Origin of the sequence: Leucobacter komagatae (assembly GCF_000834055.1) — a bacterium.
In the GTDB taxonomy this organism is placed as follows: Bacteria; Actinomycetota; Actinomycetes; order Actinomycetales; family Microbacteriaceae; genus Leucobacter; species Leucobacter komagatae_A.
In genome coordinates this window covers 1-50,086 of record NZ_JXSQ01000023.1, presented here as the reverse complement: position 1 = coordinate 50,086, position 50,086 = coordinate 1, and the positions used below count along the sequence as shown (strand labels likewise).

General features: G+C 64.7%; 41 protein-coding genes and 2 pseudogenes. 11 read left to right on the top strand and 32 right to left on the bottom strand.

The features are described 5' to 3' along the window. The 3 genes and pseudogenes from SD72_RS13470 to lysS all read right to left on the bottom strand — a co-directional run. The coding region (locus tag SD72_RS13470; protein ID WP_042544980.1) for a phospholipase D-like domain-containing protein at positions 1 to 1,199 on the bottom strand (1,199 nt) is incomplete at its 3' end. 76 nt (positions 1,200 to 1,275) lie between these two features. Next, positions 1,276 to 1,452, bottom strand: coding sequence for a hypothetical protein (locus tag SD72_RS18035; protein ID WP_198141974.1), 177 nt, complete (start codon positions 1,450 to 1,452; stop codon positions 1,276 to 1,278). A 122-nt stretch (positions 1,453 to 1,574) separates the two neighbouring features. After that, positions 1,575 to 3,123: pseudogene (gene lysS / locus SD72_RS13465) on the bottom strand (lysine--tRNA ligase). A gap of 165 nt (positions 3,124 to 3,288) precedes the next feature. Here lysS and SD72_RS18520 point away from each other — a divergent pair. Then, entirely contained in the window at positions 3,289 to 3,423 is a 135-nt protein-coding gene (locus tag SD72_RS18520; RefSeq protein WP_269745591.1) for a hypothetical protein, read from the top strand. On the opposite strand, the gene SD72_RS13460 is transcribed toward SD72_RS18520, so the two are convergent. The 13 genes from SD72_RS13460 to tilS all read right to left on the bottom strand — a co-directional run bounded on the left by SD72_RS13460 (position 3,405) and on the right by tilS (position 18,672). Then, a complete protein-coding gene (locus SD72_RS13460) occupies positions 3,405 to 4,280 on the bottom strand; it encodes a class C sortase (protein ID WP_042544979.1) in 876 nt (291 codons plus the stop codon). The genes SD72_RS18520 and SD72_RS13460 overlap by 19 nt on opposite strands. Positions 4,281 to 4,284: 4 nt before the next feature. Then, a complete protein-coding gene (locus tag SD72_RS13455; RefSeq protein WP_042544978.1) occupies positions 4,285 to 5,757 on the bottom strand; it encodes a SpaH/EbpB family LPXTG-anchored major pilin in 1,473 nt (490 codons plus the stop codon). 127 nt (positions 5,758 to 5,884) lie between these two features. Beyond that, positions 5,885 to 8,701, bottom strand: a complete 2,817-nt coding sequence (locus tag SD72_RS13450; RefSeq protein ID WP_042544977.1) for an Ig-like domain-containing protein — start codon at positions 8,699 to 8,701, stop codon at positions 5,885 to 5,887. A gap of 360 nt (positions 8,702 to 9,061) precedes the next feature. Continuing rightward, the gene (locus SD72_RS13445; RefSeq protein ID WP_042544976.1) at positions 9,062 to 9,763 is read right to left on the bottom strand and encodes a DUF2520 domain-containing protein; all 702 of its coding nucleotides are present in this window, start codon (positions 9,761 to 9,763) and stop codon (positions 9,062 to 9,064) included. After that, positions 9,756 to 11,498: a PH domain-containing protein gene (locus SD72_RS13440; RefSeq protein ID WP_232299787.1), complete on the bottom strand. Its 1,743-nt coding sequence runs from the start codon at positions 11,496 to 11,498 to the stop codon at positions 9,756 to 9,758. The genes SD72_RS13445 and SD72_RS13440 overlap by 8 nt, the downstream gene beginning before the upstream one ends. After that, complete coding sequence (locus SD72_RS18340; RefSeq protein ID WP_042544974.1) at positions 11,495 to 11,992, bottom strand: PH domain-containing protein; 498 nt, start codon at positions 11,990 to 11,992, stop codon at positions 11,495 to 11,497. Before SD72_RS18340 ends, SD72_RS13440 begins: the two co-directional genes overlap by 4 nt. Beyond that, the gene (locus SD72_RS13430) at positions 11,989 to 12,492 is read right to left on the bottom strand and encodes a DUF3180 domain-containing protein (RefSeq protein WP_052492699.1); all 504 of its coding nucleotides are present in this window, start codon (positions 12,490 to 12,492) and stop codon (positions 11,989 to 11,991) included. The genes SD72_RS18340 and SD72_RS13430 overlap by 4 nt, the downstream gene beginning before the upstream one ends. Then, positions 12,489 to 13,073 (bottom strand): 2-amino-4-hydroxy-6-hydroxymethyldihydropteridine diphosphokinase, encoded by a 585-nt coding sequence (gene folK / locus SD72_RS13425; RefSeq protein WP_084767220.1) that lies wholly within the window; start codon positions 13,071 to 13,073, stop codon positions 12,489 to 12,491. The genes SD72_RS13430 and folK overlap by 4 nt, the downstream gene beginning before the upstream one ends. Continuing rightward, positions 13,070 to 14,287, bottom strand: coding sequence for a dihydropteroate synthase (gene folP / locus SD72_RS13420; protein ID WP_232299786.1), 1,218 nt, complete (start codon positions 14,285 to 14,287; stop codon positions 13,070 to 13,072). Before folP ends, folK begins: the two co-directional genes overlap by 4 nt. Then, complete coding sequence (gene folE, locus SD72_RS13415) at positions 14,284 to 14,874, bottom strand: GTP cyclohydrolase I FolE (RefSeq protein WP_042544973.1); 591 nt, start codon at positions 14,872 to 14,874, stop codon at positions 14,284 to 14,286. Before folE ends, folP begins: the two co-directional genes overlap by 4 nt. A 5-nt stretch (positions 14,875 to 14,879) precedes the next feature. Beyond that, complete coding sequence (gene ftsH, locus SD72_RS13410) at positions 14,880 to 16,916, bottom strand: ATP-dependent zinc metalloprotease FtsH (protein ID WP_042544972.1); 2,037 nt, start codon at positions 16,914 to 16,916, stop codon at positions 14,880 to 14,882. A 107-nt stretch (positions 16,917 to 17,023) separates the two neighbouring features. After that, entirely contained in the window at positions 17,024 to 17,581 is a 558-nt protein-coding gene (hpt, locus tag SD72_RS13405) for a hypoxanthine phosphoribosyltransferase (protein ID WP_042544971.1), read from the bottom strand. Positions 17,582 to 17,616: 35 nt separating this feature from the next. After that, positions 17,617 to 18,672 (bottom strand): tRNA lysidine(34) synthetase TilS, encoded by a 1,056-nt coding sequence (gene tilS / locus SD72_RS13400; protein ID WP_042544970.1) that lies wholly within the window; start codon positions 18,670 to 18,672, stop codon positions 17,617 to 17,619. 117 nt (positions 18,673 to 18,789) lie between these two features. On the opposite strand from tilS, the gene SD72_RS13395 reads away from it, so the two are divergent. Then, a complete protein-coding gene (locus SD72_RS13395) occupies positions 18,790 to 19,284 on the top strand; it encodes an inorganic diphosphatase (RefSeq protein ID WP_042544969.1) in 495 nt (164 codons plus the stop codon). Between the two features lie 11 nt (positions 19,285 to 19,295). Continuing rightward, positions 19,296 to 20,042, top strand: a complete 747-nt coding sequence (locus SD72_RS13390; RefSeq protein ID WP_042544968.1) for a glucosamine-6-phosphate deaminase — start codon at positions 19,296 to 19,298, stop codon at positions 20,040 to 20,042. A gap of 72 nt (positions 20,043 to 20,114) precedes the next feature. Here SD72_RS13390 and SD72_RS13385 read toward each other — a convergent pair whose 3' ends face one another. Together SD72_RS13385 and SD72_RS13380 are read right to left on the bottom strand one after the other, a co-directional pair. Further along, on the bottom strand, positions 20,115 to 20,705 hold the full coding sequence (locus SD72_RS13385) for a CueP family metal-binding protein (protein WP_042544967.1): 591 nt from the start codon (positions 20,703 to 20,705) through the stop codon (positions 20,115 to 20,117). Between the two features lie 200 nt (positions 20,706 to 20,905). Continuing rightward, positions 20,906 to 21,112, bottom strand: coding sequence for a cold-shock protein (locus tag SD72_RS13380; protein ID WP_042544966.1), 207 nt, complete (start codon positions 21,110 to 21,112; stop codon positions 20,906 to 20,908). Between the two features lie 380 nt (positions 21,113 to 21,492). Here SD72_RS13380 and SD72_RS13375 point away from each other — a divergent pair, with 380 nt between their 5' ends. The 3 genes from SD72_RS13375 to SD72_RS13365 all read left to right on the top strand — a co-directional run bounded on the left by SD72_RS13375 (position 21,493) and on the right by SD72_RS13365 (position 28,995). Then, positions 21,493 to 23,247: a bifunctional 3'-5' exonuclease/DNA polymerase gene (locus SD72_RS13375; RefSeq protein ID WP_042544965.1), complete on the top strand. Its 1,755-nt coding sequence runs from the start codon at positions 21,493 to 21,495 to the stop codon at positions 23,245 to 23,247. A gap of 185 nt (positions 23,248 to 23,432) precedes the next feature. Beyond that, complete coding sequence (locus SD72_RS18030) at positions 23,433 to 26,018, top strand: LuxR family transcriptional regulator (RefSeq protein WP_232299785.1); 2,586 nt, start codon at positions 23,433 to 23,435, stop codon at positions 26,016 to 26,018. A gap of 415 nt (positions 26,019 to 26,433) precedes the next feature. Next, positions 26,434 to 28,995 carry a LuxR C-terminal-related transcriptional regulator gene (locus SD72_RS13365; RefSeq protein ID WP_042544963.1) on the top strand — a complete coding sequence of 854 codons (2,562 nt, stop codon included), beginning with the start codon at positions 26,434 to 26,436 and terminating at the stop codon, positions 28,993 to 28,995. A 39-nt stretch (positions 28,996 to 29,034) separates the two neighbouring features. On the opposite strand, the gene SD72_RS13360 is transcribed toward SD72_RS13365, so the two are convergent. Together SD72_RS13360 and SD72_RS13355 are read right to left on the bottom strand one after the other, a co-directional pair. Beyond that, positions 29,035 to 30,498, bottom strand: a complete 1,464-nt coding sequence (locus tag SD72_RS13360) for a phytoene desaturase family protein (RefSeq protein WP_042544962.1) — start codon at positions 30,496 to 30,498, stop codon at positions 29,035 to 29,037. Between the two features lie 38 nt (positions 30,499 to 30,536). Beyond that, complete coding sequence (locus tag SD72_RS13355; protein ID WP_042544983.1) at positions 30,537 to 31,646, bottom strand: fatty acid desaturase family protein; 1,110 nt, start codon at positions 31,644 to 31,646, stop codon at positions 30,537 to 30,539. Positions 31,647 to 31,935: 289 nt separating this feature from the next. On the opposite strand from SD72_RS13355, the gene SD72_RS13350 reads away from it, so the two are divergent. From SD72_RS13350 to SD72_RS13330, 4 genes are all read left to right on the top strand, one after another. After that, positions 31,936 to 33,459 (top strand): SulP family inorganic anion transporter, encoded by a 1,524-nt coding sequence (locus SD72_RS13350; RefSeq protein ID WP_042544961.1) that lies wholly within the window; start codon positions 31,936 to 31,938, stop codon positions 33,457 to 33,459. A 705-nt stretch (positions 33,460 to 34,164) separates the two neighbouring features. Beyond that, positions 34,165 to 37,290 carry an Ig-like domain-containing protein gene (locus SD72_RS13340; RefSeq protein ID WP_042544959.1) on the top strand — a complete coding sequence of 1,042 codons (3,126 nt, stop codon included), beginning with the start codon at positions 34,165 to 34,167 and terminating at the stop codon, positions 37,288 to 37,290. 121 nt (positions 37,291 to 37,411) lie between these two features. Further along, positions 37,412 to 38,902 (top strand): SpaH/EbpB family LPXTG-anchored major pilin, encoded by a 1,491-nt coding sequence (locus tag SD72_RS13335; protein ID WP_042544958.1) that lies wholly within the window; start codon positions 37,412 to 37,414, stop codon positions 38,900 to 38,902. Between the two features lie 93 nt (positions 38,903 to 38,995). Further along, a complete protein-coding gene (locus SD72_RS13330) occupies positions 38,996 to 40,024 on the top strand; it encodes a class C sortase (protein WP_084767219.1) in 1,029 nt (342 codons plus the stop codon). On the opposite strand, the gene SD72_RS13325 is transcribed toward SD72_RS13330, so the two are convergent. From SD72_RS13325 to SD72_RS13315, 3 genes are read right to left on the bottom strand one after another with little or no spacing between them, the layout of a single operon-like run. Next, positions 39,969 to 40,952 carry a M56 family metallopeptidase gene (locus SD72_RS13325; RefSeq protein WP_042544957.1) on the bottom strand — a complete coding sequence of 328 codons (984 nt, stop codon included), beginning with the start codon at positions 40,950 to 40,952 and terminating at the stop codon, positions 39,969 to 39,971. The two genes, SD72_RS13330 and SD72_RS13325, sit on opposite strands and share 56 nt — an antisense overlap. Continuing rightward, positions 40,949 to 41,350, bottom strand: a complete 402-nt coding sequence (locus SD72_RS13320) for a BlaI/MecI/CopY family transcriptional regulator (RefSeq protein WP_042544956.1) — start codon at positions 41,348 to 41,350, stop codon at positions 40,949 to 40,951. The genes SD72_RS13325 and SD72_RS13320 overlap by 4 nt, the downstream gene beginning before the upstream one ends. After that, positions 41,347 to 41,922, bottom strand: coding sequence for a hypothetical protein (locus SD72_RS13315; protein ID WP_042544955.1), 576 nt, complete (start codon positions 41,920 to 41,922; stop codon positions 41,347 to 41,349). The genes SD72_RS13320 and SD72_RS13315 overlap by 4 nt, the downstream gene beginning before the upstream one ends. Before the next feature lie 179 nt (positions 41,923 to 42,101). Between SD72_RS13315 and trxA the strand changes: the two genes are divergently transcribed. Then, entirely contained in the window at positions 42,102 to 42,518 is a 417-nt protein-coding gene (trxA, locus tag SD72_RS13310; RefSeq protein ID WP_042544954.1) for a thioredoxin, read from the top strand. Positions 42,519 to 42,532: 14 nt separating this feature from the next. Here trxA and SD72_RS13305 read toward each other — a convergent pair whose 3' ends face one another. The 9 genes and pseudogenes from SD72_RS13305 to SD72_RS18515 form a co-directional block, all read right to left on the bottom strand. Beyond that, positions 42,533 to 43,399, bottom strand: coding sequence for a cytochrome c biogenesis CcdA family protein (locus SD72_RS13305; RefSeq protein ID WP_042544953.1), 867 nt, complete (start codon positions 43,397 to 43,399; stop codon positions 42,533 to 42,535). Between the two features lie 3 nt (positions 43,400 to 43,402). Next, complete coding sequence (locus tag SD72_RS13300) at positions 43,403 to 44,107, bottom strand: DsbA family protein (protein ID WP_042544952.1); 705 nt, start codon at positions 44,105 to 44,107, stop codon at positions 43,403 to 43,405. A gap of 79 nt (positions 44,108 to 44,186) precedes the next feature. Continuing rightward, positions 44,187 to 45,071 (bottom strand): metal ABC transporter permease, encoded by an 885-nt coding sequence (locus tag SD72_RS13295; protein WP_042544951.1) that lies wholly within the window; start codon positions 45,069 to 45,071, stop codon positions 44,187 to 44,189. Next, entirely contained in the window at positions 45,068 to 45,811 is a 744-nt protein-coding gene (locus tag SD72_RS13290; protein WP_042544950.1) for a metal ABC transporter ATP-binding protein, read from the bottom strand. The genes SD72_RS13295 and SD72_RS13290 overlap by 4 nt, the downstream gene beginning before the upstream one ends. Then, a complete protein-coding gene (locus SD72_RS13285; protein ID WP_232299784.1) occupies positions 45,808 to 46,743 on the bottom strand; it encodes a metal ABC transporter substrate-binding protein in 936 nt (311 codons plus the stop codon). The genes SD72_RS13290 and SD72_RS13285 overlap by 4 nt, the downstream gene beginning before the upstream one ends. Positions 46,744 to 46,960: 217 nt before the next feature. Beyond that, the gene (locus SD72_RS13280) at positions 46,961 to 47,509 is read right to left on the bottom strand and encodes a GNAT family N-acetyltransferase (RefSeq protein ID WP_042544948.1); all 549 of its coding nucleotides are present in this window, start codon (positions 47,507 to 47,509) and stop codon (positions 46,961 to 46,963) included. A gap of 27 nt (positions 47,510 to 47,536) precedes the next feature. After that, the gene (locus SD72_RS13275) at positions 47,537 to 48,646 is read right to left on the bottom strand and encodes an HTTM domain-containing protein (RefSeq protein WP_052492697.1); all 1,110 of its coding nucleotides are present in this window, start codon (positions 48,644 to 48,646) and stop codon (positions 47,537 to 47,539) included. Further along, complete coding sequence (locus SD72_RS13270) at positions 48,643 to 49,503, bottom strand: DUF5819 family protein (RefSeq protein ID WP_157000590.1); 861 nt, start codon at positions 49,501 to 49,503, stop codon at positions 48,643 to 48,645. The genes SD72_RS13275 and SD72_RS13270 overlap by 4 nt, the downstream gene beginning before the upstream one ends. A gap of 125 nt (positions 49,504 to 49,628) precedes the next feature. Beyond that, a pseudogene (locus tag SD72_RS18515) lies at positions 49,629 to 50,086 on the bottom strand (hypothetical protein); the annotation flags it as partial.

Here is a 50,086-nt window from a genome sequence, read left to right as displayed (position 1 = left end):
ATCCGCACGCCGGCAGTGAGGAGCTCCTCGTAGTACGAGCGTTGGGCGTGGTAGACGAGCGCCTGGTCACCGATCTCTGACACGAAGAGCTCAACCTCCACGCCGCGTGCCGTGGCCGCCCGCAGGGCGTTCATGATCGAGCCGTCAGGCACAAAGTATGGGCTCGTGATGCTGATGCGGTGCCGGGCAGCGTAGAGCAGCGAGACGAAGACCTGCAGGTTATTCTCCGACGCGTACCCGGGACCACTCGGCACAATCTGGCAGTCGAGTTCCCCGGGGAACTCCGTGTGTACGGTGTCGAGGTCGAGCTGCTCGAGGTAGCTGTCGGTTTCGAGGTACCAGTCAGCCTGGAACACGGCCTCAAGCCCGAGCACGATCGGCCCCTGCACCCGCACCATGATGTCGCGCCAGTGCAGTCCCCTGCGAATGTTGCCGCGCTTGTTGTAGCTCGAATCGACAAGGTTTTGTGAGCCGGTGAAGCCGACTTTGCCATCGACCACAACGAGCTTCCTGTGGTTGCGCAGGTCGGGCCGCTGGTATTCACCGCGCCACGGGCGCACCGGAAGCATATACGTCCACTCCGCCCCCATCTCTTCCAGGCTCTTCGCCGTGCGGCGTCGGCCGGGGTTGCGTACGGCGGATACGTGGTCGAGCATCACACGAACTTTTACGCCGCGGCCAATCGCCCTGCGCATTGCAGCAAAGACGACGTCCGTCGTGTCGTCGTGAACGAGAATGTAGAACTGCACGTGCACGTAGTCTTCCGCCTGGTCAATCGCGTCAGCGATTTGCCGGAAGGAGAGCTCATAGTCGATCGTCATAGACGCGAGGTTGCCGCGCAGCATTGGCTGTGCGCCGAGCGTTCGTCCGAGGCGCACGGCGCTCTCGAGCGCAGGCGACATCGCGTCAATGTCGGAGACGAGGCCCTGATCCTCGCGTTCAGCGAGGCCGGAGACTAGCCGGTTGATCGCCTCCTGCTTTTCTTCTCTGTCGGCAGGGAGGCGGTTGCTCCCGATGATGAGGAAGACGATGAGGCCGGGGACCGGGAGCAGGAAGATCGCGAGGAGCCACGCCATACCCGACGTTGGGCGGCGGTTGCGGGGCACGACAAACAGGGCGACGATGCGGATCGCGTTGTCGATGATGAGCGCGACAGCTGCGCCGATGTAGGCCCAATTCCAGCCAGAGAAGAATTCCATACGAGCCCTCTCCCTGGAAATGCATAAGCGACGCGGAGTACCGCGCCTGCATTAACTGTAGCGAAAAAGCTCGGGGCTAGTCCTCGCGGGCGGGCAGACCCGCCCGTTCGCGCTCCTGATCCTCGATCTCGCGGTAGATACGGCGCTCAGTGCGATCCGCCCGGAGAATCAGCCTCATGACCATCCAGAAGAAAATCCCGATGAGCACGGTCGGCGTGAGCGACCAGACTGCATTCATCCACCAGTTATCCATAATTGCCAACCTTACCCGCCTACTCCCGAGGGTTTCCTGGGCGTTCAGCCAGTTCTCCCCCACCCCCAAAAAAGTGGGTCGGTCGCGTGCGCGACCGACCCACTACGAGACCATTTTCGACGCTACTTGACGAGCGGGAACAGGATGGTTTCGCGGATACCCAGCCCGGTGAGGGCCATCAGCAACCGGTCCATACCCATGCCCATACCGCCGGTGGGAGGCATGGCGTGCTCGAGCGCGCGGAGGAACTCTTCGTCGACCTTCATCGCCTCGACGTCGCCGCGCGCGCCCTCTGCTGCCTGCTGTACAAAGCGCTCGCGCTGCACGACGGGGTCGATGAGCTCGGAGTAGCCAGTCGCAAGCTCGAAACCGCGAATGTAGAGGTCCCACTTCTCCACGACGCCGGGGATCGAACGGTGGTGCCGGGTCAGCGGACTCGTCTCGACGGGGAAGTCCATGACGAACGTCGGCGTGGTGAGCGAGTCGATAACGAAGTGCTCCCACAGCTCCTCGACAAGCTTTCCGTGGTTCGCAAGCTTCACCTCGACGCCCTCTGCGTCGGCGATCGCCTGCAGATCCGCAACGCTTGTCTCCGGGGTGATCTGACGGCCAGCTGCTTCCGACAGCGAATCGTACATCGAGATGCGGTTCCACTCGCCGCCAAGGTCGAACAGGGTGCCGTCGGCCCACTTCACGGTGTGCGACCCCTCGCGCTCGGTGCCAACGTTTGCGGCGAGCGCCGCATTCTGCACGAGCTCCTGCGTGAGATCGGCGATGCCGTTGTAGTCGGTGTATGCCTGGTACGACTCAAGCATCGCGAACTCGGGGCTGTGCGTCGAGTCGGCACCCTCGTTGCGGAAGTTGCGGTTGATCTCGAACACGCGCTCGAGGCCACCGACCGCGGCGCGCTTCAGGAACAGCTCCGGCGCGATGCGAAGGTACAACTCCATGTCGAACGCGTTCGAGTGGGGTAATGAATGGGCGCGCCGAGGCACCACCGTGCATGGTCTGCAGCATGGGGGTCTCGACCTCGAGGAAGTCGTGCTTCGCAAAGGTGTCGCGGAGGCTCGCCATCGTGCGGGCGCGCGTCACCGCATTCGTCCGGGCCTGCTCGCGGGTGATGAGATCGAGGTAGCGCTGGCGCACCCGCGTCTCCTCGTTGAGCTCGGTGTGCAGGTTCGGGAGCGGGGCGATCGCCTTCGCAGCAACCTGCCACTCCTTGACCATGATCGAGAGCTCGCCGCGGCGGCTCGAGATGACCTCGCCGCTCACGAACAGGTGGTCACCAAGATCGGTGAGCTCCTTGTACTCGGCGAGAGACTCCTCGCCAACCTCAGCGAGCGAGAGCATCGCCTGGATCCGGGTGCCGTCGCCTGCCTGAATCGAGGCGAAGCACAGCTTGCCCGTGTTGCGTTGGAACACGATGCGGCCGGCGACACCGACGATCTCGCCCGACTGCGAGTCAGGCGTCTGCTCGAGGTTGCCCCACTTAGCGCGAACAGCGGGAATGGTGGTGGTGACAGGCACAGCAACGGGGTACGCGCCGCCGCCAAGTCCACCCGCGGCGTTCAGCCGCTCCCGCTTCTCGAGGCGGATGCGCTTCTGCTCGAAAATTTCCTCTTCGCTCTGAACTTCTTCAGTGGCGGGATTCGGCGCAGTCTGCTCGCTCATTTGGGCGGGTTCCTCCGTTGTCTAGGCGTAGGGATCCATTCTACGCGTCCACTCGCACGGTTCTCGCATTCTCGCGGAGCGGAGTCCTCCCGGTCGCCGCAGTCGGCGTCGTCACGACCTCAATCGTTGCGCTCGGCGGCTCGCGGATCACCCCGCCTGTCGCTGATGCTGCTCGGCCACAAACTCGTGCAGTTCACCCTCGGCCAGCTGTGCCTCAGCACGGCAATGCACATTCCGCTCGGCATCGTGAGCCTCGCGCTCGGACTCTACCTCGCCGTGCGCTACGCGCGGCGCGCGTAGCCAGAGCGCCAGTACCAGGTGCCGATACCCAACACTCCCGCCGAGTAGATCACTGCCCACCAGGGAAAACCGGGAACCTCTGGCCGAGCGTTCATTCCGTCGATCTCGCCCTGCGGGGTCGGATCGACGCGCTTTCCTGTGAGGAGGATTCGGTGTGAGTTGATGCCGAGCGGTGTGCAGGTAACGAGCGTCATGAGATCCTGCCCGGGAACCGCGCGAATCTCTTCGGTCTCGTCCGGGTCAACAACCTGAATCTCGGTGACCTGATAGGTCAGCACGCGGCCAAGCACCTCAACGCTGAACAGGTCGCCCTTCTTGACCCGATCGAGGTTGGAGAACATGGTGGCATTTGCGAGCCCCCGGTGACCTGTGATGACCGATCGAGTTCCCTCCCCACCGATCGGCAGCGACGTACCCTGCAGGTGCCCGATGCCTTTGAGGAGCGTCGCTTCACTGGTGCCGTGGTACACCGGCAGATCAAGGTCGATCGCCGGAACTCGGAGCCGTGCAAGTGTGCCGGTGGGGTCTCCGCGGAGCATCTTCCAGTAGTCAAGCGCACTACTCTCACCGGCGCCGGCACCCTCGGCAACGTTCGCGCCCGAACTGAGAATCGCCCCGGAGGTGAGCATCCGGTTGTACTCAGCCGCGTCTGCAAAGGCTTCGTCGATCTCGGCCTGCGCCTTCTGCGCGTTTGCGATGGTCTGGTCAAAAACGATGTTGGACTGATTCTTCTGCGATATCCATGCTGCGGCGGTGGGGTAGATCAACAGGCTCAGCCCGGCAAGCAAGAAGAGCGCGCTACCGACGCTGAGCCAGCCGAACCGCCAGCTACGACGATCCGACTGGCTCATCGTCATCGGGTTAGTTTGCCTGGTTCTGCTTGCGGCGAGCGTTCACAAGAACCGCACCGACGACCAGGAGCAGTGCACCACCGGCAACGAGCAGCACGCTGCCAGCTGCACCGGTGAGCGGCAGGCTCGGCAGGTCGCCTTCGTCTGCACCGATCTGGGTGTTGACCACGTCGACAGACGAGTCCTCGCCGGTCACCTCAAGCAGCATGCCACCCGACAGTCCCTTGTAACCAGCAGGAACACCGGTCTCGTAGACACAGTACTTGCCGGCGGCCGCAACCTGCGAAGGGGTCTTTCCGTCAGCGGCAGACACCTGATCCGCGAACACGACGGTTTCATCAGGGTCGATCACCGCGGGGCACTCGGTCGCGCCTGAGTCAAGCGTCACGATCGAGAACGTTGCGCCCGCAAGCGCTTCCGTGCTCGCGGCACCCTTGTTCTTGGCGAGCTTCTGGATGTACGCGCCAGCGAAGAACTCCTCTGGGTCCGGCGTCTGCGGGCCGGTACCCGGATCGGTGCTCGCACCGTTGATGGTGATCGTTGCCTCGTTCTCGGTGCTGCCGGTTCCGACAGCGTCCGCGTTGATCGTGAGCACGATCTTGCCGCCGATGTTCGCGTCAAGCTTCGCGAGGCCAGGGGTGAGGAAGTTCAGCACGACCTCGACGCCGTTCGCTCCGGTCGGCTCGGTGAGCGTGTAGTCAGTGCCCTTGTCAAGCGTTACGGGGGCGCCGTCCTTGCCCTCAAGCACGACACTTCCCGAGGTGTACTCGAGGAAGCCCTTCAACTGGTCGTTGACGCGCAGTTCTGAGTAATTATCGCCCTTCGCGAGCGGGTTCACCGGTACGGTGATGTCGAAGCTCACCTGGTTACCGATGACCACACCGTCTTTGGTCGCACCCGAGCCGACCACGGTGTTCTTCGGGTAAATGTGCGGCTGGTAGTTCCAGACCGGCTGACCGGCAGCACCATTGCCCGGGTATGGCACGGTAATCAGCGTGGGCTGGGCTGCCGCAATCGCATTCGCGGCCGGGGTGCTCTCGTAGACGACATAGGCACGATCGGCGTCAAGCTCGAAAGCGGCCGAGCCGTCGGTGCTCGACGTCATCTGCTCGGCGCCGCACTTGAGCGTCAATTCGCCCTTGCCGGCCTCCTCCACGACGGGGATGTCGCCCTCGACCGGAGTAATGGTGATGTTACTCAGGCGGTCCCAGTCCGCAGACTTTCCGAGATCGATACCCTCGATAGCGCAGGCAGCAAAGCCTGCGACAAGCGGAGTTGCGCCCGATGTCTCGAGTTCTGTGCCGTCGTTCGCGCCGAGGTCACCAGCTGGCTGCTCGAACTTGTGCACGGTGACGGTGCCGGTACCGCCCTCGCCCGGGGCCGCAAGCGCTGGGCTGGCGGAGAAAGCTACCGCGCCGAGCGCGAGCGCGGCGACACCGATTCCTGATCCGACTCTCTTCCAGGTGGAAGTTGTTGCGTTCACTTTTGGTCCTTTCGTCCTTCGCAGATTGCTGCCCGTTCCGCGGCAATTCCGGAGGTTGGGTTGTCCCGGAGGGGTTCCTTCGGGAGCGAGAGAGCTTGTGGTCGCTGGGCTAACGCCAGCCCGGCAATCATTGGCCGCTCTCGAGTCTTGATGTGGCGATACGGTTCGCCAGGATTCTGCGCCGGAGCATTGTCGCTGCGGCGAAGGCTAGGGCTGCGGCGCTGCCAGCCGTGAACACCCACGTGCCAAGGCCACCGGTGAGCGGCAGGGGCGGGATGTCTGCCGGAGCAGCAGCCACGATGCGAAAGACGCTGTGTTTGCCCTGCGGAATTGCGGCCTCGCCGCTGGCATCCTTCGCGACATCAACCCAGCACTCAGACGGCACTCCAGCGGCCTCACCTGCATCGAAGGCGCACTCCGGCCGGGCCAAATCGAGTGCCTGCACCCCGACCACGGAAAGGCCTGTCGGTGCAGTCGCCTGCAGCTGGTACGAGCCGGGGCTCGCAAGCGACTGCGGTGTGTCTGTGCCCAACGAGATGTCTGCCGCTCCCGCGGAGCTCCCCGAGAGTGCCCACCCTTCGGCTGGCTGCGACGTCTGGCCGCCAAGCCGTTGTGTCAGCAACGATACGTGCGCCGACTGGTTGGTGACCGAGCAGGAGATCGGTTCCGCGATCTCGAGGTCGGAGGCAATGTTCAACGTCTGAGCTTCAGGGTTCAGCACACCCGTCGGCAGGTCCTCGCCCTTGGCGTCAACACAGGCAAGCCCGCCGAGCTGTGTGTACTGAGACGCGATTGTCTCGGGTGCTGGCTCAGTGCGTAGTCGTTCGCCAATGGTGTAGGTCGTGTCGCGCTTCAACTTACGTGGCTCGTCAGGGCTCATCGTCACCGTTTCGGTGCCGTCAGACAGGGTGACTTCCCAGTTGGCCGCGTCGGCGCTGGGGAGCTCTGGCACGGGGTTGGCGATCTCGGCAACGACTTTCTGCCCGAGCGCATCGACGGGTACTGCGACACGCAGCTCGCAGGCCGGAGCACTCCGAGGAGACTCGTTTCCGGCGCGGTCGACCTGCGTTGCGGTGAACGAATAGGTACCGTTCTTCAGCGCAGGATCGACGGTGTAGCTCCAGTTCGCCCCGGTCACAATGCCCTCGCCCATGCGTTCCTCGGCTTCGGAAACGTGGACCGTTGCATTCGCTTCCGCGTTCCCACCCGAAATCGTTGGCGTAGTGTCCTCGGTCGGCGAAGCCAGGCAGAGCATCGTCGGCGCTGCCGGTGCCACCGTATCCATGGTGAACGTGACGCCCCACGATGTGGGATCGGCTGGGTCGTTCGGGTTCGAAGGAGGACTCGTCAGGTGATAGTTTCCCGGCGTCTGGTCAGTCTGAAGGGCAACGACGGTGTACTCGCCGTCGGTGAGCGGCGCGGAAGGCCTGTAGGTGTAATTCCATGTTCCATCCGGCTGTACCACTACGTCGCCCGCGTGCACCCCCTCGTGATCCCCATCCACGATGGTGGTCAACGACGGGTCGTTCGTATTGGTAATCGTCCGTCCCTGTGCAAGCTTGAGGGTGATCGTCTTCCCGGGTGTTCCCGTCCCAGAAAGCTCGACTGCAGTGTTCGCGTTGGTGTGCGAGCCGTGGGCCGGGACGGTAATCTCAGGCGCCTCCGGAAGGTCGATGTGGTACCCGTAGTAGGCGGAGGCCGGAATCCAGGACTGGTCGATTCCCAGTTGAGTCAACGAGCCGCTTGCGTCAAACAGATCGGCTGCCGTGTAAGAGATCACGGGTGAACCGTTGTCCACAGTCACCGTTTCCGGGTTCCGTGACTCAGGCCAGACGAGCAAGCGGTAGTAGCCGTTGCCTCCGGCGCCGTTGAAATCGATGGCGCCCTGCGGGCTCACTCGGTCAGTCAAGCCCTGAGCTGCCTGGTCGAGGGTCCACGCGAGCGTGGGCGCCGTGCCCTGCACCATGTTCTTCGACACGCGGTTCGTGGCGGTGTTTCGGGATTTGCTTGGCGGATACCCGGTGACGTGGATCGGCGAGGGGGTGATGGTGTCGACGATCGTGTTGTCCTCGTGCACCCAGGCGTACCAGTACGAGTCGCTCACCGAGCCTGCGGGCCCCCTTGTAGCTGTACCCATCGCGTGGTTGACCATGTCGACCGCAAAGGAGTTCGTGGGGAATACCCCGGGAGCGTGGCCGTTGAGGCCAAAGTCCAACACCTGACCCCAGTTCGCCTGGTCTCCGCTCCACAGGCTGTAGATGCCGTCCCACTGCAGTTTGATTTGCGGTCCGGTCTTCACAGACGCTGTCATGCCGCCGTAGTACGCGTAGTACGGGATCGATTCAACCGTCAGCGCCGAGGAGATCCAGCCGGTTCCTCCCGTTGCGCTGTAGCTGAAGTACCAGTTCATCGGGGTCTTGTTGCCGCCGACAGAGTTGTTCGCGTCGACCCTGTTGGGGATATCCATATCGCCCTCGATCGAGATCACGAGGAAGTCGTTCTTTCCTGAGTGAATCACGCTGTGAATGGTGAAGTACTCGTCGCGGTTGTTCGCCCAGGCAGTAGCGCCGGCCGCGCCGACAAGGGTGTTCCGGTAGTTCATGTTGCGGACCGAGCTGGGGCTATAGTCATACCCAATCCGAAGCTGCTTCCCGTCAACGCTTTGGAGGGCGCCGGTCTCTGGGTTCACAAACCCGGTCGGCACCTTGAGTACCAGATCCGCGCGTAGTTCGTCGACATCGTCGTCGATGCGGTCGTAGAAGCCCTGCATCTTGTAGAGCTGGGGAGCGTCGAGCTCAGCAGCTTCAGCACGCTCGACGGGCAGGCCTGCTTGCATCGCAATGACGCCGCCGGCAACGAGGGCTGCAGCAATGAGCCCGCTCGTCCACCGCCGAAGAACCCGCCGCGCACGGTGCTGTTGAATCGGTCGCAGCTGCATACCCATCACTTGCTTCCGCCGAGGAAAGGAGTGCGAGTCTCGGTCATTTCGACTCGCCGGAATCCACACCTTGTCAATTCGAAGCTCCCTAAGTACGCATAGTGTCCTGCTGCGTCAATCAGTGTGACTCCACTAAGTACGCACTAAGTAGTCCCGCAAAGCGCAAACGCTGCGGTCTGGGTACTCAAAGCACCGAAGTTGAGTCCCGAACCGCGACCCTCAGCAGGAGCCTCTGCGTATAGAACGCTCAGGTCTGTGCGACTTCGCGACGCGAAGCTCCCTGCTCGCCAGGCACAACGAGAGGGCCACATCTGCCGGGTGGTGGCAGATGTGGCCCTCTCGTGTTTCGCTCGCGAACCCTTGGTGCTAGGCGCCGAGCCCCGGATCCCCCGAGTAGCGTCCGACTTCTTCGTCGATCGCTGCGTGCACCGCTCCCCCAACGATCCGCTCGGCGCGGGCGATGCCCAACTCCTGCAGCGTCTTGATTGCGTCCGCTGCAGCGAGCCGCGCAGCCGCGGACGCCACGGTGACAGCCTCCGCGTAGGCGCCACGGTCACTCTCAGCGACGATCACGGGCTCTGCTCCCATTTCGACAACGAGCGCCTGCCCAATCGGCTGCACGACCGCGGGCGCCGTAACGGCCACCGTCGCCCCGTTCAGCCGTGCGAGGTCCAGACTCGTCCCGGTGAACACCATGCCAGGGTGCAATGCGATCGGGATCACGCCCTGCGCCTCAGCAAACACGGCAGTACCGTGCTCGGGCGCCGTATGAATCACGAGCTGCCCTGGCTGCCACGCGCCGAGTTTCGCGAGGCCCGAGACAAGCCCCGGGAGCTCGCTTCCGGGTATCGCGAGCAGCACAAGCTCCGAGCGACGAACGATCTCCTGCACTTCGAGGATGGGGACGCCAGGGAGCATCGCCTCAGCCCGCTCACGACTCTCCTCGCTCACCGCGCTGATGCCCGTTATCGCGTGGCCAGCGCCCGCGAGCGCCCGCCCGAGCACGGGACCGACCCTGCCAGCCCCGACAATACCGATGCCGAGGCGGCTCGCCTGAGGGCTACTCATGCGCCTCGCCGCGTTTTGTTGCCTGGTGCGTGTCGGACTCAGCCCGCTGCACGACGAGTACGGCTTCAGCGAGCTCGGCGAACACGCGTTGCGCCTCGGCGAGGGAAATCCCGCGCACGAGCATCCGGACCGGTCCGAGGACGGTGTGTGCCTGCAACGTCGCGAGCCCGAGCAGATAGTGCCCGAGCGGGCGGCTGAGCTGCACCGACTGGGCACGCACCAGCGGCATGATGGCGAGTGAACGGGTGAGCGCGCCTCGCCGGATGCGGAGCGTTGCGTCGGTTGGCGCCGGCTCAATTGCTTGAACGTCTTGCTGGGGTGACGTGGTGGCCGACGGTACGTCGATGCGAATACCGGCACGACGCTTGCCAAGGAGCAGCAACCAGCCAGATCGCGCCCCGGCCCGAACATAGCCGTCTCCGGCCCCGGTGAGTCCCTCATTGATGCCCGTCGCCGCGCCGGGAACGAGCGTCTCCATCACCCGCACCACATCAACCTGTTTGCCGACGGGGAGCACAACGTTCTGCGTGACACTCTGGCCCGCTTCGGAAACGGAGTGACCGGCGAGGGTGACGCGCACGCGCCACCACCCGAACGGGCGCCACAGCAGCGGCTGCCGCGCCTCGATCGCGTGGATCCTGCCGAACGGGATCGAGTCGGTCACGGTCGACGTGAGGCCCGAGCCAACGCGCACGGATTCCCTGCCGCGAGACAGCGTGAAATTGAAGCCCTTGTTGAACTGCGCGAACATCATGCCCAACAGCACGAGGATCAGCGGGATCACCGTGATGAGCGAGATACCGCCAGCGGCAACGAACCCCGCCCGGCCGGTAAGCGTGCCGATCGCAGCGCTCACGACACCCCAGAAGACCGCGAGCAGCAGCAACAGGATAGTGATCACCGATTCCCACCCGAGCACGATCGAGCCAAGTAAGCGCCCGACAGGAACCCGAACGAGCGACTGCGCCACTGCAGCCACGGGGTCGACATCGAAGTCAGCGAAGTCCTGGGCGCGTTGCGTCAGCGCATCGCTCGGTGGGGCATACAGCGAGCCGTCGAGCGAGACAGCGGCCTCAGCGAAGACGCCCGCCGCCGCCGCGGACACATCCTCGCCGTTGCGGCGTGCCGTCGCGAGGTGGAGAATGCGCTCGCGCACAGCTTTCGCGTCGCGATGCCCGAGATAGGCAAGTTCAACTTTGCCTCCCTGGCCGCCAGTAAGTACCTCAATCTTCGTGAGGCCGAGCACACGTGCGAGCAACGGCCGCTGCAGGTTGACGCTCTGCACACGGTCGAGCGGTGCCCTTCGGTGCTGCCGAAACACCACCCCGGAACGCGACTCGACCGCGTCGGCGGTCACGCGGTAGGTGTGGAAGCGCCAAGCGACCCACGACACCCCAACGATGACGAGCAGGAGCACGAGCACTCCGCCAACGACCAAGAGCAGCGTCTGCCTGTTCGACAGCATGCCGAACAGTTGAGCAACCTCATCGCCGTCGAGGGGGTCGCCGTCAGACGGTGAGAAGAACATCCGCACGATCACATCACGGAAGTTCGCGATGACGATACCGATGACGACGACGAGCACAAGGCCGCCGCGCAGCAGCGGCGACACCGGATGCAGCCTGCGCCAACCGTCAGCGTCAGCGGTGCCTGGCATCTGCTCGGCACCAGCAGGTTCTACCGGAGCTACGTTGGGCGATCGCGGAGCGTCGCCGGGAAGTTCGTGGGAGGTCACAGCCCCGACCGCCTGGATTCGGCGAGCGCAACCAGTCGGTCGCGCAGCGCCTCGGCGTCTGCTTCAGTGAGCCCGGGAAGCTGGACCCCTGTCGCGGCTGACGCCGTGACAAACTTCAACGTGGAGAGCCCGAGTGCCCGCAGTAGCGGCCCACGGGTAATGTCGACGAGCTGTAACCGCCCGTATGGCACAGCAATGACCCGTTCGAACATGATGCCGCGCCGGAACAGCAGGTCGTCCTCGCGGAGCATGTAGCCGATCGCCTTTACGCGACGAAACGCGAACAGGGAATTGATGAGGAAGAACGCGACGAGCGCCCACAGTCCGAGCGTCAGCCACAGCGGCACCTCGCCGTTGTTCACGACGGACACGACGATGATCACCACAAGCGGGAAGAACGAGGTCACCACGTTGATGATGAGATCTGAGGCTGCATACTTCGGGGATACGCGATGCCACGTCGGCTCGAGTTCGGGGAGAGTCTGTTGGGTCACGTCTCAAGTGTAACCAGGCCGGGCCCTTCGTCGCCGTTGTCGTCATTTTCTCCCGGGGGGACCTTGCAGAGGTGCTCGGTAAACAGCGCGCATGCGAGGAGCACGATCGCCGTGATGGCGGTCGCGAGCATCGGAAGCCAGGTCTCGACGGGTGCGGGAACGCTGCGCGTCAGCAACGAGAGCAGCAGGCCCGAACCGAAGCCCGCAAACGTGGAGCCGACGATCTGGCCTGCCCGCGCTGTCGCGAGCAACCGCACCGCTTGGAACGGGTTCACCGCGCCAACACCCTTAGCGATGTTCTTGCGCAGTCGCACCCCGAGCACGATGAGGAGCACAGCGAGCGCGATCAGCATCACCGACATCGAGTACGGCGGGATGAGCGATGGGCGGCCACGCGAGGACAACCAGGCTTGGAGAAACAGCGCGAGTGACGCTCCGACGGCTGCTGACCCGAGCAGGTGTAGCGCGTTTACGCCCCGCATCTTCGGCTGCTCAGTCATGGGCGCGTTTCCGACGCGGGCGCCACGTATTCACGGGCACCGCGCTCACCGTCGTGTTGCGGCTGGGTGCCGGGGTCATTGCCGCTGAAGGGTGCCGTCGTGTCGCCGATACGCTCGAGCAACTCTTGGACGCGTCCGTGCCCCATGAGTACGGCGTCAGCGTCGAGGGCGAGCCACGGGGCGAGCACGAAGTCGCGCTCGTGCGCGCGGGGGTGCGGCACGGTGAGCCGCTCGTCCGAGATCACCCGGCCACCGAACAGGATGAGGTCGATGTCGAGCGTGCGATCTCCCCAGCGCTCAGCGCGGACGCGGCCGTGCTCGTGCTCGACCCGTTGCATGACGTCGAGCAGCTCGTGCGGGCTGAGCGTCGTTTCGGCGAGTGCGACCCCGTTGACATACTTCGGGGCTAGCGGGTCTGGCCCCGAAGGGGTGAGCGCTACCGTCTCACGCAGCGGTGAGGCAGTGAGCTGGGCGATACCCGGTGTCGCGGCAAGGTCGCGTTGGGCGGCGCGGATCGTATCGGCCCTGCCACCCTGGTTCGCACCGAAGGCGAGCAGCACGGGGACCACCTGCGCGATCACTTCGCGCCCCGCACGCGTTCGACGGTGACCGAGACGTCCTCGAATGGAGCTGCGATCGGTGCGTCTGGCTTATGAACGGTGACGCGGGCGCGCCGCACACCGGAGAATCCGAGGGTGAGTTGCGCGACGCGCTCGGCAACGGTTTCAATGAGGTCGACCGGATCGGCTGCGACGGCAGCGACGATTGCGTCAGCGAGCTCACCGTAGTGCACCGTGTTAGAGAGGTCGTCGCCAGCTGCTGCTGCTCGCAGGTCGACGGACACCTCCACGTCGATGAGGAAGCGTTGCCCCTGCGCGCGCTCAAAATCGAAGACGCCGTGGTGGGCGAACACCTCGAGACCGGTGAGCGTGATCTGGTCTCCGCGCTGCGGGCCGGCCCACGCGCGCTCGATGGCGATCGCCGCGACCGTGCCGGGGACATCGTGCACGCGGACGCCCCAGGCTCCTGCGCGCGAGGCGAGTGCGCTGACGACAGCCGTGGCGCCATCGCGGTCGGCGGCAGATGATGCGCCGCCTGGGAGCGCGGAGAGCACCTCGCCAAGCATCCGCTTCCGTGACGCGCCAATGAGCACGGGGTAACCGAGTTCGGCGAGCTCGCCGAGTCCTCGCAGCAGTTCCCAGCACTGCTCCCCTGTTTTATCGAACCCGAGCCCAGGGTCGACGATGATGTGGGTCTCGTCGATGCCGGCCGCGATCGCCTCTGCGGCCCGCGCAGCGAGCGCGTCGCGAACGTCCCGCACCACGTCTTGGTACTGCGAGCGCTCGTGTGAGGGATCCGGGATGCCTCGCCAGTGCCCGATGATGAACCTGGTGCCGAACGCTGTTGCCGCGCGCGCGGCGACGGCGAGCATGTCTGGGTCGTTGAGCCCGCCAGAGACGTCATTGATGTAGGCGGCGCCTGCCTCGACGGCGGCCGCTGCTGTCGCTGAGTGGATCGTGTCGATCGACACCGCGATCCCCTCGCTCGTGAGCGCTTCGATCACGGGGAGCACGCGGGCGAGCTCCTCGTGATGCGGCACCGCGGTCGCGCCAGGGCGGGTGGACTCGCCTCCGACGTCGATGACGTCCGCGCCGGCAGCGACGAGTTCTCTTGCCCGGGTCACCGCGGCTTCAACTGAGAGGTACTTCCCGCCGTCACTGAACGAGTCCGGTGTGACGTTGAGCACGCCGAGCACCACTGGGCGTGCACTCTGGATCGCTGTGGGAGTGGTCACAGTGCCCGCCTGTCCCCGCCTGTGCCGATGAGCGCCATGATCTCTGCGCGGGCTGCTGGCTCTGAGAGGCCGCCACGCGAGGCGATGGTCACCGCGGCAGCGTCGGTTTCGCGAACACCGCGGTCGGCAACGCACCCGTGGCTGGCTTCGAGCACGACGAGCACGCCGCGTGGGGAGAGGCCATCATCGATGGCCTGGGCGATCTGCTCGCCGAGCCGCTCCTGCACCTGCGGCCGGGCAGCGAGCGCAGCAACGACGCGTGGTAGCGCGCTGAGCCCGACGACCCGTTCGCTTGGCTGGTAGGCGACGTGCGCCCTGCCACGGAACGGGAGGAGGTGATGCTCACAAATCGATCGCAGCGAAATGTCGCGCATGAGCACGAGTTCGCCTGTCTCGCCGTCCACGGGGACGGCGTCGGCGAGGAACTGCTGCGGATCGACGCCGACGCCCGAGAAGAACTCTGCGTACGACTCCGCGACGCGGGCAGGGGTCTCGCGCAGCTCGGCGCTTTCGGGGTCAGCCCCGATCGCGCCGAGCAGTTCGCGGACTGCCCGTGCGACCCGGTCGCGATCCACTGCAGCGTTCACGGCAGCTACTCCGCTTGGGCGTCCGGCTGTGCCGAGCCGGGGGCCGTGTCAGGCTCCTGCGCAGCATCGGTGCTCTGCGCCACCCGCTCGGCGGTCGGGCCGTCGGTGCGGACAGCCGCTGGCACCTCGATCGGCGGGACATGCGACACTGGCCGCTCCCCGTTGGATAGCCACGTGGCTCGCGGCTTCAGCTTCTTCACGTCGCTGAAGATCTCTGCGAGCTGGTTGTGATCGAGAGTTTCCTTCTCGAGGAGCTCCCTGGCGAGCCTGTCGAGCACGTCGCGGTTTGCGACGAGCAACTCGTACGCCTCGTTGTGCGCCTGCTCGAGGAGTGCGCGCACCTCAGAGTCGATCTGCACTGCGAGTCCCTCGGAGTAGTCGCGTGACTGCCCAAAGTCGCCCATGAATGCGCCCGGCTGCGCCTGCCCGAGCTTCACGGGCCCCACGGTCGTAGTCATGCCGTATTCAGTGACCATCTTCCGCGCGGTGGAGGTGGCCTTCTCAATGTCGTTGCCAGCGCCGGTCGTTGGGTCGTGGAACACGAGTTCCTCTGCGACGCGGCCGCCGAGCGCGTACGCGAGCTGATCCTGCAGCTCGTTGCGCGTCACCGAATACTTGTCCTCGAGGGGGATCACCATCGTGTAGCCGAGTGCACGACCGCGTGGCAGGATCGTAACCTTCGTGACGGGGTCGGTGTGGTTCAGCGACGCTGCGACCAGCGCGTGCCCACCCTCGTGGTACGCCGTGATGAGTTTCTCTTGATCCTTCATCACTCGCGTACGGCGCTGGGGGCCTGCGATCACGCGGTCGATTGCCTCGTCGAGCGCCCGGTTGTCGATGAGTTGCGCGTTCGAGCGCGCGGTGAGCAGCGCAGCCTCGTTGAGCACGTTCGCGAGATCCGCGCCGGAGAACCCTGGGGTCTTCCGAGCGACGACCTCAAGGTCGACGTTCTTCGAGAGCGGCTTCCCCTTCGCGTGCACCTGCAGGATCATGAGCCTGCCGCGCATATCGGGCGCGTCGACGCCGACCTGACGGTCGAACCGGCCGGGGCGCAGCAGCGCTGGGTCGAGCATGTCGGGGCGGTTCGTCGCCGCGATCATGATGACGTTTGCCTTGGGGTCGAAGCCGTCCATCTCGACGAGCAACTGGTTGAGCGTCTGCTCGCGCTCGTCGTGGCCGCCGCCCATGCCCTGGCCGCGGCGCTGACCGACGGCGTCGATCTCATCGATGAAGATGATGGCGGGGGCGTTCGCCTTGGCTTCCTTGAAGAGGTCGCGCACGCGGCTTGCGCCGACGCCAACGAACATCTCGACAAAGTCTGAGCCCGAGATCGAGTAGAACGGCACCCCGGCTTCGCCGGCGACTGCGCGTGCGAGCAGGGTCTTACCCGTGCCGGGAGGGCCGTAGAGCAGCACACCCTTCGGGATACGCGCACCAACAGCTTGGAAACGCGAGGCGTCCTGCAGGAAGTCCTTGATTTCCTCGAGCTCCTCGACGGCCTCATCAGCGCCCGCGACGTCGGCGAACGTGACGACCGGCGTCTCCTTCGAGACAAGCTTGGCCTTCGACTTGCCGAACTGCATGACGCCGCGTCCGCCGCCCTGCATGGAGGACATCATCCACCAGAGCAACAAGCCGATGAGCAGCAGCGGGATGAGGAACCCGAGGAGAGACCAGAACGGGTTCGGCTTCGGGACGAGGTCGTTGAACCCGTCCTTCGGCTTCGCCTCGTCGATGGCGGAAATTACTTCGTCGCCGCGGTGGATGACGTAGTAGAAGAAGACGGAGTCACTTCCGGCCTTTTTGTCTGCCTTCGTCAGCTCGAGATTGACTCGCTGGTCGCCGTCGATGATCTCCGCCTGCTTCACCTTGCCCTCGGCGATGAGCTCGAGGCCACGCTCGGTGCTCACTTCACGGGTGTTCGCGCCTGAAAGGAACGACCAACCAAGCAGCACGAAGACGATAGCGATGGCAATGTATACGAACGGTCCACGCAGCAGGCGCCGACCCTTGGTCGGGGTCTCGGACGATTTTTCAGCCAAGTCTGGGCCTTTCGATCGGCAGATTACAGCGGGTTAATCGTATCCGAGGCATCTGACACTTCTCCCGCCTTGTCGCGCTTGTCCGCTCAGGGCGGAGCGCGTTGGTCCTATTCGCCGGAGTAGACGTGGGGGGCGAGGATGGCGACGTCGCGCAGGTTTCGGTAGTCCTCGGCGTAGTCGAGCCCGTAGCCGACCACAAACTCGACGGGGATATCGAAACCGACATACGCCACGTCAACCTCAACCTTGAGCGCCTCCGGCTTGCGGAGCATCGTGCAGATTCGCACAGACTTCGCGCCACGACTCTCAAGGTTCTCCTTCAGCCAGGAGAGCGTGAGTCCCGAGTCGATGATGTCCTCGACAATAAGCACGTCACGGCCCGTGATGTCCGCGTCGAGGTCCTTGAGGATCTTCACGACCCCGCTCGACTTCGTGCCAACGCCGTAGGACGACACCGCCATCCAGTCCATCTGTGCGTGGAAGTTCAGCTCGCGAGCCAGGTCAGCCATCACCATGACGGCGCCCTTGAGCACGCCAACGAGCAGCGGCGGCTCGTCCGAATAGTCGCGCTCGATCTCGCGAGCGAGTTCCGCGAGGCGCGCCCGCAGTTCTTCCTCTGTGTGCAGCACTACCGTCAGGTCATCGCCAAGATGTTTCGCGTCCATGCGTCCATCGTAGTGCGCTGTGAGTGAGTGGTGGATCAGCTTTCGGAGCTCGCAGCGTCCACACCCCTCGGCGATCCGACCTGCCCCACTAGCCGCAACTCGTGGCGCAACCGTGTGGCTCGGATCCCCGGGACGAACGCCGGGCCTCTCCCCCGCCAGTCCGTCACGAGCAGCGCAAGCGCGAGGGTGTGCTCCCTGCTGAGATTCACCCCGAATGACTCCGCTGCAATGCGGTGCAAAACGCGCTGGCGCACGGCCGCGGGAAGCTCAGCGAGTCGCGCGATTCCCGCCGAGCCGATCACGATGGCGCCCGTGGTGCCAGCGCCATCTGCCGTGATCTCGCCCAATTCCCGCACCGCGCGCGCCGCCCACGTGTCAAGCGCCTCGGCGTCTTCCCGAGCGAGATCGGCGCTCCGGGCGAGGCCCGCACGGATTCCCACGCCGAGTTCATCAGTCAACACCGGCAGCACCCGCTCACGCACCCGCACCCGCGCGTACCCAGGGTCAGCGTTGTGCGGATCGTTCCATGCTGCAAGCCCGAGCTCCGCGCACGCGGCGACGGTCGTTGCGCGCACAATCGCTGGGTCGGCTCCGAGAAACGGCCTGACGAGCACACACGTTTCACTCAGGTGCCTCACGGGCGGGATGCCAGCGATGCTGCGTGTTCCCGAGCCGCGTGCGAGCGCGAGCAGCACCTGCTCCGCCTGGTCGTCGCGGGTGTGAGCCGTCATGATCGCGACAGGCGAAAGCTCCATCGCGACCGCTGCGAAGGCGGCGTAGCGCGCTTCCCGCGCGGCCGCCTCAGGTCCTCCGCCCTCGCGAACGGCGACCCGTCGAACCACGACGGGATCGAGGCCAAGCGTCCGCGCTTGATCCGCTGCGCTCGCAGCGATGTCGCTCGAACCCGGCTGCAGTCCGTGATCCACCACGATCGCACCAGCGCGTATGCCCGCGGTGCTCGCCTCGGCCGCGAGACCAGCCGCGAGGGCGAGGGAGTCGGCCCCGCCGGACAGCCCAACGAGCACGAGCGGGGATATCTCCCCTCCATGTAGCGCGGAGATGGCGTGCCTGACGGCCCGCCTCACCTGCATAAACTCCGGATGCTCCACGCTTCAACGGTACCCCGAGCACCACATCGGGTAGCCTTAGCTCGGCAATATTTCGCAACCAGGCCGACACCGATCGTCCGTAAGCATAAAGGAGCGCGCATGACCGCCGCATTCGACGCCGTCATCGAGATCCCAAAGGGAAGCCGCAACAAGTACGAGATCGATCACGAGACGGGCCGCGTCTACCTTGACCGCGTACTGTACACCGGGTTCGTCTACCCTGCTGACTACGGTTTCTTCGAGGAGACACTCGGAGAAGATAACGATCCACTCGACGTGCTCGTGCTCCTCGACTACCCGCTCTTCCCCGGTGTCGGCGTCAAGGTCCGCCCGGTCGGGGTGCTGAAGATGCTCGACGAGGCCGGCGGAGATGACAAGGTCATCGCCGTGCAGTACAAGGATCCGCGCTGGTCGCACATCCAGGACGTCGAGGACATCCCGGAGTACACCCGCAAGGAAATCACCCACTTCTTTGAGCGCTACAAGGACCTCGAAGAGGGCAAGTGGGTCAAGGTTGACGCCTGGGGATCCGCTGCAGACGCAGAGAAGCTCATCGTCGAGGCGCAGGAACGCCTCGCGGCGCAGGGTCACTGAGGCTCGCCCTAGTGGAAGTACGCGTATTCGACGAGCCGGCTGACCTCGGATGCTTCGCGGCAGAGCAGGTCATCGCAGCGATCACCGAGAAGCCCGACGCCGTTATCGGCCTTGCTACCGGTTCTTCACCGCTGCCGCTCTATCGCGCATGGGCTGACATTGCCCGCGAGCGCGGCCTCGACCTTTCGCAGGTTCGAGGCTTCGCCCTCGACGAGTACGCAGGTATTGATCCGGCGCACCCCGAGAGCTACCACACGGTCGTCACGCAGACCGTCGTCGAACCCGTCGGGCTCACCCCTGAGCTCGTCGCGGTGCCCGACGCCGACGCGTCTGCCGAATCTGCCGCTGCCTACGAGGCGGCGATTGCGGCTGCTGGCGGCATCGACGTGCAGATCCTTGGGATCGGTAGGAACGGCCACCTCGGGTTCAACGAGCCCGGTTCGCCGCTCGATTCACGAACCCGCAAGGTGCAGCTCACCGCAGAAACCATCACCGACAACGCGCGCTTCTTCGATTCGGAGGCGGACGTGCCGACTGAGGCAATCACTCAGGGTCTTGGCACGATCATGGACGCGCGCAAGCTGGTCATCGTCGCCGTTGGCGAAGCGAAGGCAGCGGCTGTTGCGGCTGCGATCCACGGCCCCGTCACCGAGCGGGTCCCGGCGAGCATTGCGCAGCGGCACGCGAACGTCGTCTACGTGCTGGACGCAGCTGCGGCATCCCAGCTCCCAGCGCGAAGCGTCACCGCGGAGGTATAGGTAGGGCCCGCGGCGCTGCCGCGGGCCCTACCCTCCCGACCTGTTGCGCACCGGCTCGGCGCGAGTGCGCTGCTACGTCAGCAGCTGCATCGATGTCAGGCACGTTGGATCGTCAGCCCCGGTCGTGACGCGCTGCTCAGCGGCGCCCTCAGCGCTGACGATGCGCACGTCGAACTCGCCGTCGTGCGGCAGCCATACGCCGACGAAGCCGTTGTCCGCCGTCGCCGTGATCTTACTCACGATGACTTCTTCGGAAATCGCGTCAGTAATGGTGAGCTCGATGGGTGTGTTCTGCAGCTCTCCGAGACAGGTCGTGAGGCTGTGGAATGTGCACGGATGCGTCTGCTCGACATACGGCGCGATTGACAGGTAGAACCCGGCATCGCCGAGCGGCAGCGATACGTCTCCTGGCTGCAGCACGATTTCCTGCGGCATCACAGAGACGGTGAGCGCCTCTGGGGCAGGCCTTCGATCGACCGGAAGGGTATCAAGCCCCTCGACTATGGCAGCGGGATCACTCGTATCTATTCCGAGGCTCGCGATCTGCTCGAGCGTGCCGTCTGTAGCCGCTGAGGCGTCAGGCTCCTGCGCGTCTGATGCGGCGCAGCCGGTGAGAAGGAGCGCTGCGGCGAGCAGCGGGAGAAGTGCAGTTCGGATACCCATACTGGGTACCCTGTCAGAGCCAGCCGAGGTTTTCCTGGGGAGCATCTGGGCAGGGGCCATGACGCGCTCGCCATCCCGCCCCCGGTGAGGGGATTCTGGCAGGTTGCATCGCGTCATCGCGATTGTTAGGCGGTGCGCAACGCCTCAAACCACGAAAGGGTGCCACCCGGAACCGGATGACACCCTTTCGTAAAGAGTCCTTAGGACAGCTTGCGGATGTTCACGGCCTGCGGGCCGCGAGCGCCATCCTCAGTGTCGAACTCGACCTGCTGGTTCTCTTCGAGGTCGCGACGGCCGCTTCCCTCGATTGCGCTGAAGTGCGCGAAGAGATCTGCTGAGCCGTCGTCGGGTGCGATGAACCCGTAGCCCTTTTCACTGTTGAACCACTTGACGGTGCCGGTTGCCATGAGAGCATTCCTTTGTGATGCGGAGCCGCCAAAGAGGCGGCTCGTAATGGTCGCGCGGATGCGCGGTTTTGAACTTGTATCAGCGGGACAGCCCGGGGAAACACACCAGCGGCTGTGAGACACTGAGGCGAAGCAATCGGAAAGAAAGCGCCGATATGAGTAACCCTACCGCACTACTGCCTAAAACGCTGCTGAAGCAAATTTCGTGATAAATCCTTAACTTTTGCGCAAACCCTGAGATCCCTACGTTCGCGCCTGACTTGGGCCCCCCACTGCCCCATCACGAGCGGCAGTCCGACCTCTCTCTGGCGGCAATGTGCCGCGTGTCTGTGCGCACTTTCAGCGAGGCAAGTGTCGGTGGGACTCGCTACCGTTAGGGGGTGTCGACTGATTCCTCGCAAGCGCCCGTCAAGTGGTGCGTACTCGGCCGCGCGCCACGGGGCGGCTTCGAAGCTGTCAGCGTCGGGGCCAGCGGGACTGCAGGAGACCCTGTTGCGATCGCACCCTCCGAGCTAGCCGAGTTTGTTGGCGATCTCGAGAGGACGAGTGCTCCGCGGTGGGTGTGGCGCAGCACTGGCGCGGTATATCCGGAACTGCTCACAGCGGGAGTGCGTGTTGAACGCTGCCACGACCTGACGCTATGCCACCAGATCCTGCGTAATTCTGCGCTCGTGCGCGAGCGAGGGCCGCTCCTTACTGACCCCCGCTGGGCAGAAGCAGCCGCTCCTCCCGACACACCCGTCGGCGGATCATCACCAGCGCTCTTCGACATTGAAACTGCCCCGCCGTCCGACAGCTCACTCGACACCCTCGCGGAATCACTCCGCGAATTCACTCGCCAACGCGCTGCCGTTGAGAGCGCGTCGGAGCCGGGCCGCCTGGCTCTGCTCCTCGCTGCAGAATCGGCAGGGGCCCTCGTTGCAGCCGAGCTCCGTGCCGCCGGCGTGCCATGGGATACCGCCGAGCACGACCGCATCCTCACCGAGCGACTGGGGCCCCGACCGCCAGGTATTGATGCGAAGCCGGAGAAGCTCGCAGGGGCCGGGGTGATCGTGCGCCAAGCTCTCGGCGACCCGAGTGTTGCGATCGATTCTCCGCCGCGGTTGCTCCGCGCGCTCCGTGCTGCTGGCATCGACGTAGCATCCACGTCTCAGTGGGAACTCGCGGAGCACACACACCCTGCCATTGAGCCTCTGCTCACCTATAAGCGACTCGCGAGGCTGCTTTCCGCCAACGGGTGGGTGTGGCTCGACGAGTGGGTGAGCGACGGACGCTATCGCCCGGTGTACATCCCAGGCGGTGTCGTCACGGGCAGGTGGGCGTCGAGCGGGGGCGGGGCACTCCAGATACCCCGATTACTCAGACCAGCGCTCCGCGCCGACGACGACTGGCTCCTGGTCTCGGCGGACGTCTCACAGCTTGAGCCGAGAGTGCTCGCCGCAATGGCGGGAGACAGGGCAATGAGCGCTGCTGGCCGCGGAAAGGATCTCTACTCAGGGATCGTTGCAAGCGGCTTCATAGCGACACGTGCTGACGCAAAACTCGCCATGCTTGGGGCGATGTATGGAGCGACTTCAGGCGAGAGCGGCAGGCTCGTTCCGAGACTCAGGCGAGCGTTCCCCGCAGCAATGGGACTGGTTGACGACGCCGCAGCGGTGGGTGAGCGTGGCGGCACCGTCACGACCTGGCTCGGGCGATCCTCGCCGCCGCCCGAGCCCGAATGGCAGGCAGCCCAGGCGGCAGCAAGCATGCCTGGAGCTACGTCGCGCGATGAGAACGTCGCGCGGCGAAGCGCACGCGATCGCGGACGCTTCACCCGCAACTTCGTCGTTCAGGGCACAGCAGCGGAGTGGGCGCTCGCCTGGCTCGCCGAGATCAGACGTCGCCTCGCGGCTTTTCCTCCGGTACCAGCCGAGCGGTCGGCGCCGGCCTCAGGTGCCGTGTTCTCTCGGCTGCCGCACCTCGCGTTCTTTTTGCACGATGAGATCATCGTGCACACTCCGCGGGAGCACGCGGATGCTGTTGCCGCGGTCGTAACGGAGTCTGCCGAAGCAGCGGCACGGCTCCTGTTCGGCGACGGATCGGTGGACTTTCTCCTCGACTTGCGCGTGTCACAGCGCGCGGACAAGGACTAGCGCGCCGCGCCCGCGAGCGCGGCATCGGCGCAGATTGAGTAGCGACGGCACCTGAGTATCGGCACGTGAGTATAGGCGCTGGACGCCCTTCGCTGTAGTATCCTGGTGACCGCTGAGTATCGAATACGACTACTCAAGCTTGCTGTGAACGCTCTATGTTGTTCCCGGCGGGGGGAGATGCTGAAATGCGCGCAAAAGAACTCGACACGCTGCTCGGACACGTACGAGCGAACAAAACAGTGCGTCTCGTTGCCGGAAGGGAATTCGGCAGAACGACTCTGCTCAACGAGCTCGAAGTCGCGCTCATTGCGCTCGGCTTCTCCGTTGTGCGCGTCATCGGTGACCCGTCACTGACGAACGTCAAATACGCTGTGCTGCGCGAGACCCTCGTCCCTGCCGACCGTCTGCACCAACAGGCGACGCCGAGTGAGGTCCGTGACATCATCGCGATTGAGCTGAGCCACTCGCCGAATACAGTGATCCTCGTTGACGACGCGGAGTGGCTTGACCTCCCTTCCGCGCAGGCACTCGCCCCACTATTCGACCGGGGCACAATCGCGGGGGTGTTCGTCTCAGCCCCCTTCCAACACCTCTCCCCTGAGCAACGGGTGGTGTCGCACATCCTCCGCGCAGACACGAGGGTGGAGCTCAAGGCACTGAGCTTTGAGCAGGTCGGCGTGCTCTCCGAAACGCTCCTTGGGGGTGCGGTGAGCCCAGAGGTGACCTCTGAAATCTTCTCGATGTCTTCCGGCATCACCGGCATAGCCGCAGACATCATCCGCGCTGCGCAGTCGCAGCGGCAGATTCGCAAGCGTTCGCACCGGTGGGTCACGGCCGAACATAGCCTGTGGAATCCGCACCTCGAGGAGACCATCGAACGACTCATCTCGCCTTTGCAGGACGGGCCGTTTCGGCTGCTGCACGCGCTCGCCCTCGCAGGGAACCTCACGGCCGAGCAGTTCCACGATTTCGACGCTGAGTCGGCTGAGGCTCTCACACGCGCGGGCCTCATCACTACGTTCAAGGATCCGCACGGCCAATCGCGAATCTCCCCGCGCCCGGCACTCGTGACCGACTACTTCCGCCAGCGACCGATCGACCTGCTGCACCTTTCCGCTGTGCGGCTACTCGAGCAGCTGTCTGAGTCTTCAACGGGCGGCGGCCGGCGGGCGGAGCGCCCGCGGCTGCGCATCGATACCCGAGCGCAGCACTCGGACACCGAAGAGACGCACAACGCTGGCCTCGCGAGGTACCTGCGCGAGGAGTCCGAGGAGCGGCTCGCGGTGACCTCGAGAGAGTGGCGACGCCGCCCAGACGTGGTTCGGGCTGTCGCGTATCTCGACGCGCTCCTCCAGTCTGGTGGTTACACGGCGACGGCGACCGAGGTGCTCGAGCGCACGTCCTCCGATCACGCCCGAGACGTTGACCTGCTGCAGCTCGCGCTGCACGAGCGGATGCTCCAGCTCGAGGACACCCCCTCGACTTCAAAACACTCAGCTGCCTTGCGGACACGTTTCCCCGAGTACGCGGGGGCATTGGAGGCGTACAGCATCTACGTGAGCTTCTCCGTGGACGGGCGCAGCGAGCGTGTCGAGGCGTGGCTTGCCAATCCCGGTGATGATCCAGAGGGCTTCTGCGCGACCATCGCCGCCTACATTCGCACGGCCTCAGGCGAGGTGCTTCCCATCACGGCACCGAATGAATCAGGGACTAACCTCCCGCTGCAGCGTGTGATTGGGGAGCAGGCCCGCCTCATCACCCTCGTGCGGCACGCTGCGCTCAGCGACTCGATAGAGGACATGCTGATCGATCCGCTGAACCTCATGCCTGGCGATGACCCGGTGCCCTTCCTGGTCGACTCCTACGTGCGTTCGCAGCTGCTCCTCGGGCTGGGACGAGTGTCCGAGGCTCGCCGCACGATCAGCAGGGCGCTGTCGATAGGGGATCTCGACCTCAGGTTCGCCGTGCTCTACGCGGCGATGCTCCGGTGGTCAGCCTTCCTGCACCATCGCGACGGCAGGGCGGATATCGCCGGGTCGTTGCTGAGCGAAAGCCGCAGCTACGGCGAACTGCGCGGACCAATGCCCGGCATGCGGCCCGAATTCGGGGACGCGCTTGAGACCCTCCTCACCGGCGACAGGCAAGCGTCCGGGGCCCGGTTCCTTGAGGAGGCGCGCGCCTGCTACGAGCGGTCGTTCCTCGACTCGAGCTGGTCGACGCTGCGGTTCGCGTTCCAGCTCGACCCGTCAGAGGCGGCGCTCGAACTCATGGACCAGCTTGGCACCCACCCGACCTACCACTGGGCGGCGCAGCTTGCGGAGTTTTCCCGCGCGGCCCTCAGGCAGGATCCCGACATCATCCTGCACATCTCGGGGCTTTCTGGCCTGCCTGAGTTGGCAAGCGCAGCAGACTTTCTCGAAGACATCGAGTTCTATCACCGAGATAAGGGCATCATCAGCAGCGACGAATACGCTCGCGCGGTGAACGAAGCCCGGCAGTCGTTCCAGCTCTTCCGCGAGCCGCTCAGCAGGGTCGTATTCCGCCACCGCTCTCCCGCAGTGGAGACACTCACGCCCCGAGAGCTGGAGATCGCACCGCTCACCGCGACGCTCACCAACCGGGAGATCGCCGACCGTCTAACGCTGAGCGTGCGCACTGTTGAGAACCACATCGCCAGGTCAATGAAGAAGCTCGGGCTCTCCTCACGAACCGAGCTGAGTACCGCGCTATCGAGCGTTGCCAAGGCGAGCTCGGGAATGCAATCAGAGTAGTGTGGCGGCCGCGTAGTACTGAGTAGTGCCCAAAATTTGCACCGCCGTACTCACCCGACGTCCGTAAGCATGGCGCAAGACTACGCAAACCGGCCGAACCTACACGCAAGATCAACGAGTTCACTCCCTGAGTGACTCAGATCGGCGTAGTGTTTCTACTAGTCCCGCTGATGAATACTCGGGGCCTCTCACCCGCATCAAAGATGAGATACCTTCCCCCAAATCGGTATCGTGGTGAGAGAGGTTGAGTGTGCGGGGAGTGGGCTTCCCCCCATCGCTTCCCCCAAATATTGCGACTCCCCGCACACCAACCCATCTTCATCTCTCGCGAACATCTCCTATATGCAGGACACACGCGGACCGCTAATGTCGGTATCACGAAGCTGCTGTCCAGCAGAAGGAAAGGTTCCTGCCCATGGATAAGAGATCCGAGGCGATGCGTCAGGCCGTCGCCGCGCTGGAATCGGGCGGCTCGGTCCAGGTCTTCGGTGGGCACGGCAGCGGAAAGACGGTGTTTCTCCATCGGGTCGCTGAACGCTTCGAAACCAGGGGCTGGCGTGCGTTGAAGATCCGTGGCAATCGGTCGTTCAGCGGCACACCGCTCATGGCGCTCGCAATAGCCGGGGTGGTGTCAGCCGAGTCGGGCCGAGTCGGAGCAGTCGCCGCAGCGATCGACGAGCTCGACTCACTCCTCCCGGCCCAGCGAGCACTCATCGTCGTCGACGAGCCAGAGCTCGTCGACGACGCCAGTGGCGGCGTGATCTCGGAGCTGCTCGCGCGAAGACGTATCGCACTCATCGTCGCCCGCGCTGCAGGTCCGAGGAAGCAAGAAGCGGCAGACTTCGACTGGCTCACTGACCCTTCCGGGCTCGGCATCCGGCTCGGGCCGATGCACTACGACGACCTGAGCAGGATCGTCGGTGAACATGTCTCTGGCCCGATCGGCTCGGCGGCGATGAGTCAGATCTTCGCGAGTTCGGGCGGCAACCCCGGTCTTGCGAGCGCGATCACCGCCTCTGCAGTGCATGAGGGGCGACTCGTCGACCGCGAGGGCGAGTGGGGGCTCACAGGAAGCCTCTGGAGCGACTCCCTCACCCCGTACCTTGAATCGGTTCTCACCACACTGTCCTCGCCGCAGTGGGACGCCCTCGAGATGCTCGCCCTCCTCGGCATCGTCGAGGCAAAGACATTCCTTGAGCTCAATGATAAGGACGTACCGGTGCAGCTTGAGGAGGCGTCGCTCATCGAGTTCTATCCCGCTGATGGCCAGTTGCTCGTCACGGTGTCTCCGCCCCTGCTCGTTGATTACTTCCGCAACCGGCCCGCGGTCGCTCGCCGCCATCGACTCAGCGAGGAACTCGAGGAACGGTTCCAGGGAGACAGGCAGTCGCTTGCGCGGTTCCAGCCTCGCGAACTCACGAGCTCCTCAGACGCGCCGTTCGTTCGACTCGTGCACGAGCACATGCGCAACCGGCTCATCCTTGCGCAGTCAGAGTGGGAGCGCGCGCCTTCGAAGGCAACAGCGGCGCAACTCATCGAAGTCTCCATCACCGCCGGGGCCCCACAGGAAGCAATCGACACGCTGTTTACCGTGTCAGAGTCGCTACACGGCGACGAGGCAGCATCCGTGCGGTGGGCGCTCCTGCGCTCCGAGTACCTCATCTTCGCCGCTGGTGAGCACGAACAAGCCATCCGATATCTCGAAGGCGAGGCACATCGCTATCCTCGCCTCGGCGGCCTCCTCCTCACGCGGGCGTTCGAGGTCCGCAGCTCTGTGTTCCGCTCGGGTGATGCCGTTGATCTCCCAGACCCCACCAACGAGGATCTTGACCCGCGCGTGCGGTCTGCGGTGCACGCGGTACTCGGGATGCATTTTATGTTCCGGGGTAGGCTCCCGTCGGCACACCAGCACCTCGTGGCAGCCGAACTCTTCACCGGTCGCGCCGAGAGCGTCGACCAGATCGCGCTGCATGTCCTCACCAGCTACTTCGGGGATTCCCCGCACGAGGCCCGTGGGATCGGTGAGCGCGGGCACGCGCGCTCGATGGTGTCTTTCTCGAGCGTGGAGATCCGCGGCTACAACTATTTGAACGCGCTCATGGGCATCCTCGACGGCAGGACAAGATCCGTAGAGGAGGCCATCCGGGTAACGCTTTCGCTGGGCGCACCGATCCGGCGCCCCCCGTTTGTGCACATCACGCTGCTCGTGCTTGGAACGGTTCTCGCCGCTCGGCGCGGCGATGCCGCCCGTGTCGCACTCTTCACAGCTCAGCTCAGCGCCCTCGACGCGCCCGACAGCCCCGTCCCCGGCGGTTCTCGCGCATGGGCGCACGCTCAGATTCTCGCGAGCGACGGCCGCCCCGGTGAAGCAGCGGACCTCATGCAGCGTGATGCAGACAGCAACTGGGAGCGTGGCCTGGTGCTTACTGCTGCGTTCAACTATCTGATTGCCCTCGAGTTCGAGCCAACCCAGGAGCGGTTGGATGCGTCTCGTGAGCGCATCCTCGCGGTCGACTCGGAGTATTTTTCGAGTTTCCTCGAGTACATCACCGGGATCGTCGCCTCCGACGCGCAAGCCCTGCTCTCGGCCGCGTCGCGCTTTGCCCAGGCTGGCCGCTTCGGCCATGCGTTGACCGCCTCTCGGCTCGCGGGGGCGGTAGCTGAAGCGGCAGGAGACACCGCCAACGCGAAACGTGCGCATGCACTCTGGTCGCAGGTCTCGGGAAACCTCCCCCACGACGACTACTCCGAGATTGCCCTGTCGGCGAGCACGCCAAGGTTCACCACGCGGGAGCTCCAGATCGCGACGCTCGCCGTCAGCGGGATGAGCAACCAGGAGATCGCCGACGAGCTCGTGCTGTCTGTGCGCACGGTTGAGAGCCACATGCACCGGTTGATGAAGAAGGCAGGTGCAGAGAGCAGGAGTGATCTCGGCTCGCGCCTCCCCAATGTGCGCCCTGGCGGCCGTTGGGACTAGCCTGATCGGTGCGCCTGGCGGCTCCCGGCTGAGAGCCAGCTATCCGAGCGCGAGCTCAGGCGCGCCGAGTCCGTAAACGGTGCGCAGTGCCGACCGGGCGGCGTACCAGCCAGAGAGTCCGTGCACACCGGGGCCTGGCGCGGTCGAGGACGAGCACAGATAAATATCGCCTGCCGGCGTCCGCCAGGGATCCCGCGCGAGCGTCGGGCGCGCAAGGAGCTGTCTGAGCGACACCTCCCCAGAGCTAAAGTCCCCGCCAATGTAGTTTGCGTTCTCCACGCTGAGCTCCGCGGCCGGTGTGACCTGGACATCGACGATTCGCTCGCGAAATCCCGGAGCGAACCGTTCAATCTGGTCGAGCACGGCGGGGCCAACATCGGTTGTCGATCCGCGCGGGACATGCGTATAGCTGGACACTGCGTGGACGCCCGCCTGGTTGCGCGAGGGATCGAATGCTGCGGCCTGCGTGAGCAGCACGTATGGGCGCGCTGGGTGTCCGCCGAGGGCCACTGTTCGCTCAGCCGCGGCGATCTCGGCGCGTGTGCCTCCGAGGTGCACCGTCGGGGCATCGGCAACCCGTTGGTCACGCCACGGGATCGGCCCGTCGAGTACCAGGTCGACTTTCGCTGCGGCGTTGCCGTACCGAAAGCGTTCAAGCTTGCGCCTGTAGTTGTCGGGGAGCGCGTCTGCCGCGATCGCGGCGAGCGCGCGAGCCGAAGTATCAAAGAGCTTTGCGTCAAAATCTGCGAGCTCGCGCACGTCCGTGATCGCCCGCCCGGTTTCGATCCTTCCGCCGTGTGCGAGGAAGTCAGCGGCGAGCGCGTCGGTGATCGCCTGCGATCCGCCGACGGGCACCGGCCAACCGGTCGCGTGCCCGAGGGCTCCGAGCACAAACGCTACACCGGAATTTGCCAGCGCTGGCATCGGCCCGACGTTGTGGGCGGCGACACCAGCGATGAGCGCTGGCGCCCGGTGCTCACGGAATCGCAAATTCCACAGCGGGGAGCCCTGTTCCAGGGTGCGCGCGCCGAGCGTGACGGCGGCGAGCAGATCGCTTGGCCAACGCAGCAGTGCGCCTCCCAGCGCCACATCGAGCGTCCCTGCAAGTCGCGAAAGGACGGGCCGCAGCAGGCGCGCGTATGCTGCGCCGTCTCGCCCGAGTTCCGCCGCGGTCCGGTCGAGATCGCGGTAGGCGACCGCTGCGTGATCGCCGGCTGAACCGTCGAGCGGGTGAGCATAGGAGGCTTCTGGGACGACGAAACTCATGCGTTTTGCGAGTTCGAACTCGCGGAAGAAACCAGTTGCGAGCGCCATCGGATGGATCGCTGAGCAGACATCGTGTCTGACGCCGGCGCGGACGTGCTCGGTGGTTCGCGCGCCGCCACCGATCGTGTGCGCCGCTTCAAACAGGGTGACGGGCACTCCAGCGCGCGCGAGGGTGACCGCCGCGGCGAGGCCGTTTGGGCCGGAGCCGATGACGGCGGCGCCGCGTGAAAACCCCATGGTCTCAGAGTCTAGCTTCACGCGGCGCCGCGAAGTGGTTACGCCTTGCGGTACTCTGCCCGGATTGGGCAGTCAAACGGGTCGCGTGCGGCAAGGCCGACACGGTTGAGGTATTCGATGACGATCGCGTAGGACCGCAGGAGCGAGGTCTCGGTGTACGGCACACCGAGCGTCTTGCAGTGCTCGCGGACCAAAACGCGGACCTTGGACAGGTGCGGCCTGGCCATGCTCGGGAAGAGGTGGTGCTCGACCTGGTAGTTGAGACCGCCCATGAGCCACGTTGCCCACCAGCCGCCCCGGATGTTGCGTGACGTGCGAACCTGCTTCGTGAAGAAGTCGAGCTTGGCGTCGTGGGCGATGACCGGCATGCCCTTGTGGTTCGGCGCAAAAGACGCTCCCATGTAAACGCCAAATACTGCGAGTTGCACGCCCATGAACGCAAACGCGAGGCCGACCGGCAAGAACAGAAACACTGGAACGAGAATGATCACGAAGCGCGCGACGATGATCGAAAGCTCGATCCAGCGTCCCTTCACTGGCTCGCGCCGCAGCAGGTGCACGATGCTGTGCCTGTGCAGGTTGAGGCCCTCAAGCGTGAGGAGTGGGAAGAACAGCCAGCCCTGGCGCTGGGTAATGAACCGCAGCACGCCGCGGGCCTTTACCGCGTCTTCCTCGATGAACGAGATCGTGTCGATCTCGATGTCGGGATCTTTGCCGACGCGGTTGGGGTTGGAGTGATGCCTCGTGTGCTTCGAATCCCACCAGGCGTAGCTCATCCCGATGCTGGCAGCGAGGACGCGGGCGAGCCGGTCGTTCTTCGGGCCGGTCGAGAGGATCTGGCGGTGCGCTGCCTCGTGGGTGAGGAACGCGATCTGGGTGAACAAGAGGGCGAATGCCGCGGCCATCAACAGCTGGAACCAGCTGTCGCCGAGCAGGATGGAGCCCGTGATCGTCGCGGCGAGGCCGACGGTGATCGCGAGTCCGACGATCGCATAGAACCAGGGTGTCCTGGCGAACAGCCCTGACTCCCGAGCGACCTGTGAAATGTTCGTGTACGCCTTTGCAACCGGCGGAAAGTCTGCGGCGCGGGCCCGCGTGAAACGCAGTGGCCCGAGGCCATCTAATGTCTGAGGAGCGGTCGTCGTCATGAGCGGCACCTAATCCCGTTCCGAGCCGCTGGGTGAGCTGCTCTGGTCAAGCCACTGGCGTTTGCCGATCGCTGGCCTCAGCGTACCCCGGGCCCTGTACCCAGAGGGGCATGTAGCAGAAAAAGACAGGGAACTCATAGCATTCGCGCATCGTGCCGTGTGCCTGCCGCGGCGGCGCCGCGCCTAGGCTACAGTTCGAACTGCGTACGCTTGGGCCGTGAGCCGGCCCGCCACCGCTGCAGAGCATCGACAGAATGCTTCGCCTCACCGCCCAAACCGAAAGACACACATGCCACGATCCGTGTCAGCAGCAACAAGCGGCGGTGTTGTCGCGCCACGCCACACGGTGCTCCAGGCCTTTCGTTCCCCGCGATTGCTCCTGCGCGAGGCCCTCGCCGGCCTCGTGGTCGCGCTCGCGCTCATTCCCGAAGCCATCTCGTTCTCCATCATCGCGGGGGTCGACCCTAAGGTAGGGCTTTTCTCGTCCTTCATCATGGCCGTGTCCATCGCTTTTCTCGGCGGCCGCCCTGCCATGATCACGGCAGCAACCGGAGCGGTGGCCCTCGTCATCGCACCCGTTATGCGCGACTACGGCATGGACTACTTCATCGCGACCGTGCTCCTCGCCGGCGTGCTCCAGATCTTGCTCGCCGTGCTCGGCGTCGCGAAACTCATGCGATTTATCCCGCGCAGCGTCATGATCGGCTTCGTGAACGCGCTCGCGATCCTTGTGTTCGGCGCGCAGCTCCCCGAGCTCATAGGCGTGCCGTGGGCGGTCTACCCGCTCGTCGCCGCCGGCATCCTCATCATGGTGCTCATGCCGAGGATCACGAGGGTCGTGCCGGCCCCGCTCGTCTCCGTGATCATCATCACCGCGGCAGCGGTCGTGTTCGCAATCAACGTGCCAACGGTCGGCGATAAGGGCGCACTCCCCGACAGCCTGCCCGAACTCTTCGTGCCGAACGTGCCGCTGACCTGGGAAACCCTGAGCATCATCGGGCCGTTCGCCCTCGGCATGGCGCTCGTCGGGCTCATGGAGTCGCTCATGACCGCGAAGCTCGTCGACGAGATCACCGACACCCGCTCGAACACGACCCGGGAGAGCTGGGCGCAGGGCGTCGCGAACCTGCTCTCCGGGTTCTTCGGAGGCATGGGTGGCTGCGCTGTCGTCGGCCAGACAATGATCAACGTCAAGGTCTCCGGCGCGCGAACGCGTATCTCGACGTTCCTCGCCGGCGCTTTCCTGCTCGTGCTCATCCTCGTGCTCGGCGACCTCGTCGCGATCATCCCGATGGCCGCACTCGTCGCTGTCATGATCATGGTCTCCGTTGCAACCTTCGACTGGCATTCGATTGCTCCCACAACGCTCAGGCGGCTGCCAAAGAGCGAGACCTTCGTCATGCTCACCACCGTCGCAGTCGTGGTCGCCACTCAGAATCTCGCGGTCGGCGTCGTCGTAGGGGTCTTCGTCGCCGCCATCATGTTCGTGCGCCGCGTTGCCCACGTCGTGTCGGTCGAGCGCGAAATCACGGGTGAGGGGGACGCCGCCGAGGCCACGTACACAGTCACCGGCGAACTATTCTTCGCCTCGAGCAACGACCTCACCACGATGTTCGAATACACGCGCGATCCGAGCCGCATTGTCGTCGACCTCACCCGCTCACACATCTGGGACGCGTCCTCGGTCGCCGCCCTCGACACGATCGTGACAAAGTACGCCCGCCTGGGCACGACCGTCGAGATCGTTGGCATGAATGAGCTCACGCGAGACTTTCACGGACGACTCAGCGGCGGACTCGGCACGCAGCTTTAGCTGTGATTGTGCGCTTTCCTCGCGCGCTTTCAATCCTCGTGGGCTATGGTCAGGCTTGGGCACCCCTTCAACGGAAGGAGATGTGATGTCCAGTAAAGATCGTGGCCAGAAGGCCACCAAGAAACCCGCGGCGCAGACGCTCAAAGAGAAGCGAGCTGCGAAGCGAAGCAAGACCGAATCAAACAGTTCACAGTTGAACCGAGATAAGTAGCGAGCCCGGTGGCGCACGTTCTGTGCGCCACCGCCGGCTCGGATCCGGACATTCCTCGCTCTCCTCAGGCTACTGGCGCCCGAGAGCGGACTACTGAGGCCGAAACACCCCGGCTACGGCGGGCCTTCCGCCACTACTGCTTTCGATCCGAATCCCCTTCGCAAACCGCCAGACGAGCCTCAGCTGGGCGGCGCAACGGGCCATGCTCTTGAGTGGGAACGCCCCGCTCGTACACTCCAGGCACACCGATCGTGCTTACCGCTTCGCGTTCCCCCTTGCCCCGGCTGCAAGGGACCGCCCGGTCAACTCCTGCGTGAGACAGCCTTGTTCGCTCTCACTCAGAAGGAACACCAGTGTCTCGACGTGTCTCGACGCAGCGCCCCGCCAAGCAGGGAGCGCGAAAGAGGGCCTCCAGCTCGCGGTCCGCGCGACTCCCATGGCGCGCGCGCAGCGCATCTGGAGCATTCCGACGCGCGCTCACCACGCTCAGTATTGTGCTCCTCGCGATGGGTGCTGTGCCGACGCCAGAGCCGGCACAGGCAGCCGCTGGAGACCGCGTCGAATTCCCCTGGGTCATGCAGGTCAGCAAGAACCAGCCCAATCTCTTCCCGATCTACAGCGCAGGCTTCCCCGGCTGTGTCACCGGCTCGGACTCCTTCAATGTGTGCCGCACCTACGGTTTCTCCTACCCGAACACTGCTGAGGCGCTGGACTACGCAGACCTCTGGTCGTTTCCAGCGGCGGGCGAACAGGGTCTCGTTATCCGCAAAGACGGCGCGTGCTTCACACACGGAACAGCGTCCGGGGTGCACGCGAACGGCGACTTCACGCAGGTCAAACTCAAGGGGAGCGCTGAGTGCAACCCGAGCGGATCAGCCACGGCGCTGAAACACTCGGTCTGGTATCACGATCCCGTGGAGCGCACACTCGTCGCCGTCGAAAACGGGGCGAGAAGTTCGTTTGCCTTCGGCTTTGATAACACGGTCAACCCAGGCCACGAGACTTCCCCAGCCGGCAAGCTCACGAACGGCCAATCGCCCATGGGAGGTGGGTGGGTGTTCCCCGATCCCAGGCTCTTTCCGCAGACCCCCGTCCCCAGCGGCCCAGACGTCGCCAAGTCGGCGCTCACCGTGTCGACAGGGATCCGCGCCCCGAACGGCATCAAGGAGCACACGGCTACCGCAACCGTGAAGAACAGCGCTGGGACGGTGCTCGCCGGCCAGACCGTAAACTTCCGGATCTTCAACGAGGCCGGCTCCGCGCTCGCAACGACCGCGAAGATCAAGGCGTCGGGGACAACCAATGCAAGCGGACAGGCCATCGTGCCGATTACCGCGACAGCCGCAGGCACCTACACCGTCGAGGCGACGATCGGCGGCAAACACATCACCGACTCGATGAAGAAGCGCGTCACGTTCGCCTACGAAGTGTCGCAGGGCAACTCGATGCTCGAGGTTTCGTCCAACACCCGGTACGTGAACGGGCCGGATCCCCACACGACAAAGGCGACGATCCGCAGCTCAGCCGACACGGGAAGCGTCGGTATGGCGGGTCAAGACGTCACGTTCACCATGCTGACATCGACCGGCGCGGCGACCACGGACGCGAAGGTACTTCCCGGCACCGTACGGACCAACAGCGCGGGTGTCGCTGAGGCAACAATTACGGCGACCAAAGCCGGCACCTACCGGGTGCAAGCGAAGGTCCTGGGCTCGCATATCTCGGGCTCCCCCAACCTCACCGTAACCTTCATCGACAAGCCTGTTGACCCGCCAGTTGACCCGCCAGGCGGCGTCGACCTGTCGAAGTCCGCGCTCACCGTCACAACCGGAAGCAGAGAAGCAAACCACAAAACCCAGCATCACCAGGCGATCGCAGGGATCAAGGATGCCAACGGAGATGGGCTCTCATGGCAGGCCGTGTCCTTCAAGCTCTACAACTGGGATAGGACGCCTGCGACCGAGGCGACCATCACCAGTAGCGTCAACACGAACGCGCAGGGCCTCGCGCTCGCCAAGATTACCGCCAGCGCCGCTGGAAATTACTGGGTCGAGGCGAGGGTGGGCGGCAAGGAGATCACCAACTCGAACAAGCTGTACGCGGTGTTTGTCGACGCACCGCCGGTCGTCTCGCCCGAGCAGTCGAGCCTGTCGGTCACCGCCCACAAACCATACGCAGACGGCGTATCCGAGCACCAAGCAACCGCCACAATTCTCAGCACGACCGGCACGGCCATGCCGACACAAACGGTGCAGTTCGCGGTGTTCACGCAAACCGGCACCGCGACGACCGATGCCATCATCACCGCGAGCGCCGCGACCGATGCAACGGGCAAAGCGATCGCGACCATCACAGCGAAAAAACCCGGGCTCTACATGGTCGAAGCGACCGTCGGTGGCAAGCCGGTCACTGGCTCGCGCCAACGCTTCGTCGAGTTCATCGCCGTGCCCCTCGTGACCATGACCTGCCCTGCACCAGATTCACAGGACGGCACCGTCACGCTTGGCGGCGCGAACGTGCCAATCACGGCGACAAAGGTGCGGGTGTACAAGCGTGAGGGCACTGGAGCGGCACAGCTCTGGGGCGACGCGGTTCTCTCCGGGAGCGGCGTGGAGCGCACCTGGAGCTTCACGGGAAAGACTCCCCTGCCATCGGGCACCTTCACCTTCACCGCACGCTCCGTCGATGCCGCTGGCAAGGAATCCGCGGATTCTGCCCCTGCATGCCCCATGACGGTCACCCGAGAGCTACCGCTCACTGGAGAGAAGCACATTGCACCAGTGCTGCACCAGTCGACCTGGGTGCCTGAGATCACGGAGAACAACTGGGAGATCACGGTCACCGAGGGCACAACGGTCCAGGTCATTAGCGGTGGCGGTTCCGCCGAGCTCACGCCGGGAAAGAGCTACACGCTCGGCGAGCGCCTCCGCGCCAAGCCCGTGCCAGAACCGAGCGCGAAGCTCTACACGCAGGCAGGCAACTTCGCCTGCCTCGACGGCGGGGGGATCCCCCTCCCTTCGAGTGTGTTCAACGCCGCAACCGGCGTCATCACACTCGACGCATCCGGGTCTACTCGGGTTACTCCTCCTATTTCGTGCGCTGTCACCAATCAGACCGCGAACGTATCGTTCATCACCAAGCGCGAGGGCGGCCAGCAGGAACTCCCGGCACGCGGCTGGAAACTCGACATGGCAAGCGCAGCTGACGGCTTCGATGTGTCGCTCGACGACATCTACACGGTGCTCGATGCACGGCCGGGCACCTACGACCTCACCGCGACCGCACCAGCGGGCCTGAGCGTCGCGGGCATCGAGCGGCTGCGGCTGGGCGTTCCCGCGTGCCGCGCACTCGCAAACGACCCGATCAGCGCGCGTGAATCCTGCTGGGAACGCATTGGCGACGGTGGTCGCGGCGTCACCGACGCGGTACCTCAGGGGTCCCACTCGGTGTTCCGGGTGCTTACCGCCGCCCCACTCGAGATGCCTGCGCTTCCGCTGACAGGAGGCATCGGTTCGTGGCAGTTCACCGCTGCCGGAGGCGCGGCACTGCTGCTCGCCGCCTCCGCCTACGTGCTGCGCTCGCGTCGAAGCGTGCTGCGCTCGGCTCAGGCCAACAGGTAGCAGCGGCGCGGTTGCCTGAAACGGCCCCTTACCTCTTTCCCCCATCCTCTCGATGTTGCGCTGCTCACCGCTGAACAACACGAGAATCCCCCAACACATATGACAACCGAAAGGACACGTTGTGAATCCCACACCAACTCGAAAGCTCCGAGGCGTCGCACTGCTCGGAGCAGCTGCAATCGCCGCAGGCGCAATCGGCTTCGGCGCGACCCCCGCGTTTGCGGCGCAGCCAGGCGACGGCGGCACCGGCTCCGTCACCGTGCACAAGCTCGAGCAGCCTGACGGCGACTTCGGCGCGAACGATGGTTCGGAGCTGCAGCTTCCGTCGACCGCGGTGCCGCTTGTCGCTGGCTTCAAAGTCTGCACGATCAACGGCATCGACCTGAGCGTTGCCTCCAACTGGAACCGGATGAAGAACCTCACCGCGACCGCCGGAGCCGCCGCAGGCGACGCGCCGATCGTGACCGAAGCAGGAACCGCGCTGACGCTCTCCTGCACTGGTGCCGAGCAGCTCACAAACATGGCTGACGGCACGACAAAGTTCGACCTTGCGGCTGACAAGGCATACGTGGTCTTCGAGAGCACGCCTGCCGACAATGCGAAGTCTGTTGCAGCCCCGACGATCATCACGGTGCCGCTCCCCGTCGCCGGCGCGGCAAGCCCGGCCCAGGCGTGGAACTACAACCCGCACATTTACCCGAAGAACATCATCGTCGGCTCCGGCGCGACGAAGACGGGCGACCTCGTCGGAGACCGCGTGAGCTTCGACGTGACCGTGCCGGTGCAGCCGCTCGCAGCCGATGAGAAGTACTCCGAATTCCGCATCGACGATCAGCTCTCGGGCGAGATCGCCTATACCGGTGGTTCCGTCAATCTCGTCGCGAAGAACGGTGCAAGCGTAGCCCTCATCGAGGGCACCGATTACACCCTCACCCCCGCAACCAACGTCGTCGGAACGAACGTGCGACTGAATTTCCTCGCGCCCGGTCTCGCGAAGCTTGACGCGAACATCGGCGGCAAGATTGTGCTCACGATCAACGCCGATCTCAAGGAGAGCGGTACCACCGCCAACGAGGCGAGCATCACGATCAATGGCAAGACCACCGACCCGGGCACCGGCCCGGAGATCACTGACCCGGAGAACTTCTGGGGCGGCATCCACATCATGAAGGAAGCCAAGCTCGTCGGCGGCGGCGCGAACGTTCCGCTCGCCGGCGCTACCTTCGATGTCTACACCGCTGCTGCCGCCGCAACCGACTGCCCGGCAACGCCGGACACCGGTGCGGTGAAGATCCGTGGCAGCTTCGTCTCGGGCTCTGACGGCACGACCAGCAAGGTCACCGTCGCTCAGGGTAAGTACTGCGTCTACGAGACCGGCTACCCCGCAGGCTACAAGCCGCTCGTAGGCGGCCAGCTCTTCACGGTCGATGATTCTGATCTCGCCGCGACCGTCGTCAACGTGCAGGTCGGCGTAGACGATGGCGATCTGCCGTCGCTCCCGATCACGGGTGCCGCTGGCAACGTCTTGCTGCTCGGCGGCGGCGGGCTCGCGCTCATCGTTGCTGGTCTTCTCTTCGCGGCACGTCGCCGCAAGGAGCACGCACAGGCGTAGCCTCCGCGGTCCTCGGCCGGGTGCGTCCATCGCGGACGCACCCGGCCGAGGCTTCTCTGTTTCACACCGATCCCCAGCCGCAACGAGAGCCACATGTCACCTCATCCCATAGTCACCCCAACCGCATCGGGGCCGAAGCACTCCCGCAGGAGGCTCGGACATGGCAATACCCGCCGTGCCTGGAAGATGAGCTGGCTCAATCTCAGTATCGCCGTGCTCTGCCTGATCGGCATTGGCCTCGTCGGCTACCCGACAGCTGCCGGCTGGGTCTCGCAGTACAACCAGTCGAACATCCTCTTCGACCAGACTCAGGCAACCGCAGCACAGGCACGCGAGGAGCTCCGTGCCCAATTGGACGCGGCGCAGGCCTACAACGAAGCCCTCCACTCGGGCGCGCTCCTCGAGTCGGGCGCCAACGTCGCTTCCGGCACGGGCGTCACCGAAACAACCCTTGACTATTGGAAACTACTCGCCGGCGAGTCTTCGACGATCATGAGCCGCCTCCGCATCCCCGCAATCGACCTTGACCTTCCCGTCTATCACGGTACGAGTGATGCGACCCTGCTGAAGGGTGTCGGGCACCTGCAAGGCACGTCGCTTCCCGTTGGAGGCGAAGGGACCCGGTCGGTGTTGACCGGCCACCGAGGCCTCGCGAACGCGACCATGTTCACCCACCTCGACCGCGTCAAGAAGGGTGATGTGTTCAGCGTTGAGGTGCTCGGCGAGGTGCTCAGCTACCGCGTCGACACGATCCAGATCGTCGATCCGGATGCCACCGAGCAGATCCGCGCGGAGCCGGGCCGCGATCTCATGACCCTCGTCACCTGTACGCCGCTGGGCATCAACACTCAGCGCATCCTCATCACCGGCGAGCGGGTCATACCGACGCCACACGGAGAGATCGAGGCAATGTCGGCGAAGCCAGACGTACCTGGTTTCCCGTGGTGGATCGTTATCGGCGGCGGCCTCGTGGTGGGTGTCGGCGTGTGGTTTTGGCGCTCGGGCTACCGCTCAGTGCCCCCGGCGAAGACCGCGCTGCAGGGCGCAAGCGCCGGTGTGCTCGCCCCTACAGGCACCCAGCGAGCAGGGCGAGCACGAACGGCAAGTGCACGGCAGCAATAACAGCGGCGAGCATGAACGCATACATGCCTGCGGCCGCGGCCAGCGCGGTGCTCGCTGGCGGTCGGGGCGCTCCGACGAGGTGGCGAATGCGCTCTGAGCCCGCTGCGTGGAGCACGGCGTGCGCTGGCAGCTTCCCCGCTGACTCCGGGATGCCCGGCTGGCCGAGTTTGAGAAGGGCACCGGCAAGGGCGTCGGTGCCTGCCGCCTGCTTCGCTGCCCGATCCGCAGCGATCTCCAGATAGTGCGGCACTGCGGAGCGCACCTCGCGGATGAGGGGGATCCATCTCAAGTACCGTGTCGCGCCGTTGAGGATCGCGACAATGAGGTGGTGCCGTTCGTCGAGGTGAGCCTGCTCGTGCGCGAGCACCGCGGCGAGTTCCGCCTCGGAGAGCGACGCGACAGTGCCGCGCGACAGGACGATGCCGCCGTGTCGATGCGGGAGCGAGAAGGCGAGGAGCGCTGTGTCCTGGGTGATGCGCGCAGTGTTGCCGTGCAGACGTACTCGCTCACTCGCGGAGCGCACCGTCAGGCTGAGTTGTGACTGCGAGCGCCGCAGCGCCGCGAACTCGCGTGCGAGCCCGATGAGGACGGCGACGACCCCGAGCGACGGAAGCGCGAGCGGCACGATCGCAGGAACCCCAATCGTCACGGCACTCTCCCCGAACGGACTCGCCGCGCTCAGGCATCGATCGCATACGTCGGCGACCTGCTGCGGCAGCCAGTCAGGGCCCGAACTCATCCAGGCGACAACCGGGCCGAGGGCGACGAGCGCCGCGATCCAGAGCACTGCGGTGAGGCTGAGCGCGATCGCCGCGAAGCGTGGAATTGTCGCGAGCGCAGGAGCAGCGCGGCGCAGCAGCCGCGGCCCACCGAGTGCGGCCGCGGCAAGCACGCTCGAGAGGAGCAGCGCGATGAGTGGCTGTGTCACTGTGGCGGGTCCCCACCGAGGAGGTGCCTGCGCAGCAGCTCGAGGTCGTCCTCCGGCATGCCATCAACGAAGTGCAAGATCGACGCCTCGCGATTTCCCGATGCGTCAAGGGCGTGCTCCATGAGGTTTGCGGCGTGCGCCTCGCGGCTGACGGAGGCGCCATAGAGCGTCGTGTGCCCAGCCTTCCGGGTGCTCACGAGACCTTTCTTGCGGAGGTTTCCCAGCACGGTAGCGATCGTCGTGTACGCGGGGTCGGTGGGGAGCCGATCGATGAGCTCCCGCACGGTGGCTCCTTCGGACTCCCAGAGGAGGTCCATGACCTGCGCTTCGAGAGTTCCGAGCCGCGCCGGCTCTCCCTGTGAGAGGTCACCGCCTGCGTGTGGTGTGATCGCGTTCATCGTGAGAGCTCCATCTGTGTGTCCGAGGATGGCACCGGCGTGGTCGCCCGCACTGGGCACGCGACCTGGCCACTGAGCCGCCAGACGAGCGCAACGGCGGTGAGCACGAGTGCCGCACCCGCGAGCACGGGCTGCAGCGGCGCAAACCAGGTGATGGCACCAGAATAGCCGAGCGCTATGAGGGCGATCTTGTTGCATACCGGGCAGCCGACGGCGAACCAGGTCAGCACTCCCCCTGCGATCCCCATCCGGCTGCTCCGCCGCTCGGCCTGCGGTATCTCGGCGCTCCCCCCGCTGGCTGCTGTGGCTGCTGGTTGCCGCACGTAGGTCGCGCTCAGGAGGCCGACGCCAATCGCGGTGAGCACCCACACGGGATAGTTCCACCACACGGTGTCGATCTCTCGCGCGAACCACGGGTTCGGGATCAGCACGGTGCCGACGCCAACGACGGCAGCGAACCCGGCCGCGACGAATCCGGCGATCGCGAACTGCTTCGGCGACCAGCTGCGAAGCGCGCGGCGCGCGAGGGTGAGCCGTTGCCTCGCTGCGGCGATACTGCGGGGACGAGCCATCACGGTTTCCTTTCACCGGGGGCGATCGAACGCCGCAACTTACTATGTACCGTAGTAACGGTAGGGGGTGACCCTGCAACCCCGCTGAACGGCCGCGACCGTGGCCGACTGTCAGCGGCGCAACGTACGATTGTCGAAAGAGAGGGAGGCGCGAGAGAGACCCTTGCGCGCCGCACACTATGAGCACAGTTGAAATCACGAAAGACAACCTCGAGCAGACCATCACGGACGGCGGGATTGTGGTCCTCGACTTCTGGGCGGCCTGGTGCGGCCCCTGCCGCTCCTTCGCGCCGGTGTTCGAGAAATCCTCCGAGACGCACGAGGACATTGTGTTCGGCAAGATCGACACTGAGGCCGAGCAGGAGCTTGCTGGAATGTTCGGCATCACCTCGATCCCAACGATCATGGCGTTCCGTGACGGGGTCAACGTCTTCGCGCAGGCTGGCGCGCTGCCAGCCCCCACCCTCGAACAGCTCATCGACGCCGTCCGCGGGCTCGATATGGACGAGGTTCGCACGCAGCTCGCGCAGGAAGCCGCGAATGGCGGAAGCGACGCTGAGCGCGACCCAGCGCAGGTTACGCCGGAGGGTGCGTAGCCGCGCGCGCCTGATCACTTCGCTCCCTGGGAGACGAGCTGCTCGGTACGCTGCCTTGCGCGCTTGCGCCGCGCAGCAACCCACACCCAAAGCGCAGCGGCGGTCACCCCGAGGATTCCGAGCACGTCGAACACCGGGCTTGCGAACACGGCTCCCTGCTCTTGCGCCCAGGCGAGCACGGAGGTGGGCACGAGCGAGGGCAGCGATACCAGGCCGTTCGTGAACCAGAACAGCAGCCCGACTCCGATGATGAGCAGCCCGGTGGCGAGTGACGTTGTGTGGAGCTGCCTTCCAAAGACCGTGATGGCCCTACCGCGGAGCAGTCGCTGCCCACGCTGGCCGATCCGCTCCCAGAGGGCGGCGATCACCACGAGCGGAACGACCATGCCCGCCCCGTAGACCGCGAGGAGCGCACCCGCCATGAGGCTGCTGCCCTGGCCGAGCGCGAGCGTGAGCACAGCGCCAAGAATGGGCCCGGCGCAGAAGCCGGCAACGCCGCCAACCGCCCCGAGCAGGAAGGTGCGCACGAGCCCCTTCCTCCCTGAGGCCCGTCGTTGCACAGCCGTCGCCCCGGGAAGTACCCGCGACAGGTCAAAGCCGAATCCGAGCGCCTGCAGGGTGCCAAGCACGACGAGCAGCACCGAGGTCAGTGCGATGATCAGCCCCCGCTGTTCGATGAAGAGGGACCCGAGGGCTCCAACACCGAGCCCGAACGGCACGAGCGTGACCACGAGCCCAAGGTAGAACACTGCACCGTGGACGAGGAGCTTCAGCTTCGCCCCAACGGTGGAGGCGAAGAACGCCGGAAGCAGCAGTGCGCTGCAGGGGCTCAAGAGCGCGAGCACTCCGCCAAGGAATGCCGTAACGAAACCAATATTCATGCGCTATCCCACCTTCGCAAGCGCACGCTCGAACGCGTCAATGAACACGCCGCTCGGCTGGGCGCCGACGATGGGCTCGCCCCCGAGCACAAACGTTGGGGTGCCAGACACTCCGAGCTGTTGCCCCGATGTCGCGTATCCCCGCACGAGCTCGAGTGTCTCCGGTGCCTCGAGATCTGCGACAAACTGCGCGGTGTCGAGCCCGAGCTTGCCGGCGAGCCCGGTGAGTGCTTCTTCGGTCAGCTCGTGCGGCGCGAGATGCTCTCCGTCAGGGAACAGTGCGTCGTGGAACTCCCAGAATTTCCCCTGCTTCGCGGCCGCGTGTGCGGCGAGCGCGGCACGCTCGGAGTCGGCGCCGTACTGGTTGACGTCACGCCACTCGATGCGCAGGTCACCACGCTCGGCATACTCGAGCATTGTTGGAAGGGTGTCTTGTGTCCACTTCGCACAGAAGGGGCACTGGTAGTCGGAGTACACGACCAAGCCGACGGGCGCATCGAGCGGCCCAGCGGACTGCACATCGCTCGGGTCGCGACTTTCGATGTAGCTGAGATCCATTTCGTCTGGCTGCTCGGCTGCCGCGCCCCCCGGGGCCGAGCGACCCGACGTGACCTGCAGAACGACGAGGGTGATGAGCAGTCCGGCGATGGCGATGATTCCGATTGGCAGGATCCACGACCGGACCCGCGCTGCGGTAGTTTGCGACATTCTTCTCCTCAGGTGATTACTATGAGTGATAGTAAACTATGCTGCATAGTAATCCCTGCGAATTGGATGAACGCGCCGCTTACGCTCTCCCGGCGACAGTCGAGAGCTGCTTGCGCCGACGGCGCGCAAGCAGCCGCGTGCCAATGAGTCCGTGGCGCGGGCTGAAGAGGTACGTGAGTGCAAATGCCGCACCCTGGGCGAGGACCACCATCCCACCAGATGCGGTGTCGAGGTAGTAACTCACGAACAGCCCGATCACCGCGCAGACCGCCGAAATAGCCGGAGCGATGACCAGCATTCGCGAGAACTTGTCGGTGAGCAGGTAGGCCGTCGCACCCGGAATAATCAGCATCGCAACCACCAGCACCACCCCGACGGCTTGGAGCGCGACGACCGAGGTGAGCGCGAGCAAGCCCAGCAGCATTGCTCCGAGCATCCTGGGGTTCAACCCAAGAGCGTGCGCGTGCGTCGGGTCGAAGGCAAACAGGGTGAAATCCCTCCGCTTTGCGACGAGCACAACGAGGGTTACCGCGCCCAGGATGGCCACTTGCAGCAGGTCGGCCGACGAAACACCGAGCAGATTCCCGAAGATGATGTGATTCAGGTCCGTCTGCGAGGGAGTCACCGAGATGAGCACCAGCCCGAGCGCGAACAGCGTCGTGAATACGATGCCTATCGCAGCATCCTCTTTGACCCTGCTGGTATCCCGAACCGCACCGATGAGGGCGACCGCGAGAAACCCGAACACCACAGCACCGAGCGCGAACGGCGCCCCGACGATATAGGCGAGCACGACACCGGGGAGCACGGCGTGCGACACCGCATCCCCCATGAGCGACCACCCGATGAGCACAAGCCAACACGACAGCACCGCGCACACGACCGACGCAATGAGGGTCGTGGCGAGCGCGCGCACCATGAAGTCGTAGCTCAACGGCTCGAGAAAGAAGTCGATGAGGTTCATGCGGACTCTCCCCTTCCCAGCACGTCGAGCCCGAAGGCCAGCGCGAGATTCTCGGGCTGGAGCACGTCCGCGGGCGGCCCGTGCATGAGCACTCGACGCATGAGCAGGATCGCCTCATCGGCGAGCGCGGGGAGCGCGTGCAGATCGTGTGTCGACACCAGCACGGTAGCCCCTTCGTCTGCTAGCTCGCGAAGCAGACGCGTGATCGTCGCCTCTGAGCGCTTATCCACCCCGGCGAACGGCTCGTCAAGCAGCAGTGTAGTTGCCCCCTGCGCGATCCCCCTCGCAACGAAGGTGCGCTTCTTCTGCCCGCCCGAAAGCTGACCGATCTGCCGGTCAGCGTATTCGGTGAGCTCGACCCGCTCAAGCGCAGAGGCCACGGCGGCATGGTCGGCCGCGCGCGGGCGGCGCGTCGGGCCCATCTTTCCGTACCGGCCCATGAGGACGACGTCGCGCACGGAAAGCGGGAACGCCCAGTCGACGTCTTCGCTCTGCGGAACGTACCCCACCGCGCCAGTTTTTCGCACTTTCGCAGGAGAATGCCCGTTGATCAGCACGCTCCCTGTGTCCGGGCGCACCATTCCCATGATGGCTTTGAACAGCGTCGACTTTCCCGACCCGTTCATCCCGACAAGTCCACAGACGCGGCCGTGCTCGATCGTGAGCGTTGCGCCGTCGAGCGCGAGCACCTCACCGTAGTGCACGGTGACATCATCAACGCGGATAGCGGCGGCGCTCATCTCTCGCCACCCGCGAGGCCTGCAACGATCGCTTCGGCGTCATGCCGGATGAGATCGAGATAGCTGGGGACGGGGCCGTCCGGCTCTGAGAGCGAATCGACGTAGAGCACATCGCCCAGCGTTGCCCCCGACGCCTCGGCTACCTGGCGCATCGGGGCGTCTGACACCGTGGACTCGCAGAACACAGCCGGAACGTCGTTCGCGCGCACGAACTCGATCACCGACGCGATCTGCCTCGGGGTGGCCTGCTGTTCGGCGTTCACCGCCCAAATGTACTTCTCAGTAAGGCCTGCATCGCGCGCAAGGTAAGAGAATGCGCCCTCACAACTAACGAGCGCTCGCTGGTGCTCCGGGAGCACCGCGAGAGCGGCAACGAGCTCATCCTGCACGGTCTGGAGCTCTTGCTTGTACGCCGCTCCGTTGGCTGCAAACTCGGCGGCGTGCTCTGGCGCGACTTCCGCGAACGCCTCGACCATGTTGTCGACGTACACCTGCACGTTCAGTGGGCTCATCCACGCGTGCGGATTCGGCATTCCGCTGTACGCATCCTCGCGAATGTCGATGGGAACGATGCCGTCGCTCACCACGACATGCGGCACGTCGAGGTCGGCGACAAACTGCGCAAACCATGCTTCGAGCCCCATCCCGTTGTCAAGGATCAGGTCGGCGTCGTTCGCCCGTCGAATATCCCCTGGGGTGGGCTCGTAGCCGTGGATCTCTGCGCCAACCTTGGTGATCGATTCAACCCGGAGATGCTCGCCAGCCACGTTCTCGGCGATGTCGGACAGCACGGTAAACGTGGTGAGCACGACGGGACGATCGTCGGCATCGGTTGCTCCGGAGGGCTGGAAAGTGCAGGAAGCAAGGGTGAGCGCACCGGCAGCCGCGAGTGCGATCGTGGCCAGGGTGCGCGCGCGGCGTGGGAAAAGCAACTCGTTGGTCTCCATCTAGTGGCGGGGCAGAGCGACGTCCAAGGCAGGACACACGCAGGTATTCGGTTTCCACAACTATAGACTTCGTTGGCCCGAACTTGCAAAAGAGTGCCCCTGAAGTCCCATCTATGAGGCTGCACGATTCCCACACAGCAGACAGCAAAGGGGCACCCGGGCTCATGCCCGGGTGCCCCTCGTTGCTGCGGTGCGCAGTCGCTTACTGTCGGTCTCCTGCGAGTAGCCCAAAGACGACGGTGTCGGTCCACTCGCCCTTGTTCCACCAGTCCTGCCGCAGATGCGCCTCACGGTGCATCCCCACTCTGCTCGCGAGCTTCGCCGAAGCAAGGTTGCGTGCGTCCATCTGAGCCACGACACGGTGCAGCGAGCCCCGCTCGAATCCCAATGCGATGATCGCACGCACGGCCTCCGCCGCGAATCCCTTGCCGCTGTGACGGGGATCAAGTACCCACCCCACCTCGGCGATCCGCCACTCGGTGTTCGTGATCCACAACTGCACGTCGCCGATCACGGCGCCTTCGAATTCGATCACAAGCGAGACGGCGCCGCTGGGGCCGACGAGGTCGGTCTTCGGCAGCCGCTCCGCCACTTTTTCGCGCGCGACCTCTTCAGTCCACGGGTCGTCAAGCAGGAATCGCGCAACATCGGGGTTGGCATAGATGGGTTGGAGCGCTGCAGCGTCCGCTTCAGTGTGCGGGCGCAACAGCAGTCGGTCGGTCTGGATCGGGTACGTAATATCGGTTGTCATACGCACCCCATTTTACGGCACCCCGCCTCAGCTTCCGGCGCCTATTCCCGCGCCGACGGGCTGGCGCAGCGCTTCCTCGTCCGGAGCCTTTGCAGTTTCGGGAAGCGACCGGCGCACGCGGCTTTTCTCCGGCCCTGCTGTGCGCCCAAAACGGCCCCTGAGCCAGTCAGCGAACTGTCGCCAGGTCCGGTCACGAATGAAGATCATGTCGCCGAGGATCATCATGAGCGAGAACCACGGGAGTGCGAGCAAGATGCCAATCGATGCGTGCATCCCGGTGACGACTACGAGCCCAACGATCCTGCTCCAGCGGTTCAGCAGCAGCACGGGGAACAGTAGCTGCCCGTACACGCTCACCCACGACGCGATGAAGACGGCTGGGGTGATTTGCCAGGCGAGATGATTGAGCGCTGGGAACAGCGTGAGTTCCTCAATCTGCAGCGGGTAGTAGGCGGCGACCCCCGAAATCCAGGTCGCTCCCTGCATTTTCCACAGCGCGCTCGTTACGTAGATCACGCACAGCTGATATCCGATCAGGATGACCGCCGCGTTGTTGCTGAGCACTGGGACCCACGCTGGTACACGCCACTTGCCGATACCGAGCCCAGCCGGCAGCTCTGCCCTGCGTGACCGAGCGCCGGCCGCCGCTTTTGTACGACGTCGCGAGTCAAGCGACCACCGGTACGACGTGTCAGCGAACAACAGGAAGATTAAGAAGACCCTGAACGTTTGATAGTGGCCAGTGTTCGTCACGACAGGGTCAAGCGATGAGAAACCTAACCAGAGCGCGACAAATATCGGCGAAACAATGCGCATTCGCCAGCCCAGAGCGTAGACCACGGCTACCGCCATCAACACCAAGATCTTGACGAGTTGGATGCCGTCTGGGTCTTCTCGCGAGAACAGGGCCGAGATCGGCCACATGTAGTCGTTCGCGGAGGAGTCGCGGAAGAGGGCTTCACCCCACCGCGACCCTGCCCCAAACGTATATGAGAAGTTCGGCAGGTACAGCGCAAGAATAACGACGGTCATCGAGCCGAGCCCGATTCGCATCAGAGCAAGCCCGTAGGTGGCGCGGCGAGCATCGAGCAGCCAGCCCATGAGTCGGTCCCACACCCGGGTCACAGGATGCGTCATGGTGCCACCTCTTCGTCACTCGTGTCGTTCGGGGATGACGTCTCGAGACCCGGAGTCACGCCCGCCTGCTCTGCCCACGCGTTGAAGCTCTTCGCGAAGGCCTCCCGATCTTGTCCTGGCCACTCCATCGCCGGCACCCATCCGAGCAGGGTGTACGACGATGCAGGCCGTTGCGCTTGCGGATCGTGCCGATCCTTCCAGCGAATCACCGGGTCGTATACCGCGCGCGTCTGCACCGCGAGCACTTCACCCTGATCGCCCCAGAGTGCGAGCGAAACCTGCGTGGCGTACGACGAGACAAAGTTGTCCGCGCGAATGAACGCCCGCACCGCGCCAGGGTTACTGTCGTCTGCCTCGAGCAGCGCATCCCGCAGCGCGTATAGGCCGTCACCGCCGAGATGATTCTCCTCAGCGACGGCCCGTTGGTCGTCGGTGAGCTTCTTGTATGCCCCCATCAGGCGCTCTGCACCAACGACAGACAGCTGCTTGCGCAGGGTCCTTCGATACTTGTCGGAGAGTTCCACTTCTGACGCGTTCACCCATTCGCTTCGAACCCGCTCGCCGTCTGGACGCTCGATCCAGGCTCGCACCCAAAGCTGGCGGTCAGTGTCGATGGGGTCTGGAGCAAAGATCCGGTAGTCCTGGACGAGGTATGGCCTGGCGTATTGATCAGCGGCCGCCCCGGGAAGAACTTGGTATTTGATTTCAGTCGACGGTGTATTTACTACCGCAGTAAAAAACATGTGTACCCCGAGCAGAACCACCGCAACGGCCGCAACAATTCGTGCACTTTGGGGCACACGCTCGCGTCGCTGGTCCGTCTGCTGCTCAGAGCCGTTGCCATTGGTTTTTGACATCGTTGCCACACTCACCGCTCTTTCTCCCCGTTGAAGAAGGATTGAGTTTTAAAGGGAAGCGTACTGGTGAAGGGGGCGGTCCCGATACTCCGATCTGGACCGCCCCCCTCAACCCTCAGCGCAACCTAGCTTCCGCTGTCACTCTCACCCGCACTCGTACGTGCCCGAAGCCGTGTCACCGTCAGGAGAGCACCTCCAGCGGCAAGCAAGCTCAGTGTGAGGAGCGGCATGAGGAACGACGAACCCGAACCCGTAGCCGGGAGCTGCTGGTGTCCCTTCGCTCCCTGGCCAGCTGGCTTGGTGCCCGGGCCTGCACCGACTCCGGGATCCTTGCCGGGGTCACTACCAGGCTCCGAACCAGGCTCGCTACCAGGCTCAGCACCGGGCTCGCTACCGGGCTCCGAATCAGGGTCGCTACCAGGCTCGGCACCTGGTTCGGTACCAGGCTCAGCACCAGGTTCGGCACCAGGCTCAGCACCTGGTTCGGCACCTGGTTCAGCACCTGGCTCCGAATCAGGATCGCTACCCGGCTCCGTGCCCGGCTCAGCACCAGGCTCAGCACCCGGATCCTGGTGTTGACCCG

Excerpts from the sequence above, each read along its gene's own strand:
- trxA (WP_042544954.1), top strand. The coding sequence starts at position 42,102 with ATGAGCACAGTTGAAATCACGAAAGACAACCTCGAGCAGACCATCACG.
- SD72_RS18520 (WP_269745591.1), top strand. The coding sequence starts at position 3,289 with ATGCTGCTCGGCCACAAACTCGTGCAGTTCACCCTCGGCCAGCTGTGC.
- SD72_RS13460 (WP_042544979.1), bottom strand. The coding sequence starts at position 4,280 with ATGACGATGAGCCAGTCGGATCGTCGTAGCTGGCGGTTCGGCTGGCTC.
- tilS (WP_042544970.1), bottom strand. The coding sequence starts at position 18,672 with ATGCAGGTGAGGCGGGCCGTCAGGCACGCCATCTCCGCGCTACATGGA.
- SD72_RS13330 (WP_084767219.1), top strand. The coding sequence starts at position 38,996 with ATGTCACCTCATCCCATAGTCACCCCAACCGCATCGGGGCCGAAGCAC.
- SD72_RS13360 (WP_042544962.1), bottom strand. The coding sequence starts at position 30,498 with ATGGGGTTTTCACGCGGCGCCGCCGTCATCGGCTCCGGCCCAAACGGC.
- SD72_RS13295 (WP_042544951.1), bottom strand. The coding sequence starts at position 45,071 with ATGAACCTCATCGACTTCTTTCTCGAGCCGTTGAGCTACGACTTCATG.
- SD72_RS18030 (WP_232299785.1), top strand. The coding sequence starts at position 23,433 with ATGCGCGCAAAAGAACTCGACACGCTGCTCGGACACGTACGAGCGAAC.
- SD72_RS13450 (WP_042544977.1), bottom strand. The coding sequence starts at position 8,701 with ATGGGTATGCAGCTGCGACCGATTCAACAGCACCGTGCGCGGCGGGTT.
- SD72_RS13350 (WP_042544961.1), top strand. The coding sequence starts at position 31,936 with ATGCCACGATCCGTGTCAGCAGCAACAAGCGGCGGTGTTGTCGCGCCA.
- SD72_RS13320 (WP_042544956.1), bottom strand. The coding sequence starts at position 41,350 with ATGAACGCGATCACACCACACGCAGGCGGTGACCTCTCACAGGGAGAG.
- SD72_RS13395 (WP_042544969.1), top strand. The coding sequence starts at position 18,790 with ATGACCGCCGCATTCGACGCCGTCATCGAGATCCCAAAGGGAAGCCGC.
- SD72_RS13385 (WP_042544967.1), bottom strand. The coding sequence starts at position 20,705 with ATGGGTATCCGAACTGCACTTCTCCCGCTGCTCGCCGCAGCGCTCCTT.
- SD72_RS13315 (WP_042544955.1), bottom strand. The coding sequence starts at position 41,922 with ATGGCTCGTCCCCGCAGTATCGCCGCAGCGAGGCAACGGCTCACCCTC.
- SD72_RS13380 (WP_042544966.1), bottom strand. The coding sequence starts at position 21,112 with ATGGCAACCGGCACCGTCAAGTGGTTCAACAGTGAAAAGGGCTACGGG.
- SD72_RS18035 (WP_198141974.1), bottom strand. The coding sequence starts at position 1,452 with ATGGATAACTGGTGGATGAATGCAGTCTGGTCGCTCACGCCGACCGTG.
- SD72_RS13355 (WP_042544983.1), bottom strand. The coding sequence starts at position 31,646 with ATGACGACGACCGCTCCTCAGACATTAGATGGCCTCGGGCCACTGCGT.
- SD72_RS13290 (WP_042544950.1), bottom strand. The coding sequence starts at position 45,811 with ATGAGCGCCGCCGCTATCCGCGTTGATGATGTCACCGTGCACTACGGT.
- SD72_RS13430 (WP_052492699.1), bottom strand. The coding sequence starts at position 12,492 with ATGACTGAGCAGCCGAAGATGCGGGGCGTAAACGCGCTACACCTGCTC.
- SD72_RS13365 (WP_042544963.1), top strand. The coding sequence starts at position 26,434 with ATGGATAAGAGATCCGAGGCGATGCGTCAGGCCGTCGCCGCGCTGGAA.
- SD72_RS13280 (WP_042544948.1), bottom strand. The coding sequence starts at position 47,509 with ATGACAACCGATATTACGTACCCGATCCAGACCGACCGACTGCTGTTG.
- SD72_RS13275 (WP_052492697.1), bottom strand. The coding sequence starts at position 48,646 with ATGACGCATCCTGTGACCCGGGTGTGGGACCGACTCATGGGCTGGCTG.
- SD72_RS13300 (WP_042544952.1), bottom strand. The coding sequence starts at position 44,107 with ATGTCGCAAACTACCGCAGCGCGGGTCCGGTCGTGGATCCTGCCAATC.
- SD72_RS13270 (WP_157000590.1), bottom strand. The coding sequence starts at position 49,503 with ATGTCAAAAACCAATGGCAACGGCTCTGAGCAGCAGACGGACCAGCGA.
- SD72_RS13445 (WP_042544976.1), bottom strand. The coding sequence starts at position 9,763 with ATGAGTAGCCCTCAGGCGAGCCGCCTCGGCATCGGTATTGTCGGGGCT.
- hpt (WP_042544971.1), bottom strand. The coding sequence starts at position 17,581 with ATGGACGCGAAACATCTTGGCGATGACCTGACGGTAGTGCTGCACACA.
- SD72_RS13305 (WP_042544953.1), bottom strand. The coding sequence starts at position 43,399 with ATGAATATTGGTTTCGTTACGGCATTCCTTGGCGGAGTGCTCGCGCTC.